The 57,671-nt window shown below is 35.0% G+C and carries 53 protein-coding genes and 3 tRNA genes (2 of these 56 only partly in view); 25 read left to right on the top strand and 31 right to left on the bottom strand.

All coding sequences use genetic code 11. From position 1 onward, the window contains the following. On the bottom strand, positions 1-541 hold the beginning of the coding sequence (locus L1I30_RS08475) for an ATP-dependent Clp protease ATP-binding subunit (RefSeq protein ID WP_236133846.1). Its footprint begins 2,012 nt before the window's first position; 541 of the gene's 2,553 nt are visible here — the first part of the coding sequence; it begins with the start codon at positions 539-541; its stop codon lies off the left edge, out of view. Positions 542-787: 246 nt separating this feature from the next. Here L1I30_RS08475 and gyrA point away from each other — a divergent pair, with 246 nt between their 5' ends. Both gyrA and L1I30_RS08465 read left to right on the top strand, forming a co-directional pair. Continuing rightward, on the top strand, positions 788-3,319 hold the full coding sequence (gene gyrA, locus L1I30_RS08470; RefSeq protein ID WP_236133845.1) for a DNA gyrase subunit A: 2,532 nt from the start codon (positions 788-790) through the stop codon (positions 3,317-3,319). A gap of 22 nt (positions 3,320-3,341) precedes the next feature. Further along, on the top strand, positions 3,342-4,592 hold the full coding sequence (locus tag L1I30_RS08465; protein ID WP_236133844.1) for a tetratricopeptide repeat protein: 1,251 nt from the start codon (positions 3,342-3,344) through the stop codon (positions 4,590-4,592). 91 nt (positions 4,593-4,683) lie between these two features. On the opposite strand, the gene L1I30_RS08460 is transcribed toward L1I30_RS08465, so the two are convergent. Further along, entirely contained in the window at positions 4,684-5,433 is a 750-nt protein-coding gene (locus L1I30_RS08460; protein ID WP_236133843.1) for a C40 family peptidase, read from the bottom strand. A 23-nt stretch (positions 5,434-5,456) separates the two neighbouring features. After that, positions 5,457-6,632 (bottom strand): acetyl-CoA C-acyltransferase, encoded by a 1,176-nt coding sequence (locus L1I30_RS08455; protein ID WP_236133842.1) that lies wholly within the window; start codon positions 6,630-6,632, stop codon positions 5,457-5,459. 116 nt (positions 6,633-6,748) lie between these two features. Between L1I30_RS08455 and L1I30_RS08450 the strand changes: the two genes are divergently transcribed. Further along, positions 6,749-8,794, top strand: coding sequence for an HD family phosphohydrolase (locus tag L1I30_RS08450; RefSeq protein WP_236133841.1), 2,046 nt, complete (start codon positions 6,749-6,751; stop codon positions 8,792-8,794). 3 nt (positions 8,795-8,797) lie between these two features. Here L1I30_RS08450 and L1I30_RS08445 read toward each other — a convergent pair whose 3' ends face one another. Continuing rightward, complete coding sequence (locus L1I30_RS08445) at positions 8,798-9,250, bottom strand: transcription elongation factor (protein ID WP_236133840.1); 453 nt, start codon at positions 9,248-9,250, stop codon at positions 8,798-8,800. A 192-nt stretch (positions 9,251-9,442) separates the two neighbouring features. On the opposite strand from L1I30_RS08445, the gene L1I30_RS08440 reads away from it, so the two are divergent. Both L1I30_RS08440 and L1I30_RS08435 read left to right on the top strand, forming a co-directional pair. Then, positions 9,443-10,117: a SatD family protein gene (locus L1I30_RS08440; RefSeq protein ID WP_236133839.1), complete on the top strand. Its 675-nt coding sequence runs from the start codon at positions 9,443-9,445 to the stop codon at positions 10,115-10,117. Beyond that, positions 10,107-10,841, top strand: a complete 735-nt coding sequence (locus tag L1I30_RS08435) for a DUF3307 domain-containing protein (RefSeq protein WP_236133838.1) — start codon at positions 10,107-10,109, stop codon at positions 10,839-10,841. Before L1I30_RS08440 ends, L1I30_RS08435 begins: the two co-directional genes overlap by 11 nt. Here L1I30_RS08435 and L1I30_RS08430 read toward each other — a convergent pair. Further along, positions 10,815-11,222, bottom strand: a complete 408-nt coding sequence (locus L1I30_RS08430) for a glyoxalase (RefSeq protein ID WP_236133837.1) — start codon at positions 11,220-11,222, stop codon at positions 10,815-10,817. The two genes, L1I30_RS08435 and L1I30_RS08430, sit on opposite strands and share 27 nt — an antisense overlap. Positions 11,223-11,386: 164 nt before the next feature. Between L1I30_RS08430 and L1I30_RS08425 the strand changes: the two genes are divergently transcribed. Genes L1I30_RS08425 through L1I30_RS08410 form a run of 4 tightly spaced genes read left to right on the top strand, consistent with a single transcriptional unit; the run spans position 11,387 to position 14,470 of the window. Then, positions 11,387-12,754, top strand: coding sequence for an NAD-dependent succinate-semialdehyde dehydrogenase (locus L1I30_RS08425; protein WP_236133836.1), 1,368 nt, complete (start codon positions 11,387-11,389; stop codon positions 12,752-12,754). A 4-nt stretch (positions 12,755-12,758) separates the two neighbouring features. Further along, on the top strand, positions 12,759-13,631 hold the full coding sequence (locus L1I30_RS08420; RefSeq protein WP_236133835.1) for a DUF72 domain-containing protein: 873 nt from the start codon (positions 12,759-12,761) through the stop codon (positions 13,629-13,631). Between the two features lies 1 nt (position 13,632). Continuing rightward, the gene (locus L1I30_RS08415; protein WP_236133834.1) at positions 13,633-14,055 is read left to right on the top strand and encodes an NUDIX domain-containing protein; all 423 of its coding nucleotides are present in this window, start codon (positions 13,633-13,635) and stop codon (positions 14,053-14,055) included. Positions 14,056-14,080: 25 nt separating this feature from the next. Continuing rightward, the gene (locus L1I30_RS08410; RefSeq protein ID WP_236133833.1) at positions 14,081-14,470 is read left to right on the top strand and encodes an acyl-CoA thioesterase; all 390 of its coding nucleotides are present in this window, start codon (positions 14,081-14,083) and stop codon (positions 14,468-14,470) included. On the opposite strand, the gene L1I30_RS08405 is transcribed toward L1I30_RS08410, so the two are convergent. The 4 genes from L1I30_RS08405 to L1I30_RS08390 form a co-directional block, all read right to left on the bottom strand. Beyond that, positions 14,467-15,402 carry a mechanosensitive ion channel family protein gene (locus tag L1I30_RS08405; RefSeq protein ID WP_236133832.1) on the bottom strand — a complete coding sequence of 312 codons (936 nt, stop codon included), beginning with the start codon at positions 15,400-15,402 and terminating at the stop codon, positions 14,467-14,469. The genes L1I30_RS08410 and L1I30_RS08405 overlap by 4 nt on opposite strands. Positions 15,403-15,489: 87 nt before the next feature. Then, positions 15,490-16,581: an endonuclease/exonuclease/phosphatase family protein gene (locus L1I30_RS08400; RefSeq protein WP_236133831.1), complete on the bottom strand. Its 1,092-nt coding sequence runs from the start codon at positions 16,579-16,581 to the stop codon at positions 15,490-15,492. 24 nt (positions 16,582-16,605) lie between these two features. Beyond that, entirely contained in the window at positions 16,606-17,901 is a 1,296-nt protein-coding gene (locus L1I30_RS08395; RefSeq protein WP_236133830.1) for a mechanosensitive ion channel family protein, read from the bottom strand. Positions 17,902-17,905: 4 nt separating this feature from the next. Then, complete coding sequence (locus tag L1I30_RS08390) at positions 17,906-18,190, bottom strand: DUF3817 domain-containing protein (RefSeq protein ID WP_236133829.1); 285 nt, start codon at positions 18,188-18,190, stop codon at positions 17,906-17,908. 167 nt (positions 18,191-18,357) lie between these two features. On the opposite strand from L1I30_RS08390, the gene galE reads away from it, so the two are divergent. After that, positions 18,358-19,395 carry a UDP-glucose 4-epimerase GalE gene (gene galE / locus L1I30_RS08385; protein ID WP_236133828.1) on the top strand — a complete coding sequence of 346 codons (1,038 nt, stop codon included), beginning with the start codon at positions 18,358-18,360 and terminating at the stop codon, positions 19,393-19,395. Between the two features lie 31 nt (positions 19,396-19,426). On the opposite strand, the gene L1I30_RS08380 is transcribed toward galE, so the two are convergent. After that, positions 19,427-19,582 carry a YqaE/Pmp3 family membrane protein gene (locus L1I30_RS08380; protein WP_236133827.1) on the bottom strand — a complete coding sequence of 52 codons (156 nt, stop codon included), beginning with the start codon at positions 19,580-19,582 and terminating at the stop codon, positions 19,427-19,429. Between the two features lie 159 nt (positions 19,583-19,741). Here L1I30_RS08380 and L1I30_RS08375 point away from each other — a divergent pair, with 159 nt between their 5' ends. Next, positions 19,742-20,851: a DEAD/DEAH box helicase gene (locus L1I30_RS08375; protein ID WP_236133826.1), complete on the top strand. Its 1,110-nt coding sequence runs from the start codon at positions 19,742-19,744 to the stop codon at positions 20,849-20,851. Between the two features lie 12 nt (positions 20,852-20,863). On the opposite strand, the gene L1I30_RS08370 is transcribed toward L1I30_RS08375, so the two are convergent. From L1I30_RS08370 to L1I30_RS08360, 3 genes are all read right to left on the bottom strand, one after another. Continuing rightward, positions 20,864-21,640, bottom strand: coding sequence for a DUF1206 domain-containing protein (locus tag L1I30_RS08370; RefSeq protein WP_236133825.1), 777 nt, complete (start codon positions 21,638-21,640; stop codon positions 20,864-20,866). A 98-nt stretch (positions 21,641-21,738) separates the two neighbouring features. After that, positions 21,739-22,359: a YqaA family protein gene (locus L1I30_RS08365; protein WP_236133824.1), complete on the bottom strand. Its 621-nt coding sequence runs from the start codon at positions 22,357-22,359 to the stop codon at positions 21,739-21,741. 88 nt (positions 22,360-22,447) lie between these two features. Next, entirely contained in the window at positions 22,448-22,825 is a 378-nt protein-coding gene (locus L1I30_RS08360) for a hypothetical protein (RefSeq protein WP_236133823.1), read from the bottom strand. Positions 22,826-23,097: 272 nt separating this feature from the next. On the opposite strand from L1I30_RS08360, the gene L1I30_RS08355 reads away from it, so the two are divergent. From L1I30_RS08355 to L1I30_RS08340, 4 genes are all read left to right on the top strand, one after another. Further along, positions 23,098-23,817 (top strand): SDR family oxidoreductase, encoded by a 720-nt coding sequence (locus tag L1I30_RS08355; protein WP_236133822.1) that lies wholly within the window; start codon positions 23,098-23,100, stop codon positions 23,815-23,817. Between the two features lie 117 nt (positions 23,818-23,934). Continuing rightward, positions 23,935-24,267: an ArsR/SmtB family transcription factor gene (locus L1I30_RS08350; protein WP_236133821.1), complete on the top strand. Its 333-nt coding sequence runs from the start codon at positions 23,935-23,937 to the stop codon at positions 24,265-24,267. Between the two features lie 20 nt (positions 24,268-24,287). Next, the gene (arsB, locus tag L1I30_RS08345; RefSeq protein WP_236133820.1) at positions 24,288-25,322 is read left to right on the top strand and encodes an ACR3 family arsenite efflux transporter; all 1,035 of its coding nucleotides are present in this window, start codon (positions 24,288-24,290) and stop codon (positions 25,320-25,322) included. Between the two features lie 130 nt (positions 25,323-25,452). Further along, positions 25,453-26,199, top strand: a complete 747-nt coding sequence (locus L1I30_RS08340) for an SDR family oxidoreductase (protein ID WP_236133819.1) — start codon at positions 25,453-25,455, stop codon at positions 26,197-26,199. A 75-nt stretch (positions 26,200-26,274) separates the two neighbouring features. Here L1I30_RS08340 and L1I30_RS08335 read toward each other — a convergent pair whose 3' ends face one another. Next, a complete protein-coding gene (locus tag L1I30_RS08335) occupies positions 26,275-27,267 on the bottom strand; it encodes an NADP-dependent oxidoreductase (protein ID WP_236133818.1) in 993 nt (330 codons plus the stop codon). A gap of 171 nt (positions 27,268-27,438) precedes the next feature. Here L1I30_RS08335 and L1I30_RS08330 point away from each other — a divergent pair, with 171 nt between their 5' ends. The 3 genes from L1I30_RS08330 (at position 27,439) to cysM (ending at position 31,806) form a co-directional block, all read left to right on the top strand. Beyond that, positions 27,439-29,691, top strand: a complete 2,253-nt coding sequence (locus L1I30_RS08330; RefSeq protein WP_236133817.1) for an FUSC family protein — start codon at positions 27,439-27,441, stop codon at positions 29,689-29,691. 443 nt (positions 29,692-30,134) lie between these two features. Next, positions 30,135-30,929, top strand: a complete 795-nt coding sequence (locus L1I30_RS08325) for a serine O-acetyltransferase (RefSeq protein ID WP_236133816.1) — start codon at positions 30,135-30,137, stop codon at positions 30,927-30,929. Then, complete coding sequence (gene cysM / locus L1I30_RS08320; protein WP_236133815.1) at positions 30,922-31,806, top strand: cysteine synthase CysM; 885 nt, start codon at positions 30,922-30,924, stop codon at positions 31,804-31,806. Before L1I30_RS08325 ends, cysM begins: the two co-directional genes overlap by 8 nt. A 78-nt stretch (positions 31,807-31,884) precedes the next feature. On the opposite strand, the gene L1I30_RS08315 is transcribed toward cysM, so the two are convergent. Both L1I30_RS08315 and L1I30_RS08310 read right to left on the bottom strand, forming a co-directional pair. Continuing rightward, a complete protein-coding gene (locus L1I30_RS08315) occupies positions 31,885-32,439 on the bottom strand; it encodes a hypothetical protein (RefSeq protein WP_236133814.1) in 555 nt (184 codons plus the stop codon). Positions 32,440-32,552: 113 nt separating this feature from the next. Beyond that, positions 32,553-33,275 (bottom strand): Crp/Fnr family transcriptional regulator, encoded by a 723-nt coding sequence (locus L1I30_RS08310; protein ID WP_236133813.1) that lies wholly within the window; start codon positions 33,273-33,275, stop codon positions 32,553-32,555. Positions 33,276-33,545: 270 nt separating this feature from the next. Here L1I30_RS08310 and L1I30_RS08305 point away from each other — a divergent pair, with 270 nt between their 5' ends. After that, positions 33,546-35,069 carry a DEAD/DEAH box helicase gene (locus L1I30_RS08305; RefSeq protein WP_236133812.1) on the top strand — a complete coding sequence of 508 codons (1,524 nt, stop codon included), beginning with the start codon at positions 33,546-33,548 and terminating at the stop codon, positions 35,067-35,069. A 35-nt stretch (positions 35,070-35,104) separates the two neighbouring features. Here the strand turns inward: L1I30_RS08305 and L1I30_RS08300 are convergent, their stop codons facing one another. The 4 genes from L1I30_RS08300 to L1I30_RS08285 form a co-directional block, all read right to left on the bottom strand. Beyond that, entirely contained in the window at positions 35,105-35,509 is a 405-nt protein-coding gene (locus L1I30_RS08300; RefSeq protein WP_236133811.1) for a response regulator, read from the bottom strand. 9 nt (positions 35,510-35,518) lie between these two features. After that, complete coding sequence (locus L1I30_RS08295; protein WP_236133810.1) at positions 35,519-37,423, bottom strand: ATP-binding protein; 1,905 nt, start codon at positions 37,421-37,423, stop codon at positions 35,519-35,521. Positions 37,424-37,442: 19 nt separating this feature from the next. Beyond that, positions 37,443-38,537: an ABC transporter substrate-binding protein gene (locus L1I30_RS08290; protein WP_236133809.1), complete on the bottom strand. Its 1,095-nt coding sequence runs from the start codon at positions 38,535-38,537 to the stop codon at positions 37,443-37,445. Between the two features lie 64 nt (positions 38,538-38,601). Beyond that, positions 38,602-39,390, bottom strand: coding sequence for a hypothetical protein (locus tag L1I30_RS08285; protein ID WP_236133808.1), 789 nt, complete (start codon positions 39,388-39,390; stop codon positions 38,602-38,604). A 246-nt stretch (positions 39,391-39,636) separates the two neighbouring features. Between L1I30_RS08285 and L1I30_RS08280 the strand changes: the two genes are divergently transcribed. Further along, positions 39,637-40,422 (top strand): tRNA pseudouridine synthase A, encoded by a 786-nt coding sequence (locus L1I30_RS08280; RefSeq protein ID WP_236133807.1) that lies wholly within the window; start codon positions 39,637-39,639, stop codon positions 40,420-40,422. A 9-nt stretch (positions 40,423-40,431) separates the two neighbouring features. Here the strand turns inward: L1I30_RS08280 and recQ are convergent, their stop codons facing one another. Continuing rightward, positions 40,432-42,531, bottom strand: a complete 2,100-nt coding sequence (gene recQ / locus L1I30_RS08275; RefSeq protein WP_236133806.1) for a DNA helicase RecQ — start codon at positions 42,529-42,531, stop codon at positions 40,432-40,434. Between the two features lie 186 nt (positions 42,532-42,717). On the opposite strand from recQ, the gene corA reads away from it, so the two are divergent. Beyond that, positions 42,718-43,800 (top strand): magnesium/cobalt transporter CorA, encoded by a 1,083-nt coding sequence (corA, locus tag L1I30_RS08270; RefSeq protein ID WP_236133805.1) that lies wholly within the window; start codon positions 42,718-42,720, stop codon positions 43,798-43,800. 39 nt (positions 43,801-43,839) lie between these two features. After that, positions 43,840-44,979, top strand: coding sequence for a lactonase family protein (locus L1I30_RS08265; protein ID WP_236133804.1), 1,140 nt, complete (start codon positions 43,840-43,842; stop codon positions 44,977-44,979). 4 nt (positions 44,980-44,983) lie between these two features. Here the strand turns inward: L1I30_RS08265 and L1I30_RS08260 are convergent, their stop codons facing one another. From L1I30_RS08260 to L1I30_RS08250, 3 genes are read right to left on the bottom strand one after another with little or no spacing between them, the layout of a single operon-like run. Beyond that, positions 44,984-45,880, bottom strand: coding sequence for a M14 family metallopeptidase (locus tag L1I30_RS08260; protein ID WP_236133803.1), 897 nt, complete (start codon positions 45,878-45,880; stop codon positions 44,984-44,986). Between the two features lie 14 nt (positions 45,881-45,894). Further along, a complete protein-coding gene (locus L1I30_RS08255; RefSeq protein WP_236133802.1) occupies positions 45,895-46,944 on the bottom strand; it encodes a glutathione synthetase in 1,050 nt (349 codons plus the stop codon). Beyond that, entirely contained in the window at positions 46,941-48,794 is a 1,854-nt protein-coding gene (locus tag L1I30_RS08250) for a peptidase MATCAP family protein (RefSeq protein ID WP_236133801.1), read from the bottom strand. Before L1I30_RS08250 ends, L1I30_RS08255 begins: the two co-directional genes overlap by 4 nt. 592 nt (positions 48,795-49,386) lie before the next feature. Here L1I30_RS08250 and L1I30_RS08245 point away from each other — a divergent pair. Both L1I30_RS08245 and L1I30_RS08240 read left to right on the top strand, forming a co-directional pair. After that, on the top strand, positions 49,387-52,113 hold the full coding sequence (locus L1I30_RS08245; protein ID WP_236133800.1) for a PAS domain-containing protein: 2,727 nt from the start codon (positions 49,387-49,389) through the stop codon (positions 52,111-52,113). After that, positions 52,103-52,537, top strand: a complete 435-nt coding sequence (locus tag L1I30_RS08240; protein WP_236133799.1) for a response regulator — start codon at positions 52,103-52,105, stop codon at positions 52,535-52,537. Before L1I30_RS08245 ends, L1I30_RS08240 begins: the two co-directional genes overlap by 11 nt. Positions 52,538-52,619: 82 nt before the next feature. Here L1I30_RS08240 and L1I30_RS08235 read toward each other — a convergent pair. From L1I30_RS08235 to L1I30_RS08205, 7 genes are all read right to left on the bottom strand, one after another. Next, a tRNA-Arg gene (locus L1I30_RS08235) sits at positions 52,620-52,693 on the bottom strand. 188 nt (positions 52,694-52,881) lie between these two features. After that, positions 52,882-53,535 (bottom strand): deoxyribose-phosphate aldolase, encoded by a 654-nt coding sequence (gene deoC, locus L1I30_RS08230; protein WP_236133798.1) that lies wholly within the window; start codon positions 53,533-53,535, stop codon positions 52,882-52,884. A gap of 27 nt (positions 53,536-53,562) precedes the next feature. Next, positions 53,563-55,131: a GMC oxidoreductase gene (locus L1I30_RS08225; RefSeq protein ID WP_236133797.1), complete on the bottom strand. Its 1,569-nt coding sequence runs from the start codon at positions 55,129-55,131 to the stop codon at positions 53,563-53,565. 45 nt (positions 55,132-55,176) lie between these two features. Further along, complete coding sequence (locus tag L1I30_RS08220) at positions 55,177-55,554, bottom strand: hypothetical protein (RefSeq protein WP_236133796.1); 378 nt, start codon at positions 55,552-55,554, stop codon at positions 55,177-55,179. Positions 55,555-55,788: 234 nt separating this feature from the next. After that, positions 55,789-55,863, bottom strand: a tRNA-Pro gene (locus L1I30_RS08215). A gap of 10 nt (positions 55,864-55,873) precedes the next feature. Beyond that, positions 55,874-55,958 (bottom strand) — tRNA-Ser (locus L1I30_RS08210). Between the two features lie 141 nt (positions 55,959-56,099). Continuing rightward, positions 56,100-57,356, bottom strand: a complete 1,257-nt coding sequence (locus tag L1I30_RS08205) for an NAD(P)/FAD-dependent oxidoreductase (protein WP_236133795.1) — start codon at positions 57,354-57,356, stop codon at positions 56,100-56,102. 95 nt (positions 57,357-57,451) lie between these two features. Here L1I30_RS08205 and flxA point away from each other — a divergent pair, with 95 nt between their 5' ends. Then, positions 57,452-57,671, top strand: partial view of a flexirubin biosynthesis tyrosine ammonia-lyase FlxA gene (flxA, locus tag L1I30_RS08200; protein ID WP_236133794.1) — the beginning only. 1,313 nt of this gene lie beyond the right edge of the window; the window shows 220 of its 1,533 coding nt (coding positions 1-220); it begins with the start codon at positions 57,452-57,454; the stop codon falls past the right edge of the window.

Genomic DNA, 57,671 nt, shown 5'->3' with positions numbered 1-57,671 from the left:
CAGAGCTAAAAGGATTGTCTTTTGTAGTATCGTCACTAGTTCCATCTTCTTCTGAAAATGATTCGGCTCTTGGAGCTTCTATATAATCGTCGTCGTTCGTTATCATATATTTAAATTGATCCTTAACACCTTCATAATCAATTTTAAGCTTATTCAATAACTTGGTAGTAGGGTCATTTTCATTTCTTAAAATACATAATAGCAGGTGTGCGGTATTAATAGAAGTGCTTTGAAATAACTTAGCTTCCAGAAACGTTGTTTTTAACGCTCTTTCAGCCTGTCTTGTAAGGTGCAGGTTTTTCTTTTCATTAGAAAGACCAGTATTTTCCGGGGTTGCCGGACTTAGAATTTCTACTTTGCGTCTTAAGTGACTTAAATCTATATCTAAGGCATTCAAAATATTTATGGCTTTTCCATCGCCTTCGCGCAGTAATCCAAGCATTAAGTGTTCAGTCCCTATAAAATCATGCCCTAGCCTTAGAGCTTCCTCCTTGCTATATGCAATGACATCTTTTACTTTGGGTGAAAAATTATCATCCATCTTATTTCCTTTCTCTAGTTACTAATTTCTCAAAAAGATTCAAAAATTATACCTTTTACTGAGTCGTTAGCTAATTGACAAAATTACTTTCAATATTCAAAATTGAATATAACGAACTTATTAACGAAGAGCACTAAAATTTTTGTTAATAAATTTTATTAAAAGTACAGCTCATAGCCTTTAAAACATTGGGAAAATACGTAAATTGGCACGTTAGATTTTTAAACTAAAATAAACTATTTTAATATGGCTGAAGGAGAAAAGTTAATTCCTATCAACATTGAAGATGAAATGAAATCGGCCTATATCGATTATTCGATGTCGGTCATTGTGTCACGTGCGCTACCAGATGTGCGCGATGGGTTAAAACCCGTACACAGAAGAGTTTTGTTCGGGATGCATGAACTTGGTATTAGAGCCAACACGGCCCATAAGAAATCGGCTAGAATTGTTGGGGAAGTATTAGGTAAGTATCATCCACACGGAGATACTTCAGTTTACGACACAATGGTGCGTATGGCCCAAGAATGGAGTTTGCGCTATATGTTAGTAGATGGGCAGGGTAACTTTGGATCCATTGATGGAGACAGCCCGGCAGCAATGCGTTATACGGAGGCTCGAATGCGTAAGATTGCCGAAGATATGTTAGCAGATATCGAAAAGGAAACTGTAGATTTTCAGTTAAACTTTGATGATACCTTAAATGAACCTACAGTGCTTCCAACCAGAGTTCCTAACTTATTGGTTAATGGAGCAAGTGGTATTGCGGTAGGTATGGCTACTAATATGCCCCCACACAATCTTTCAGAAGTAATTGATGGAACTATCGCTTATATCAACAATAATGATATTGAGATAGATGAACTAATCACACATATTAAAGCTCCAGATTTTCCAACAGGAGGTATCATTTATGGTTATGATGGGGTAAGAGAAGCTTTTAAAACCGGGCGAGGACGTATTGTTATGCGTGCGAAGTCTACTCTAGAAGAAGTTAACGGGAGAGAATCCATAGTAGTCACAGAAATTCCATATCAGGTAAATAAAGCCGATATGATTAAGAAGACTGCCGACTTGGTTAACGACAGAAAAATTGAGGGTATTTCTACGATTCGTGACGAATCAGATAGAAATGGAATGCGAATCGTTTATATACTAAAGCGTGATGCTATTCCAAATATCGTTTTAAATACTCTTTATAAACATACTGCTTTACAAACCAGTTTTAGCGTTAATAACATTGCCCTTGTAAAAGGTCGTCCGCAAATGCTGAATGTTAAGGACATGATCTACCATTTTGTAGAACATAGACATGAAGTAGTAGTTAGAAGAACACAGTATGAACTTCGTAAAGCTGAAGAGAGAGCTCATATTTTAGAGGGTTTAATTATTGCTTCCGATAATATTGATGAAGTAATAAAACTTATTAGAGCTTCCAATAATGGAGATGAAGCAAGATCAAAATTAATCGAGCGCTTTGAACTATCAGAGATTCAGGCCAGAGCTATCGTAGAAATGCGATTGCGACAACTTACAGGACTGGAACAAGATAAGTTACGTGCCGAGTACGATGAAATCTTAAAGACCATTACTGATCTTAAGGATATTCTTGATCGTAAAGAGCGTAGAATGGATGTTATTAAGAATGAGTTACTTGAGATTAAAGATAAATATGGTGATGAAAGAAGATCTGTAATAGAGTATGCCGGAGGAGATCTGAGTATTGAAGATATGATCCCTGATGAGCAGGTAGTTATCACGATTTCTCATGCCGGGTATATTAAGAGAACTTCTTTAAATGAATATAAAACCCAGAATAGGGGTGGAGTGGGACAAAAAGGTTCTACTACAAGAAGTGAAGATTTCTTAGAGCATTTATTTTCAGGAACAAATCACCAGTATATGTTGTTCTTCACTCAAAAAGGAAAATGTTTCTGGATGAGGGTTTACGAAATACCAGAAGGCAGTAAGACATCTAAAGGTAGAGCGATTCAAAACCTTATTAATATTGAGCCGGATGACAAGGTGAAAGCTTTTATATGTACTCAAGATTTAAAAGACGAAGAGTACATCAACAATCATTTCGTGATCATGGCTACTAAAAAAGGTCAGGTCAAAAAGACAGCTTTAGAACAATATTCTCGCCCGCGTGTAAATGGTATTAATGCCATTACAATTAGAGAAGATGATGAGTTGTTAGAAGCTAAGTTAACGACAGGAAACAGCCATGTAATGTTAGCTGTGAAAAGCGGAAAAGCTATTCGTTTTGAAGAAAGCAAAACAAGACCAATGGGTAGAAGCGCTTCTGGAGTGCGAGGTATTACTCTGGCAGATGATAATGACGAGGTAGTTGGAATGATTTCCGTGAACGATATGGAAACTGATATTTTAGTAGTTTCAGAAAATGGTTACGGAAAACGTTCTCAACTTGAGGATTATAGAATCACGAATCGTGGCGGAAAAGGTGTAAAAACTATTTCTGTAACAGATAAAACCGGAGAGTTGGTAGCTATAAAAAATGTTACCGATAATGACGATCTAATGATTATCAATAAATCTGGTTTAGCAATTAGAATGAGCGTGGAAGATCTTAGAGTAATGGGAAGAGCAACACAAGGAGTTCGACTAATCAACTTAAAAGGGAATGATGCCATTGCTGCAGTTGCTAAAGTGATGAAAAATGAAGATGCTGTTGAAGATATGGAGGGGGCTGAACTACCTGAAACCGACGACCAGTCCTTAGATGGCACAACTATTGCTAACGATAGTGAAGAATAAATAATCTAAAAACCAAAACAGAATGAAAACTAATTTTTTAACCATAGCATTATCCTTATTATCGGTTGTTGCTATAGCTCAAAAAAAAGAAATCCGTGATGCCGGTAAAGCAGTTGAGAAAGGAAGTTTTGCACAGGCAAAAACTTTATTACAGCAGGCAGAACCAAATTTAGCTGAAGTAAATGACAGCTATAAGTCAGATTACTATCTATTTAAAGGTAGAGCTTACTTTGGTACTGGAGAAGGGGTTTCTCTAGATGATCTTTTAGTTGCTGCAGATGCTTTTAAGCAAGCGGAAGAAATGGGAGCTAAAGAAGACGCTAAAGTTGGTTTATCTGGAGTAGTTAATAGTTTAGTTCAAAGTGCTATAGACGACCAGGGAACCGAAAAATTTGAGGATGCTGCCAACAAGTTATTTGCAACCTATCAAATCAATAAAGCCGATACATTGTATTTATACTATGCAGCTTCAAATGCTGTAAATGCTCGTAAATATGATGTTGCTTTGGAATACTACAATGAATTGAAAAGCCTTGGTTATACAGGGATCGAAACTCAGTACATTGCAGTTAATAAGGAGACTGGAGAAGAAGAGGCAATGAATAAAGCCCAGAGAGACCTTATGGTAAAATCTGGTGAGTACATCAAACCGGAAGACAGAGTTACCGAATCAAAAGCTGGTGAAATCGCTAAGAATATTGCATTAATTTATATTCAGCAAGGTGAAGATGAAAAAGCTATCAACGCCATGAATGAAGCAAAAGCGGCAAATCCTGGAGATATTGCTTTATTGCAATCTGAAGCAGATATGTATTATAGAATGGGGAATAAGGATAAGTACAAGGAGATTATGGAAAACATAATCGACCAAGATCCAACAAACCCTACTTTATATTACAATCTTGGAGTAACTTCTTTTGAAATTGGAGATAGTGAAAAAGCTATTGGATATTATAAAAAAGCTTTAGAGTTGAAACCAGAGATGTCTGAAGCTCGTTTAAATATTGCTGCAGCTATTTTATCTCAGGAAGCTGCTATTGTAGAAGAGATGAATGGTTTAGGTATGAGTAAAGCTGATACTAAGAAATATGACGAATTAGCTGAAAAGCGTAAAAATATTTATAAAGATGCACTTCCATATTTAGAAAAAGTTATGGAAAGTGACCCATCTAATAAAGAAGCTATTCGTACTACTATGAATATCTACTACCAAATAGGCAGTAATGACAAAGCTGATGCTTTACAAGCGAAGCTTACTGAGCTAGAAAAATAGTTAGAATTGTTATGATATAAAAAAGGCTGCCAAAATTTGGCAGCCTTTTTTGTTTTTTACTTTATAATAATAGTAGCTTATTATATAAAGCTTAGATAATCTTTTTTATAACCCTTAGCTGATGAGTATGCTTTTTTAGATCCATATTAAAAATACCCGAGTGATCTATACGGTCTATTCGAACTTTTCCGTTTACATGTATAATATGGTTATCCTGCATCATAATTCCAACATGGGTGATAGTGCCATCTGAATCGTCGAAAAAAGCCAGATCTCCAGGTTCACTTTCTTCAATAAAGCTTAAAGCTTCCCCTTGTTTAGATTGCTGGGCTGCAGACCTTAAAAGTGAATAGCCATTCAATTTATACACCATTTGTGTTAAACCCGAACAATCTATTCCAAATGGCGTCTTTCCTCCCCACAAATAGGGAGCATTCAAATACAGTAATGCAGTATTTATAAGATTCTGTTTTTCTTTGATACCACTAATTGCTCTCCCTTCAAAAAGATGACCTAATTTCTGAGAGTGATTTAACCTTGCTCCAAACGGGATTGTGGTCAACCCTCCGGAACTGTCGGTTAAATAATCGATAAGATCTCCCGAATAGGTTCCCGGAGTTGTATTTAATTCTTGGTAGGCAGATTCTTCGATTTTAATAAACTGACGATTATCTACCCAGCCTTCAAAAGAATCGAATGCAATACGAATTCGACTCCATTTACCTCTTTCTTCTAAGATCTTAAAAAAATCACCGTAAAGGAGTTGGGTAATCATTTCAGAAGCATCACCAGGCTGCACTCTAACAGGTACGATACTAAGATTGCATATTCCGTATTGCATCAACTAAATATTGCAAATTTAACTTAGTCTCTCTCAATTACCATTGCCGATGCACCTCCACCGCCATTACAAATAGCAGCAGCTCCTATTTTAGCATTGTTCTGTTCCAGTACATTTAATAGGGTTATGACGATTCTTACTCCCGAACAACCAAGTGGATGTCCTAAAGATACAGCTCCTCCATTTACATTGGTATTCTTGTCTGATAATCCTAATAACTTCATGTTTGCTAAACCTACAACGGCAAATGCTTCGTTGAACTCAAAGTAATCCACATCCTCTTTAGTGATTCCTGCTTTAGCCAGGGCTTTTGGTAAGGCTTTAGAAGGGGCTGTAGTAAACCATTTTGGTTCTCCCGCTGCATCAGCAAAACTCTTCACGCTTGCTAGAACTTTCAATCCTAACTCATTTGCCTTTTCACGACTCATTAATATTACAGCTCCGGCACCATCATTAATAGTAGAGGCATTTGCAGCAGTAACAGTTCCATCTTTTGTAAAGGCAGGTCGTAGCGTGGAAATTCTATCCATTTTTACATTTCTGTACTCTTCATCCTCTTTTACTACTACTGGATCTCCCTTGCGCTGAGGCACTTCCACAGGAACTACTTCATTATCAAATTTTCCATCCTTCCATGCCTGAGCAGAGCGTTTGTAAGATTGTAAAGCAAATTCGTCCTGATCTTCTCTAGAAAAATTATGTTCTGTAGCACATAGATCGGCACAAACTCCCATTGCGTTCTGGTCGTAAGCATCTACCAATCCATCTTTTTGCATCCCATCAATCATGCTAGCGGGACCAAATTTTTGTCCGTTTCTTAAATGTAAATAATGAGGGATTAAGCTCATGTTTTCCATACCACCGGCAATAACAATCTCAGCATCACCTAACATTATGGCTTGAGCTCCTTGCATCATAGCTTTCATACCACTGGCACATACTTTATTTATTGTGGTACAAGGAACGGTGTCAGGAATACCAGCACCTAAAGCGGCTTGTCTGGCAGGTGCCTGTCCTACTCCTGCCTGTACAACATTACCCATTAAAACTTCGTTAACCAGTTCTGGTTTTAAATTGATTTTATCTAAGGCGCCTTTAATGGCGATTGATCCTAATTTAGTTGCCGGAATAGTAGATAAGCTTCCTAGAAAACTACCTATTGGGGTTCTTGCGGCACTAACTATAACAACTTCTTTCATAACTTCAAGATTTGAATTTATATTCATGCGAATTTAGTGATTTTATAAAGAAGAAACCAAGGCTTCTAAGTGCACGAGGTTTTTTTATTACATTTGGAAAAATAGTAATTTCCTAAATGAATAATTTCATTAACAACTTCTATAAAAATCAGGCATTATTCTATAAGGTCTTTTTATTTATTGTGACAGCTGTTCTCATTGTGTACCTGCTTCCCAAGGGAGGGAAGTTTAAATATGAAATCACAAAAGGGAAACCCTGGCAATATGAAAATTTATATGCTCCTTTTAATTTTGCTATTCTTAAAACTGATGCAGAAATTATTAAGGAAAGAGAACAAATTATAGCGAATAATATTCCCTATTATAAATTCAATGAGAGTATAGTAAATCAGGTAAAAGCTGAGGCTCCCCAACAAATTAAACTGATTTTTGCCGATAGTATTTTAGTTGGAAAGCAAAAGGTAATTTCAAACTATGTAGAGAGTACGCTTAATGAACTGTATGAATATGGGGTATTACAGGAAGAACGGGGTACAAAATACGATAAACTTGTCTACATAAAAAAGGGGAATGAGGCGTATGAGGTTAATTATGGTAAGATATTTCCACAAGATGAAATTCTTCCTTACCTAACAAAAACTATTACCCAGAATAATCTCAACGCATTTAAACCAGAGTTACTCGAAATTTTTTACAACATAATTAAGCCGAACATAACGTATGATGAAAGTCTAACGCAAAAAGAACTGGATAGTAAGCTTAATGCTATTTCTTATACCCGGGGCAGTATTGAACGTGGAACTATTATTGTTTCTAAAGGTGAAATTGTTGAAGGGGAGAAGTTGGATATTTTAAACTCCCTGAAAAAAGAGTATGAGTCTCAGGTATGGAGTGATTCAAGTTATAACTGGATTTTGCTTGGCTACAGTTTATTGGTTTGTCTTGCACTGTTAATGCTACTACTATTTATTAGAAAGAACAGACGAGATATATACGATAATAATGTAAAAGTCTCTTTTATATTTTTCAATATTCTCCTCATGGTGTTTCTCACAACAGTGGTAGTGAATTTTGAAGCCAAGTATGTTTACATTGTTCCATTATGTATTTTGCCGCTTACTTTAAAAGCTTTTTTTGACTCCAGGCTTGGCTTATTTGCCCATGTTATAACAGTACTTATCCTAGGCTTTATAGTTCCTAACAGTTACGAGTATATGTTTTTGCAAATTATTGCCGGAATAGTAACCATATTAACTGTTTCAGAACTTTACAAAAGAGCAAATCTCTTTATATCGGTAGGGCAGATTACATTTATTTATATCCTGGTTTATTTTGCTTTTACTGTCATTCAGGAAGGAAATATACTCGATTTGAATTCCGAGATGTTTCTTACTTTTATTCTGGGTGGTCTTGCCACACTTTTTGTACAGCCACTAATTTATATTTATGAGAAGATATTCGGATTAGTATCAGATATGTCTTTATTAGAACTTTCAGATACAAATTCAAAATTGCTTAAAGAGCTTTCAGAAAAGGCTCCGGGAACTTTTCATCATTCACTCAATGTAGCTAATTTAGCTGAAGCTGCTGCCAATGAGATTGGAGCCAATGCCATGTTAGCCAGAGTTGGAGCTTTGTATCACGATATTGGTAAAATGGAAAACCCTACTTATTTCTCTGAGAATCAAACAAGCTCGGTAAATTCGCATGATGAGTTATCCCCACGAGAAAGTGCAGAGATTATAATAGACCATGTCATTAAAGGGATTGAAATTGCTAAGAAAAATAACCTACCAGACAGAGTTATAGATTTCATTAGAACCCATCATGGTACTACCACGGTATATTTCTTTTTTATGAAAGAAAAAGAGCTAAACGAAAATGTTTCTCCAGAAAGTTTTAAATATCCCGGACCTATTCCATTTAGCAAAGAAACCGCTATTTTAATGATGTGCGATAGCGTTGAAGCCGCTAGTAAAAGTTTAAAAGAGCCTACCACCACCAAGATCAACGATTTTGTTGAAAAAATAATCGATAAGCAGATGGATGAGGCTCAGTTCTTAAATGCTAATATTACTTTTAAGGAAATTCAGCTCATAAAGAAAATTCTCAAGCAAAAGCTTAAGAATATATTTCATTTAAGAGTTGAATATCCGGAGTAAATTTTAATGGACTTCTAAAATTTCGACTTCTTCATCGTTCAGTAAAAAAGTGTCGCCTGCCTTTTTTCCTTTCAATTTTTCAAAAATTGGAGCTTCAGTGGAAATTACATGAACGATGCGTCCATCTTCCATTTTCAAATTTCCAATAGGACCTGCTATAAAGTAGAAATTATTTTTAGTTTCGATCACGCTTCCAAATTTGATGTATTCGCTGTAATGTTCTCTATCTACAGTACTTAGGGTTTGCTTCATTTTTTGAGCATTATCTAGGTATGTGGCGTATTTTTCAAAATCTCCTAATAACTCACCTTTACTACCTTCTTCATCATAATCGGTATGAACATCATTGGCTTCCATAGATTCCTTGATATTATCCATTTCGGCTTGAAATTTCTCTATTTTTTCATCTACTAATTGCAGACATTTACTGAATAATTCTTTTTTATTTGGTACCATTTTTTTCTGTTTTATTAAATGTAATTATACCATCAGCAAATGAAGAATGTTTTGCAAATATTTAGTACTTATTAAAATAGCACTCTGTAATTTATAAGCTGAAAGACTTATAAATACAAAATATAAGTCTATAGACTAATTTTATAAGATTATAAGCTTATAGACTAATAATTTTTTTATTATATTTACACTATGATAGCAGTAATCACAGCAGATTTAATAGATTCTACACTATATAAAGAACCTGTATTAGAACAGGTTCTAAATACACTTAGGGATGAGTTTGAAAAGGTATCTAACACTTTAGGAAAAGAGAATATTCGCTTAACTATTTACAGGGGAGATAGTTTTCAGGGAATTATAAAAAACCCGGAATATGCACTGCATGTCGTATTGCAACTTAAATCGGCCATAAACAGGATTCATTTAAAAAAGACTAAAAAAAGTAGAGCTTATTCTAAAATTGTAGATTTTAAAGTGGCAATAGGTATTGGAACAGTGGAAATAGAGCGAGAAGCTATATCGGAGTCGAATGGCCAGGCCTTTCAATTTTCTGGACGTACCTTAGATGAAATGAAAAGTGAAAATAGGAAAACGAAAATAAAAACAGAATATGAAGAAATAAATAACGAATTTAACACCTCTTTTTTCTTACTAGACACTATTACTGATAAGTGGAGTACCGCTTCTGCAGAAGTAGTGTATTATTTACTGCTAGGTTTAAAAGAAAGGGAAGTTGCTGATGTTCTCCAAATAAGTCAATCGGCAGTGAATCAACGTAAAAAAGCCGCAGGGTGGGATGCTATTTCAGTGTTGCTTGAAAGATATAAAGAAGTGATCTTAAAGAAATTTATAGATGGAAAATAGTTTACTACTCCTGCTTCAGTTTTTATTAGCGCATATTCTAACCGATTTTGTATTTCAGCCTACAAAATGGATAAAGCATAAGCGTAAACATAAAGAAAGATCTTATTTCCTGCTTTTGCATGCCTTAATTTCAGGAGTGCTAACACTAATTATTCTTCAAAAATGGGAATGGTGGTATGTTGCCCTCATCATTAGTGCAACTCATTATTTAATTGATCTCTGGAAACTTTATCAATTAAAAGACAATTTAAAATACTTCTTACTGGATCAACTTTTTCATATAGCGGTAATAGTGCTATTGTGGTTATTTCTCATTAATGGCTTCAATAAAATTCTTCCATTTTTAATAGATGTCTTTAACTCAACTAAATTTTTAATAGTTATAATTTCTTATTTATTCGTTGCATTTCCTGTAGGGTTTTTGATAGGAAAGGCCACACTACGATGGCAGGTAGAAATAGAAAATACTCATAAAAAAAATAGCCTGGATGCTGCAGGAAGATACATCGGGATATTTGAAAGAATACTCGTACTCACCTTTATTCTTACCAATAATTTTTCAGCTATAGGGTTTCTTATTGCAGCAAAATCTATTCTAAGATTCAGTGATAAATCGGAATCCGGGGCAAGGAAGCAAACTGAATATGTTCTAATAGGAACCTTAATCAGCTTTACCATTACCATAATAATTGGCTTGCTAGTACGCCATTTCCTCCTCCAGTAACTGGATATTACTAAACATTCGCTCCTTTACAATGTTCATCATTCTTTTGTTAAGAGCAGAAGAGTTCTCAATGTATAGCGCATACTCTTCAATAGTGAACTGGCCAATCATGATACCTTTTAGGCTATTTCTGAATTTAATATCCCTTTGAATAGCATTTTCAATGAAGGATATTTTTTTTTCTATTGAAAAGGAGTAAAAAGCATTTTTGTGTTTCTTGATATAATTTTTAAAAACCGCAATAAAAAGATCGTTTTGGAGCTTGGCCACGGGACGAAGGGTTTTGTTTTGAAAATGCTCATCCCGACTCATATTATTTGTAACTATGGCGGAAGGAATTTCAGGTCGTAATTCAAGTAATTGTAGATCTCGCTGATTCATAGTAGTAGAGTTTATTAAATTTATAGAATAATTCAGTCCATAATTGGAAGTGCTACTACAAGTTTTGAACCACTTGTAAACAATGGGACACTCCGTTAAAGTCCTCTTAATGGCTCCCGGTCTTCTTTTCTGTATTTTTATCTTTAAAAAAACATTTTTTTGACATGATTATTTCTAAGAATCCATATACGGGAGAAGAGGTTTTCTCTATAAAAGAATATACTAACATTGAAGTAGAAGAAGCTCTTGAGGTTGCTAATAAGCGATTTGTCAGTTGGAAGAACACCAGCTTTGAAGAACGTTCTAAATTAATGCTAAAGGCTGCGGTTGAACTTCGGAAAAATAAACAGGAATATGCTGAAAATATCACACAGGAAATGGGGAAGCCAATCACCCAGGCCATTGCAGAAATTGAGAAATGCGCCTGGGTTTGTGAATATTATGCCGAAAATGCCGCATCCCAATTGTCCAAAGACTCAATTTCTACCAATGCTTTTAAGAGTTACATTACATACGAACCCATTGGGGTGATTTTGGCTGTAATGCCCTGGAATTATCCCTTCTGGCAAGTGTTTCGATTTGCTGCTCCTGCATTAATGGCTGGAAATATAGGGGTGTTAAAGCATGCCAGTAATGTGATGCAATCTGCAAATAATATTCAAAAAGTGTTTGAAAGGGCTGGGTTTCCTAAAGGGTGTTTTCAAAATTTGCCCATTAGTAGTAGTAAGGTTGAAGCTATTATTCGGGACTTCAGAATAAAAGCGGTCACTCTTACCGGAAGTAAGCCTGCTGGAAGTACAGTAGCTTCGATAGCGGGAGAGGAGATTAAAAAAAGTGTCTTAGAGCTGGGGGGAAGTAACGCCCTAGTAGTTTTTAGGGATGCAGCCATAGAAGACACAGTAAGAACATGTGTACAGGCACGTTTTCAAAATACCGGGCAAAGTTGTATTGCCGGGAAGCGATTGTTATTACATGAATCTATAGCAAAGGATTTCTTAGAGAAATTTACTAAAGAGGTTAGAGAGTTGAAGAGTGGAGATCCAATGGATTCTGAAACATATATTGGTGTAATGGCAAGAGAAGATTTGGCCGAAGATCTTGAAAAGCAAGTACAACAATCATTAAAAGAAGGCGCTAAAATACTCGTGGGAGGTAAACGTGATAAAACCTATTTTGAACCCACTATTCTAACAGAAGTAACCCCTGATATGCCTGTATTTAAGGAGGAGACTTTTGGTCCTGTGATTTCCGTTACTACTTTTAAAACTGAAAAAGAGGCAATAGATATGGTAAATTCATCAGCATTTGGACTTGGAGTTTCTGTTTTTACTGAAAATCTCGATGCTGCCGAAAGCATGGTTCCGCAGTTTGAAGATGGAGCCGTATTTATTAATGAGTTGGTTAAAAGTGATCCTAGATTGCCTTTTGGAGGCACGAAAATATCAGGATATGGTAGAGAGCTTTCGTTGCACGGCATACAGGAATTTGTAAATAAGAAGACCGTGTACATTAAAAAAATCAGCAAAAAATAACTTTATGAAATTTGGAAAAGTGAGTGACCCGGGTAGTGTGGATTTTAGTTTACCTCCCACCCATGAACAAACAGTAGAAATCCTAGAAAAGCAAGAGCCTTCTAAATTTATGAATGTTAGAGTGGGATGTGCAAAATGGAATAGAACCGATCTTAAAAATTTCTATCCCCGTGGAACCAAAGATGAATTAACATATTATACTTCACAATTCAACTCTATAGAATTGAATGCTTCATTTTACCGGATGTTCCCTTCTGAACAGTTTGAAAAATGGTATGAAAAAGCGGAAGATGATTTTCAGTTCTTTCCCAAAGTGCCACGTCTTATAAGTCATATTAAAAGATTAAATGACAGTGAGCGTTTGGTAGATGATTTTGTTAGTAATTTACTGCCGCTCAAAGAAAAATTAGGAATGGTGTTTTTACAAATGCCTGAAAATTTTCTTCCAAAAAATATCGATAGATTGGAACCCTTTTTTAAACACTGGCCAAAAGAAATTCCTTTAGCAGCAGAATTTCGACATACCGATTGGTATAACGATGCTCAAGTGGCTAATGAATTAAATGATATTTTAATGAAATATAATATCTCCAATATTATAACTGATAGTGCGGGCAGGAGAGATTTACTGCATATGCGACTTACGAATGATACTGCTTTTATAAGATATAACGGTGCCAACCATCCTTCAGATTATACCCGATTGGACGATTGGCTAAAAGTGGTTGAAGATTGGTATAAATTAGGTCTTAAAAATTTATATTTTTTTGTGCATCAAAACCTGGAAGAGGCATCTCCTTTACTTTCCGCTTATCTTATTGAAAAATTGAATGAGAGGTTTGAGATGAATATTAAAATCCCTAACACTCTAAATTAAGATGAAACAGGAAATAGCAATAACCGTGGATACCGTGATTTTCTGTATTGAACACAGCGATAAAAAGGTGCTTCTTATTCAAAGGAAAAATGATCCTTATAAGTATCAATGGGCTTTACCGGGAGGATTTTTAGAAGAAGATGAAGAGTTAGAGACCGGTGCCAAAAGAGAATTAAAAGAAGAAACCGGTTTGAAGTTGGAGAGCTTAAAGCAATTACATGCTTTTGGCAGGATAGGAAGAGACCCACGTGGAAGAACTATTTCTATAGCATTTGTTGGTAGCGTGGAAAAGGAATTCGAAGTAGTGGGAAGTGATGATGCCCGGGAAGCTAAATGGTTCAGTATTAAAAAACTACCTGAATTAGCTTTTGATCATCTTCAGATTATTTCAGAAGCCACCGAAAGTTTGGGAGTTTCTGTTTAACTTAGATATTTTAAATTATAAAATTATGAGATTTCATACTAGAAAGTGGGTAAAACCTCAAGATTTAAACCCAAATGGTTCGCTCTTTGGAGGCCGACTTTTAGAGTGGATTGATGAAGAGTGCGCTTTGTATTCAATCATTCAATTAGAAAACCCTAAGGTGGTTACAAAATTTATGAGTGAAATAAATTTCAAAAGTTCTGCCAGTCAGGGAGATATTATTGAAATTGGAATTGATGTTGTAAAATTTGGAAATGCATCGCTTACGTTACGTTGTGAAGTAAGAAATAAGATGTCGCGTGAAACTATTATTACAATAGAAAATATTGTAATGGTGAGCCTTGATAAAAATGGAAAACCTCGAGCCCATGGGAAATCAAAAATCGAGTATGTAAAAGACAGGTTGAAAGATTAAATATTGTCCTTCTCACTATTGTTTTTTATCTCGGGCGAAAGTCTTACAGGGAAATCTAGTTGCTTATTTCCACCGTAAATTTTGATTTCCTGGATATCTGCCGGCATATAGTAACCATTATCTTCTAAGGCTTCTTTTACTTTCCTAACAACATTTCCTTTGGTTATCATTGCCATTCTTCTAAAATCTTTAGTATCTACCCAGAAGAATACTTTCAAATTTACTGTGCTAGTGGCAAGTTCGTCTTCAATTACAAAATTTTGATGTTCCACGTCCTCAATTACATTAGGCTCCTTCTTTAATGCTTCCATCACAGTAGCTTTGGCTCCATCAATATTATCTTCATAAGCTATACCAATAACAAAACTCCATCTGTAAAAGCCATCTTCGGTATAATTGGTAACTGGTTTGGTTAATACATCACTGTTGGGGATATATACATCTTTTCCATCAAATGTTTTTAATTTGGTATATCGAAATTCCAGGGCTTTCACTTTTCCGAAGTTTTCTCCAATTTCAACTGTATCATGAATATTAAATGGCCTGTTAAAAGCGAGGATGATGCCTGCAATAAAGTTTTCTCCAATATCTTTAAATGCAAAGCCCAAAACTACTGCACTTGCTCCTGCGGCAGTGAGAATACCGGTAGCGATTCCACCAAGACCTGCAGCTTTCAGACCTAACATGATGGCTATAATGATAAAGAAAAACCGAATGGCTTTTCCTAAGAACCTGCTCATTAATGGGTCTTCAGTTTGCGCAGAGATACGCTGTCGGGCAAATCTTCCAATCCACGTACCTATTAGTACGCCTAAAATAATAATAACAAGACCAAAGCCAATTCCCGGTAATTGGGCTATAAAATTATCGTAAAACTCTAAAAAAGCTTCACTTATAGTTTTTACTTGACTAGCGTCGTTGTTTTGAAGCATTTTCTATTTTTTTTAAAAATAAACATTATGCTTAAATAGCCTGCTAATTCTATGCAAGTATTTAATGCAAACTTCAGGGTTTATAAGTTATTTTTCATTTCCATTCTTTTCAGCCTGCTCTTCTTTTGCTTTTTTTATCTGTTCATTCGCTCGTTCTAACTGGTCTTTACTTGGTGCTTCAGCCTTTTGTTCTGCAGCTCTTTCAGGTTCTAAGCTTAATGTTATAGTAAACGGATAGTGATCGGAATCTATACTTTCTCCTGTTTTTATTTCTGAAACTCTAAACTCTTCTGAAACAAAAAAGTGATCTAGAGGCCATCTTAAAATGAAGCTTTTCACATCAAATGAATTATAGAATCCTCTACCAACCCTAACATCCAATAATCTGCTTACTTCTCGGAAAAGGGTAGAGGTTCCAGACCAGGCAACATCGTTAAAGTCGCCGGCCACAATTACCGGTAGATCCCTATTCATTGCCATTTCAGCAACCAGCATCATCTCCCCATCCCTGTCTGTAGACGAAGGATTTTCCTGTGGCATTGGTGGAGTAGGGTGGATAGCGTGAAAGCTTATTTCCTTACCCGATCTTAATTTTAAAATGGTATGAATAGAAGGAATGCTGTCATCTATTAAAAACCTAATCTTAGGATCCTTCATTTTCAATTTTGAATATAATAACATTCCATAAGTATTATCTAAAGGCATTTCTGCTTTATACGGATATTTGGCAACTGCGCTCGCCACATCGTTTTGCCATCGCTTATCGGTTTCTGTTAATAGTAAAATATCGGGATCTTTATCTTCAATTTCCTTAATTAGCAGATCTGGATTGGTATTTTTTTGCAAGACATTAGCGGCATAAAATTTTATTGTATTAGCCTTATCTACTGTGGGCGAAGAGTCTCCAACTTCATAATTAGAATGTGGTAGATAAGGATAAATTTTTAATAACTGGAATAAGAAACAAGCAGCAAGTACCACTACAAAAACATAATCTTCCACCCATTTTACATCAAACTTTATGAAATAGGTCATTAATGCTACGAAGGTTAGAATGGTGAGTTGAATATGGGGGTAATCGAACATTCGTATCCACCAGAAATCGGCCGCCGCGATTGGTATAAGTGTAAGAACTACCGCGAATATTCCAAAGCCTTGTAAGAAAGGTTTTAATTTCATAAATATAAATTATTAGAAAAGAGGTTAGGCCTCTGGGGCATCTTTAAAATTAGTGTATAATCGTTGAATATCGTCCCCGGAAGGTGACTCGAATAATTTTAGATCGAAATAGGGAACTGCCGCAATTAGATGATCAAATATATCTGCGGAAATATATTCGAAATTTTCCCAACGCTTATCTCTACTAAAACATAATATTTCTACCGGAATCCCTTGAGGGGTGGGAGCCAAGTGCCTAACTATCAAGTATAGCTCTTTATGAATTGCAGAGTGATCCTGCAAGTAGGCATCGGCATATTTTCTAAAAATCCCCAAGTTGGTTTGGTTTCTTCCGTTAATCGGAATTTCTTTATTAATGTTATTAGTGTTATTATACTTGTCAATTTCTTTTTGACGATGCTCCAAATAAGGCGCAATCAAACTTATTTTCTTATATCTTTCAAGGTCTTCTGAAGATACGAATTTAACGGAATTCTGTTTGATGAAAACTGCTCGTTTAATTCGTCTTCCCGGAGAATCCTGCATTCCTCTCCAGTTTTGAAATGAATCAGAAATAAGGCTGTATGTAGGAATTGAGGTGAAAGTATTATCAAAGTTCTGGACTTTTACGGTAGCTAAGTTAATTTCAGTTACATTTCCATCAGCACCATATTTACTAAAGGTTATCCAGTCTCCAATTCGAACAATATCGTTTACAGAAACTTGAATTGAAGCCACAAATCCTAAAATAGTATCCTTAAATATCAGTAGCAATACTGCAGATGCTGCACCAAGAGAAATCGCAAAATTAATTACCGATTTCCCTGTAATTTCAGAAAAAATAAACATGATACCTACCACCCAAATAAATATCATCAATACCTGAATGTAGCTATCTAAGGGTTTATCACTATATTCATCTTGAGTTTTAAGAAAATTTCGAGTGGTTCTCAGCAAACTTCTAAAAATCCATACTACCAGAATTATGACATAGATATCCAGTATAAACAGAACCAATTTTAACATAAACTGGTGGTCTATTAAGATATATGATATTGTAGAATATATTAAGATGATAGGTATGATCTGACCTATATATTTTGGAAAATTACTTTTTATAAGAAAATCATCAAAAGTAGTTTTTGTTCTATTGGTGAAGGTTTTAAAGGACTCAATAACAAATCTTCGCAATATATAATTAATCACTAATACGGCAAGAATGAGGGCAGAGAGATTGACAAATAACCCGATATATTCGGCAACTTCCAAATTCATTCCTTGTTTAATAAGGTAGTCTTCTAAAGCACAGGTAATAAATTTAAAATCAAAAAGGTCTTCCATAGCGTTACAAGAATTTTTTTTCGACATAAAACGGGCCGAAAGGCAGGACAGAGCAAATAATAGCGATAACAAGGGTCTTCCAGGTCCAATTCAGCATTTTAAACATCCATAGCGCACCTATAATATATAAAATAAATAAAACACCATGGGCCATTCCTACTGTTTGGACCATTTGAGGTTTATCCATAAGATATTTTAAAGGCATTGCTACTAAAAGCAATACTAAAAATGAAATTCCTTCAAGGACACTGATGGTTCTAAAAATTTTAATTTGTTGGTTAGGCCTCATATAATGCGATATTGGAAACAAAGATAAATTTTATAAGTAGAGTGTAAGTAGGATTAACAAGTTTATAAGCTGTAATTATCAAATAAATAGTCTTTTTAATAGTATACGCTTATAATTAGAAACACTTCAGGGTATTTTTCTTAATTTGCAACATATAAAATTAGATCATGAAATCGAAAATATTAGTAACCGGTGGCTTAGGCTTTATTGGTTCACATACAGTAGTAGCTTTACAGGAACAAGGTTTTGATGTTGTTATTATAGACAATTTATCGAACTCCTCTATAGATGTTTTAGCAGGGATAACTAAGATAACCAATAAAACACCAGATTTTGAAAATATAGACTTAAGAGATAAGGAGGCCGTAGTCAACTTTTTTGAAAAATATTCCGATATTGGTGGGGTTATACATTTTGCAGCATCAAAGGCAGTGGGAGAAAGTGTAGAGAACCCATTGTTGTATTATGAGAATAATTTGAATACCCTAATCTACCTTTTACAGGAACTTAGTAAGAAAGATCAGTCTAATTTTATATTTAGTTCTTCCTGTACAGTTTATGGCCAGGCCGACGAGCTGCCTATTAGTGAAAATGCACCGGTAAAGAAGGCAGAGTCGCCTTATGGTAATACTAAGCAAATAGGGGAAGAAATTATCCAGGACACGTGTAAGGTGTATTCCAATTTAAAGGCAATTTCCCTGCGTTACTTTAATCCAATAGGGGCACATCCAAGCGCTGAGATTGGGGAGCTGCCAATAGGAACTCCTCAAAATTTAGTCCCTTTTATCACGCAAACAGCTATAGGTAAAAGAGAACAGCTTTCCGTTTTTGGAGATGATTATCCAACTCCAGATGGGACCTGTATTCGCGATTACATTCACGTTATGGATCTTGCAAACGCGCACGTGATAGCTTTGAAAAGATTATTAGAAGTCCAACTAGAAAATAATTACGAGGTTTTTAATCTTGGTACCGGAAAAGGTAATTCAGTTTTAGAAGTTATTCAGTCATTTGAGCGCACCTCTGGAAAGAAATTGAAATATAAAATAGTTGGCAGACGAGAAGGCGATATTACGGCTGCCTATGCAGACACAAATAAAGCCAATAATGTTTTAAAATGGCGTGCCGAGAGGAGCTTAGATGAAGCTTTGGCAAGTGCCTGGAAATGGGAACAAAAAGTAACCAAACAGGAAAAGGAAGCATAAAAAAAAAGAGGATCACAATGATCCTCTTTTTTTATCTCTTGTTCACATAAAATGCATGGATAACACCTGGCAACCAACCTAAGGCAGTCAATAATACATTTATTAGGAAATCTTTTCCTAATCCGTGCTGCAAAAATACAGCTAATGGTGGCAATATAATGGTAAGTATGATCAGTAATATAGACATAAATTAGTTTTAATTGGTTATGGCCGAAATCTATTAAACTTTCACATCTTAGAATAATAATGATGATGGTTTGGCTATACTTTAACAGCTTTAAACTTTTATTAGTATAAACCAGATTCATTTGTAAAAAGGTATCTTTGCGCTTAAAAATAGAAGTATATGAGTTTTATAGAATTAGGAGTATCTAAAGAAATTGATAAAGGATTGAAGGAACTTGGTATAATTACCCCTACAAAAATTCAAAATGCCGCTATTCCTGTACTAACCACAGAGAATATAGATTTTATTGGACAGGCGCAAACAGGTACAGGTAAAACTGCCGCCTTTGGTTTGCCTTTGCTTTCAAAAATAGATTTTAAGCAAGATCATATCCAGGCATTAATTCTCGCACCAACCAGAGAATTAGGTCAGCAAATAGCCAAACAACTTTTTAAATTCACTAAATATTCTGAAAAGGTTTTTACAGAAGCGGTTTACGGAGGAGAGAAGATAGATATTCAAATTTCAAGGTTAAACAGGCCAACTCATATTGTAGTAGCTACCCCGGGAAGACTTTTAGATTTATTAAATAAAAAAGCATTGGATATTTCGAAAATCCATACGTTGGTGCTAGATGAGGCCGATGAAATGTTAAGCATGGGTTTTAAAGATGACTTAGCCCGAATTCTGAATAAAACAAAAGGGGATAGAAATATCTGGTTATTTTCAGCCACCTTACCTAAGGAACTGAATGATATTATAAACACCTATGTTTCTCCAGATGCACTTCGAATTTCAATTGATAAAGCTCAAGCTGTAAATTTTGGGATTGCACATAATTATGTAACCGGAGATGACAATTCAAAATTGGATACACTTACATATTTCTTGAAGTCTCAAGGTAGAAGCAGAGGGATAATTTTTACTAAAACGAAAGTAGCGGCTAAAACATTGAGTAAGCAACTGCATGCTAAGAACTATGAAGTTGGATTGCTGGAAGGAGATATGCTGCAAAAAGATCGAGACAAGGTAATGCGTGCTTTTAAAAATAAAAGTATTGACATATTGGTTGCCACAGATGTTGCTGCACGTGGAATAGATGTAGATAATCTGGCCTATGTGGTGCATTATCAATTACCCGATCAAATGGAATATTACACACATAGAAGTGGTAGAACTGCTCGAGCGGGGAAAACGGGAATTTCTTTGGTGTTGGTTAACAAAAATGAACAAAGAAGAATTTGGGAATTGGAAAAAAGCTTGGGTATCAAATTCTCCAAGATCAAATAGCGTGAAATTTATTTACTTAAAGGTTCGATAGCGAGCAGTCATTAACATATATATTGCATAGCCAACAAGACCTGCCGCAACTAAAGCAAGTAGATAGGCACCATAAGAGCTGTCTTCCATATAACTGAAAGCATCTGCTGTGGTTTTGATTTTTGAGGGATTTGAGGTAATTCCCGCTTTTAAAGCAAAATAACCGGTAATCATAAAAATAATCCCTCTTGAGCTTAATCCCATATATGCGGTGTTTTTTATTATTTTTCTCCGCTTTTCTTCAGCTATTGCCTTGAAATTAAATTTTTGGATAAAATCAGCTTTGTATAGCCTTATAAATTGATAAATTCCAGTTAAAATAAGAAGAGCTCCAACTATCATTATAATAAAAAGTCCAGTTTCAGTTGCAAGAATGCTTGATTGTTTAGCAGTGTTCCCGCTACCAGAACTACTAAAAACTCTTTTAACCGCAACAAACGAAAGGGCAGTGTAGATACATCCACTAATAAAAAAAGCTACTCGTTTTATGATAGCTTTTTTTTGTGTCCCAATATTTTCGGGATCAGAGATGGCTTGATTGAATCGCCAAAACGAATAACAAAGTAAACCTATTCCTATAATTATAAGTAATGCGTTACCGAAGGGTTGTTTATCCAGAAAATCCATCACCTTAAACTTTCCGGTTTTTTGACCTCCTAAATTAAAGGCAGCTAAAAAAGTAAGTACACCTGTAATACCATATACAATTCCTTTTGCAGCGTAACCTGTACGCGCTATTTTCTTTACTTTATCATTCATAGGTCAACGTATTTTGAGCACCAAAATACCTTAAACCAATTTAAATAAGTTTTGAATTATAAAAACTTTAAGGTTTAAATGAAAGTATGAAGTAAATATTAAACCATTTCAAATATCACTAAAGCATATGCGTAGAATCGCACAAACCGCAGTAAACCAAACATAAGGAAGCTCATAAACGGAAACCTGATAATGCCTGCAGCAATACTCGTCATAGCATATGGAATAGGTAATAAGGCTCCAACAATGATTAAGAAACCGCCCCATTTACGAGTGTTCTTAATGTGTTTGGCCATATTAACCTCTATAGCTCTATGTACTGCGGGAATTTTAGTGATTCCCACACCTCCAAAATAAGAAACTATTCCCCCTAAATAGGAGGCTGCTGCAAGTAGCGATAGATAGAAAATAGGGTAAGCAGATTTACCTGCCCAGGCAATAAAAAGCTCTGGTGGGATTAAACCTAGAAGAGATTCAGAAGCAAAAAATACAGATATTATACCAGCAGGGGAGTAGGTTTCTGTAACCGTTATCAACAGTTTATTGAGGTCAAGTACAAAGTAATCTAATGCTAAAATAGCACCAATGAAAAGGAGAATAGGAATAATCGCTTTCTTTACACTTTTACCCACAAATTTATAAAACCCGGTATAGCTATAATACTGGTGTAGTAAACGCATGCGCGATTTCTTTTTAGTAGATTTCGCATCCTTTTTCATCAGCCGTCCTTGTATTTAAATCTCTATAAATTGAAATAGGTATTTGAACATGAGTTCAAATACCCGATTTCATATTGTAATTAGTTTATTAATTTTCTTCAGCATAAGCTGTTAAAGCATCTCTGTACTCTCTTAGATCAATTTGATTGTTCTTGATGGTAGTATCTAGCATTAAGGACAATAAATAGTCTAAGCTTTCCTGAGGGTCTGAATCTGGAGTTGCAGAAGCTTCTTCTTCATTCTCTTCTAGAGGCTCGTCATCGGGAATTGGAATCTCGAAGCTTTGATAGGTTTCAATATGCTCGTATGTAAGACGAATAACTTTTGCTAAAAGAGGATTTTCTTCTTCTACGGCGAAAGGCCTTAGATTTTTTAAATCTTCAACCAACGTATTAATTATTATGCCGTTACGCATTAAGTCGCGCTGAATTTTATCAAGTAGTTTTTGAGCTTTTGGATTTTTCAACTTTTCCAGATTTTTTGGTTATTGTATTGCTTTACACTATTTAAAAAGCTGAATAATCAACTTTTTGAGTTGAACGCAAAGTTACTCCTTTAAAGGTTTTTGAAAACCATTTTGGCTATTATTTATTAAAGATTTTACAAAAAGCTTAATAACTTCATTCATAGTCTCCTGAGATATTAAATCCATTTAATTAACAATTAATTAGAACTAATAATTTCACATAGCTACCAGTGTTTAGTAGTTTTATGCTCATTGAAAAAAAAACATGAAAAATGAATTCTTACAAATCAAAAGTAGCTTTTATAACCGGAGGAAGTAAAGGCATAGGATATGGAGTTGCAGAGGCGCTCCTAAAATTAGATATGAGAGTTGCAATTACAAGCCGTTCCCAAGAATCGGCAAACGCTGCTGCCGAGAAACTTTCAAAGCTTGGTAAAGGAGAAATCATAGGTCTGGAAGCAGATGTCCGCGATTTTGAAAGTCAGCAACAAGCAGTTAAAAGAACTCTTGATAAATGGGGACAGATAGACGTACTTATCGCAAATGCAGGAATAGGACATTTTGCACCAATAGAAAATTTAAGCATAGAACAGTGGCAGGAGACCATTGATACTAATTTGAGCGGTGTATTTTATAGCGTGAAATCGACTTTAGAAAGTTTAAAGAAATCTCAAGGTTATATTATAACAATTTCCAGCTTAGCAGGCACAAATTTCTTCGCAGGTGGTACGGCTTATAATGCCAGTAAGTTTGGAGTTACTGGGTTCACCCAGGCGGCTATGTTAGACGTGAGAGATCATGGTATTAAAGTGAGCACTATTATGCCCGGCTCTGTAGCAACTCATTTTAACGATCATACCCCTAACGAAAAGGACGCATGGAAAATACAAGCCGAAGATATAGGAGAACTGGTGGTGGATCTTTTAAAAATGAATCCTAGAACCTTGCCAAGTAAGGTAGAGGTTAGACCTTCGCAACCGCCTAAAAAATAGTTTTAGGCATAGTATTACTGGCCCAAGTAGAAAATTTGCTTACAGAATTACAAGTAAAATCGAACTTGGGCCTTTCTTTTTCCTTAATTAATCGTAATATTGCAATAAAACAAGACTATGGGACTCACAAAATCTGAAATGTTCACCGAAGAGCAAAATGAAATAGCTCAAATAGCAAAAGTTATGGGGCACCCGGCAAGAATTGCTATTCTTGAGCAAATACTAAAGGCTGAAAGTTGTATTTGTGGTGATCTGGTATCTGAAATTGGCTTGGCACAACCTACTATCTCTCAACATTTAAAAGAGCTTAAAAATACTGGTTTAATAAAGGGAGATATTGATGGAACCCGGGTGTGCTATTGCATCAATGAGGAACGATGGGAACAGGTAAGATCCATTTTACTCAACTTTATGGATAAGCGTACAAAATCTACTAATGAATGTTGCTAAGCTTTTAAAAGTCTTCTGAAATGCCACGAAAAAAACTAAATTTTCTAGACAGCTACTTAACCCTATGGATCTTTTTAGCCATGTTTGTTGGTGTAGCAATTGGATATTATCTACCCTCTTCATCAAAAATAATTAATTCATTTAGCCTAAATACTGTGAATATTCCCATTGCAATAGGGCTTATTGTAATGATGTACCCTCCTTTGGCAAAAGTAGATTATAGGTTATTGCCAACAGTATTTAAAAATGTAAGGATTCTGAGTATTTCTTTATTGTTGAACTGGATTATCGGACCTCTCTTGATGTTTTTACTAGCTATTCTTTTTTTAAACGATCACCCCGAGTATATGGTCGGACTAATTTTAATTGGTCTTGCAAGATGTATAGCCATGGTTTTGGTATGGAATGACCTCTCTGAAGGTAGTAGTGAATATGGTGCCGGCCTGGTAGCCTTGAATAGTATATTTCAGGTTTTCTTCTATAGTTTTTATGCCTATGTATTTATAACCGTGTTACCTCCTTTCTTTGGTTTTGAAGGCGCAATTGTAGATATTTCAATGGGAACCATAGCTGAAAGTGTTGCAATATATTTAGGAATTCCTTTTGCTGCCGGATTTTTAAGCAGGGTTATTTTGGTTAAATTGAAGGGAGAAGATTGGTATAGAACAAAATTTTTACCCACTATTTCACCACTAACCCTTGTGGCACTATTGTTCACAATTCTTATAATGTTCAGCTTAAAAGGGGAAACTATTGTAGATATTCCTTTCGATGTTTTTTTAGTGGGAATTCCTTTAGTGATCTACTTCGTATTAATGTTCTTTATTAGCTTTTTCCTGAGTCGCTTCTTTGGTGCTAACTATAAGCAGAATGCTTCCATATCGTTTACCGCTACAGGCAATAATTTTGAATTGGCTATTGCCGTGAGTATTGCTGTCTTCGGCATTAACAGCGGACAAGCTTTTGCGGGCGTTATTGGTCCTTTAGTTGAAGTTCCGGTTTTAATAGGCTTGGTATCTGTTGCTTTATGGCTTCGGAAGAAATATTATAAATGAGGCTAAACTTTTACAAAAAAGATTAACATAGGTTAATAATTAGAGTTAATCTGATGCTAAACCCTGGTATTTACCGGGGTTTTCTTTTAGTGCTAAGTATATTTACTCACCAAAATTTAAAAAAGAAATTATGAGTATTAAAGGAAAAGTAGTGATAGTGACAGGAGCTTCAAGTGGAATAGGGGAAGCTGCAGCTTTAAAACTATCAAAAGAAGGAGCAAAAGTGGTTTTAACAGCTCGAAGAGAAGACAGATTAAAAGAACTGAAGGATAAGATTGAAAAACAGGGAGGAGAGGCTCTAATTGTAGTTGGCGATGTTACTAATAAAGAAGATTATTCTAATGTGGTAAAACAAACCCTAGAAAAATTTGATAGAATAGATTCTATTATTAATAATGCCGGTTTAATGCCTTTATCATATATTAAAAATCTTAAGACTGATGAGTGGGACCAGATGATAGATGTAAATATTAAAGGTGTTCTTAACGGTGTAGCAGCAGTACTTCCTACGATGAAGGAACAAAAGAGCGGGCATATAATAAACATTTCTTCCAGTGCAGGTAGAAAGTATTATCCGGGTGGAGCTGTGTATTGCGCTACAAAAGCTGCGGTAAAGATGTTCTCTGAAGGTTTGCGACAGGAATTAGCTCCAACTTACGGCATAAATGTTACTTCTATTGAACCTGGATTTGTTGCTACAGAGTTAACTAATACCATTACCGATGAAGAGTTGAAAGAAAACCTGATGCCTATGGTAAAGGATCTTACAACCTTGGAAGCTGAAGATATTGCTGAAGCCATATTTTATGCGCTTTCTCAACCCAAGAGGGCGAATATTAATGATGTCTACATCATGCCTACCCAGCAGGAACAATAGGGAATTAAGCTTATAAAGTAAAAAGGCCATTCGTTTAAAATGAATGGCTTTTTACTTTAATACACAACAGATTCTTTAAACTTTTACAACCATTTTGCCATGATTCTTACCTTCAAAAAGATCTAAAAAAGCTTGTGGAATATTATCGAAACCTTCAACAATAGTTTCAGAATAAGTGATCTTGCCTTCCTGCATCCAGTCAGCTATTTGTTTAATAGCAGGGCCAAAATCTTTTACATAATCTCTTACCGTAAACCCCTGCATCCTGATACTTTTCTTAATTAAGGTTCCTTCAACTCTTGGCCCCATTGGAATTTCGCTTTCATTATAAATTGAAATTGCCCCACAATTTATAACTCTTCCAAACTTATTCATATTTGCCAAGGCTGCATCAAGTATTTCACCACCAACGTTATCAAAATAAACGTCTATTCCGTCAGGACAGCTGTTAGCTATATCATTTGAAATATTTTGGGTGGTCTTATAATTAATACCACCATCGAAACCGAATTTGGTTTTAATCCTATTAATTTTTTCGTCGCTACCGGCTATACCAATTACCTTACACCCTTTAATTTTACCTATTTGTCCAACAATGCTTCCAACCGCACCATCGGCACCTGAAACTAACAAAGTTTCTCCCTCTTTAAGATCCCCAATCTTTTCTAACCCAAGATAGGCCGTTACCCCGGTTAGGCCCAACACTCCTAAATAGGCCGATAACGGAGCTTTATTTTTATCAACTTTATTGACTCCTGTACCAGGAACAGTTTGAAATTCTTTCCACTTCAACATTCCTGTTACAAAATCACCTTTAAAGAAATTAGAATTCTTCGATTCAATTACCTCAGCAACAAGTTGCGATTCCATTGGTGCATTTAATTCTAAAGGTGCAATGTAAGATGCTGTATCCCGCATTCGTCCTCTAATATAGGGATCTACCGATACATATAAGGTCTTTAGTAGTAGCTCTCCTTCCTTTGGAGTAGGTTTTTCTTCTTCCACAAATTTAAAATCATTTAAACTAGGTGTACCTTCGGGTCTATTTATTAAATGTATTGTTTTCATAGCGTAGTGTTTTTAATGTCTTATATTCATATAACTGAAATATATTATAAAGCTACTTTAATTTAAATTTAGACTGAAAACTTAATAGATTTAGTTGTTTATTTTCAGAAAACATTAACGCTGTTGAAAAGCTTAGCAGTTACCTTTGTTCTTACTTAAGGCTAATTTATATTGAATACTCCTAAATTATACATTAAAACATATTTTCAGGATCTATTGCTTTTTCTAAAGAGCACCGATTTTTCAAAGGCCTTTATATTGGGAATGGCGATCACTATTCCTATCACCGTTGGGGTGTATTACAATTATTTTGAAGTTGGTTTAGCCTTGGCTTTAGGAGCGTTATTGAGTTCGCCCAGCGATGTAACGGGGAGTTTCCGACATAAGAAAATTGGAGTTTTATTGTCGGCATTACTAGCCTGTTCTGCCAGTATTTTGGGTGGGTATTTAGCTTTTGATACCTGGATATTTCTTCCCATTTTAGGAGTTGTAATGTTTGCCATTTCCTATTTATCGGTGTATGGTTTTAGAGCTTCTTTAATTAGTTTTTCGGGTCTATTTGCAATGGTATTAAGTATGGCTAATATTTCTAATGTGTTAGAAATTCATGAAAGGGCTTTGCTTATTGGTTTAGGAGGTGTCTGGTACCTATTGCTTGCAATTCTGCTTCAAAAATTAAATCCTCGAGGTCAAACGGAACAGTTCCTAGCTTATACCTTAGATCTTACTTCTAAATATCTTCATACTAGAGGCCAGTTGTTAGAGCCTAGTTCTAACAGGGAAGTATTACAAAAAAGGCTTTTAGATATTCAAAGTGATTTAAATGAAAAACATGAGACGCTTCGAGATATTTTGATATCCTCCCGAAAGGCATCGGGTAATTCTAATTACGAGCGAAAACGACTTCTCATATTTATTCAGTTGGTGGATATCCTTGAGCTGGCTATGGCAAATCCCGTAGACTATTCTACTATGGATACGTTACTTAAAAATAATCCCAATCAAATTAAGGCATTTCAGGAGTTGATTTTTGGAATGTCCCAGAGGCTGGAAAAAATTTCTGAAGTTATACTTACAAATTCAAATTTAGCTTCAAATAACAGGTTAGAAAATTATCTTTCTGCGGCTAAAGAAAGTCTTAATAATTACAAGAAATTACCCGGAACATATTCAAGTGAGGCCTATTTAATGCTTCAGAATATATACGATTATCAGGAACAACAAGTTCAGAAAATCAATAAAATTGAAGGTTTACTTAGTTCTAAGGATATTGGCAATCTAAGATTGTTAAAAAATCATGAAGCTATTCGCTTTATAAATCCGCAGGAATACGATCTAAAAATTCTGATTGAGAACTTCAGTTTTAAATCCAGTATTTTTAAGCATTCTTTACGGCTTGCTGTGGTAGTAATGCTAGGGTACGCTTTAGGAGCATATTTCTCTGTTCAAAATGCGTATTGGATTTTGCTTACCATTATCGTGATCATGCGTCCTAATTACGGTCTTACAAAAACAAGATCTAAGCAGCGAATGTATGGTACATTAATAGGAGCCGCAATTGCAACTGGAATTGTACTATTAACACATAATTTAATAATTTATGGAGTTCTTGCCATACTCTCGTTGGTGTTGGCATTTTCTATGGTGCAAAAAAATTATAAGACTTCGGCCACATTTATAACCCTGAGTGTCGTGTTTGTTTATGCGCTGTTAAAACCAAATGTTTTTAATGTAATTCAGTTTAGGGTATTAGATACGTTAATAGGTGCCGGGCTTGCTACTCTTGGGAATCTTGTATTATGGCCATCTTGGGAATTTCTTAGCATTCGTACAGTAATTGGAGATTGTATTAAATCTAATGCCAGTTATTTACAGGAAATTATTCAGTTTTATGATAAAAAGGGGCAGGTACCCACTTCTTATAAAATTGCCAGAAAAGAAGCTTTTTTATCTACGGGAAATTTAAGTTCAGCCTTTCAGAGGATGACACAGGAACCGAAATCGAAGCAAAAAGAGCTGGATAATATATACGAATTAGTAGTACTTAACCATAGCTTTTTATCTTCCCTGGCTTCTATGGGAACGTATATTCAAAACCATCCTACTACTGAAGCTTCTACTCATTTCAGAACATTTGCACATACTATTGATCAAAATTTAAAGAAGGCCATAGCTTCGCTTGAAGATAACAGGCTTTTGGAGGTACAGGTAGAATCTAACGAAATGCAGGAAGCTGCAAGTTTTTTTGACAATAAGTACAGAGAGCTTATTAATTTTTCAGAAAGCAATCAGCAAAAAATTAAAGACAATCAGGAAGTAAATGCAGAACTTCAGGAAGCACAACTAATAATAGAACAACTTAGATGGCTATTTTCCCTAAGTCAAAAAATGATCAAGCGAATAAAACAAATTGACTTCAATTAGAAATTGATGCTATAAAAAAAGCCATCCTTTTGAGATGGCCTGAGATAAATTCAACAAACGAAAAACGATCAAAGAATCACCGCTTGGTTTGCTGTGTTTTTTGATCGCTTTTCTTAGGATCTGCCTTTTTAGTCTGCTGTTTTTTAGCGGGACCTTTACCTGGATTTTGTGACTTTTCCATGATTATTGGTTTTATTGATTAATACTCTAAATTAATTAAAATATGAGGCCGTTATTCTGGCGTTAATATTTTTTTAACTCAGTATTGGTGTTAAAATTTAAAGCGGTGGCGGGAAGTGCAAATCGTATTTATTTAAAGGTGGCAATGCCGGTTTTGTTCAGTATTTACTTAAATTTGAATAAGTTTTTACGAAAAGAGAAATTTATGCAGAATTGTATAAATTTTACGAGAGGTACCATCTGTAAATTGCAAGAATAAAAAAATGAATAAAGCAGAAATAATTCAAAATATAAGAGATCAGAAACGCCTGCCAAATCTGAAATATTCTATCAAAGAACTTACTGAAGATTTTACAAAACGTTTATTCTATACCTTATTTGATGAAAACACGCCGGTAGAAGAAAATATTGATCAATTAGAAAAGGATTTTCAAGAATTGGTGGATTTAGTGTGTTGGGAACCGGGAAAACCATGCAAAGAAGTCTGGGCTTTATACTTAACTAAATTACCAGAAATATTACAGAAATTAAGTGCAGATGCTGTAGCTATTACCGAGCACGACCCAGCGGCTAACTCTTTAGAAGAAGTGTATTTAGCGTATCCTGGTTTTTTTGCAATAGCAATTTACCGATTAAGCCATGAACTTAATAAATTTGGACTTCCATTGGTTCCAAGATTAATGACTGAATGCGCACATCGAATTACCGGAACAGATATTAATCCGGGTGCGCAAATTGGAGTGCCTTTTTTTATAGATCATGCAACAGGAGTGGTAATTGGAGAGACTACAGTGATAAAAGACAACGTAAAGATCTATCAGGGAGTTACCTTGGGAGCATTATCTGTAGACCGAAAGTTGAGAAATGTTAAGAGACATCCTACTATAGAAAATAATGTAACCATTTATGCAAATGCAACCATTCTTGGAGGAAACACTGTGGTAGGAGCAAATAGTATTATTGGAGGAAATGTATGGTTAACAGCATCGGTACCGGAAAACTCAATGGTATCGCATACTCCGCAAATTAACATTAAAAATACTGTCAAAAATGAGTAATTCTATACTTGATTTAATAGGTAACACTCCACTGGTTAAAACCGAAACACTTGTAAAGAACCCGAAAGTAAAACTCTTTCTAAAACTTGAAGGACAAAATCCGGGTGGAAGTGTGAAGGATCGTGCGGCTTATAATATGATAAAAAGCGCGTTGGATAGGGGAGATATTACCAGAGACACCCAGCTTATTGAAGCTACAAGTGGTAACACCGGCATTGCCCTTGCAATGATCGCGGGAATATTTAAACTGAATATTGAGTTAGTAATGCCCGAAAACTCTACTATTGAGAGGGTTCAAACCATGAGAGCCTTTGGCGCCAAAGTGACGTTAACAAGTGCTGGAAATGGTATAGAAGGCTCCCGAGATTATGTAGAAGATAAAGTGAAGAGCGGAAAATTTTTCATGTTCAATCAATTTGGAAATGAAGATAACTGGAAAGCTCACTATAAATCTACCGGTCCTGAAATATGGGAAGATACCCAGCATCAAATATCCCATTTTGTTTCTTCTATGGGCACAACGGGAACCATTATGGGGACTTCTACTTTTTTAAAAGAAAAGAATCCTGCTATCCAGATAGTAGGAGTGCAGCCCACAGATGATTCCAGAATACCGGGAATTAGAAAATGGCCACAAGCTTACTTACCTAAAATATTCAATCCTCAAAAAGTGGATAGAGTTATGGAAGTAAGTGAAGAAGAAGCCCGGGATATGACCAAGCGTTTAGCAAAAGAGGAAGGTATCTTTGCTGGAATGAGTAGTGGTGGTGCTACGGCTGCAGCGGTGCGACTTTGTGAGGAGCTGGAGGAAGGTATTGTGGTAAGCATTGTATGTGATAGGGGCGATAGGTATTTATCTTCCAACCTGTTTGATTAAAACAATAAATCGAGGAACATTTTTTTTGTTCCTCGATTCTTCGTGTTTTGGAGAAGAATCCTTTAAAAAGGTATCATATTAATTACTTGCAACTCTCGAGGAAACAGTAGGGATGTTGTTTATTTTTACCTTTTGAGTTTTGTTGTTACTTTCCAAAGTTAACTTATAAATATCTTTGTCAAGTTGAGCCTTTTTACCACTTGCTATATGAGTGTTTTTAGTAATGGTCCAACCAGGATATTTAGTATAGATCTCCCTGGAAATAGCCAGTGGGAGTGAAACATTTCTAAATTTTTGATAGGTTTTCTCTAAGCCGTTTTTCTTGTCGAAATGAGCAGCTAAATAACCTTTACCACTTTTAAAAGTCACTATAAATTTATCGTAATCTTTGTCACGTAGTCCAACCATGTAATCTTCAGAATTGAAGTTATCTAACATGAATTGAATTGGGTCTTTGCTAAATTGTCCAGCATAACTTTCTTTTACCATAAAGGCATTTCCATCTAAATCAGATTTTACCATTACTGCTTTAGGAGTAAGATTTACATTGGCTTCCTCTAATTCAATAACATCTTGCGCTTGTCCTGTGGCTACTATGCACACTAGAAACAAATAAATCATCATTGTTTTCATAATCCCTACATTTAATTGTTAATAATACTCAAATATAGATGGAGATTAGAGTGAATAGTACTACTTAAGTAGCACAACTAAAATTTAACATTTTAAAATTTTCTTTGCATATATTAGATTTTAAGATTTGCTAATTTTTGATTTTCCAATAAATGAAGAAGAAGCGAAAGGTTTTTCACCTGAAGGCGTTTTCTGGAGATCTTTATGGAGCCATTTTGTTTTAGTCTTTGCAAATGTCTGTTAACTACAGCTCTGGTAGAACCAATTAGATACGCCAGTTCTTTATTGGAAAGATCATTTATTAACTCCAAGGTATTAGATTTGTCGTTCACATTTCTAATAAGCAATTTTAATAACCTAGTGGAAATATCGGTAAAAGTGATGTCAGACACATAATTTTCTAATGATCTCAGTTGCTTACCGGCATATGGCAACAAATTCTTATAATGTTCCGGGTGCCTATTTAACCAGGATCGTAACTCGGTCATTGGGGCGGCGAGAACTTTTACGTTATCCAAGCATTCGTAATAAACCTGATGTTTATCTCCATCAAGAAGGCAGAATAGATCGAAAACATCACTTTTGGTAAGTAGAAATAGCGTAAGTTCTTTTCCGCTATTAGGTTCTACTTGGTACATCTTTACCCTTCCCGAAAGGATAATATAAAAATGAAAAAAGAATTTCTCATGATTTAAAAAACAGGTGTTCTTTGGCCATTTTTCATGATGGAATAATGATAGTATCTCATTATTAGTTTCTTCGTCCAAATTATTGAGCAACGCACAATTAGTTAATGCGCTCTTGTATTTACTGCGAAATAAGTGTTCCCCTTTCATAAGTCTACGGTTTAAGTTCAATATACAGGTAAGGGAAGAGGAGGATGATGGTACTATCGTGTGGACATAACGATTAATAAAGCTTGCTTATTGCAAGCTTTGACCAACTACTTGTAGAAATTTGTAGGGCAATATTCATTATATCAGTAGATTATAAAAGTAAGCAATTCTAAATTGATAGAAAAATAAACTTTAGAATTTAAAATAGGTAAAGATTTTATTTTACCTTAAAAATCTGTTATTTTTGCAAACTTGCTGAAAATACAAAATATGACCGTAGAGACATTTGGACTGGAAGAAAAGAAGAATGAAAAGAAATTATATGACTACCAACAGGTAGATATAGACAAGATTTTTAATGTAATTGATGCACATCCAAATCACTATAATTTATTATACCAATTGCCTACAGGAGGAGGGAAAACTGTAATCTTTTCTCAAATAGTTAGGGAATATATAGAGCGCACCAATAAAAAAGTTCTTATTCTAACTCATAGAATAGAGCTTTGTAAACAAACCTCGAAGATGTTGGGAGACTTTGGTGTGATCAATAAAATTATAAATAGTAAAGTTAAAGAATTACCCGATCAAGAGGACTATATGTGCTTTGTAGCTATGGTGGAAACACTAAATAACAGGCTGCATGACGAGAAATTGGAAATTCAGGACATAGGGCTTATAATTATTGATGAAGCCCATTACAACTCTTTTAGGAAGCTTTTTAAGTTTTTTGAGAAGTGTTTTATTCTTGGAGTTACCGCAACACCACTAAGTTCTAACATCAAACTTCCAATGAAAGATAATTATAGAGAGCTTATTGTGGGCGATTCTATTTCTTCTTTAATTGATAAAGGCTTTCTGGCAAAGGCCAATGTGTTTTCTTACGATGTTGGCTTACAGTCTCTTAAAGTTGGTATTAATGGAGATTATACGGTAAAATCTTCTGAAGAACTGTATTCGAACATGAGCATGCAGGAAAAACTTCTTAATGCTTATATGGATAAATCCCGGGGAAAAAAGACCCTTATTTTTAATAATGGTATTAATACTTCAAAAGAAGTATATGAAACCTTTAGAAATGCGGGTATTCCTATTCGCCATCTAGATAATACCACGAGTAAACAAGACAGGAAACAGATCTTAAAATGGTTTAAACATACTCCCGATGCTATTGTAACCTCTGTAAGTATTCTTACTACGGGGTTTGATGAGCCTTCTGTAGAAACCATTATTTTAAACAGAGCAACCAAATCGCTGACGCTTTATTTTCAGATGATTGGGCGTGGTTCTAGGGTGTTACCCGGAAAAACCAGTTTTAATGTATTGGATCTTGGAAATAATGTAGCTCGTTTTGGGCATTGGAGCGCTCCTGTAGATTGGAAACAATTGTTTCGCTCGCCAGATTTCTATTTTGAAAATCTTTTAAGTGATGAAGAGATAGAGCGTGAATTTAAATATGTTATGCCGCCAGATCTTCGTAGGCAATTTGCTAATTCTGAGGAGGTCGATTTTGATGTTGAAGCAGCCTACGATGTGGTGATTAAAAAAGGATTAAAATCTAAAGCTGTACTGGAGTGGTCTATGGATCAGCATGTTAAAATGTGTATCGAAAATAGCGAAGATATTTTTGATGCACGAATTTTGGCGAAAGAACTTAAAGATGATATTGCTTCGCGCATTAAGCAATATTCGTATTGCATTAGTAAAAGCACCAAGAACTACAGAGACTGGCTGGAAGAGGATTATGCCCGTAAATTAAGATTGCAGATAAATCAGGATTTTGTAGAACAATAGACAAAAAAAAGGAGCCAAAATGGCTCCTTTTTCATTTATAGAATTTTCTCTAATATTTCGTTCAAACTTTCCAGATCTAAGGGTTTTGAATGAAAATCGGTGATATGTTCAATTCTCTTTGCTTTTTCAATATCATCAGGATTAATTGAAGTGGTAAGCATAACAATTAATTCTCCGCCTTTTTGCTCCTGCTCCAGCTTTTCATACTCTTCTAAAAATTCCCATCCATTCATTATTGGCATATTGATATCTAAAAAAATGAGGTCTGGTTTCGGGTAATCCCCATTCTCTTTAGTAGTTAGATATTCTAAGGCATCTTCACCATTTAAAGCTACTGCAACATGTTCAGCACAATCGGCCATTTGGATTATGCGTTTATGAATAAAGTTCGCCGCGTCATCATCGTCCACTAATAAAATGCAATTTAATTTTCTTTTCATAGGTAATATTTAAACAAGATTTTTGGGTATGTTAAAACTAAATATACAACCTTTTCCGGGATTGGAAGTGAGCCAAATTTTCCCTTGGTGCAATTCAATAATTTTTTTACAGTGAGCTAAACCAATGCCGGTGCCTTCATATGTATTTCGGTGATGCAGCCTTTGGAAGATCACAAAAATCTTATTCTGTAGTTCCTCTTTAATACCAATTCCATTGTCCTTAATATGGAAAATCCAGTTATGGGAATCTTCGGTAAAGGATATATTTACACTTGGCACCACATCACTTCTTCTAAATTTAACAGCATTGGTTATTAAATTCTGAAACAATAATCTTAATTCTAATTTATATCCTCTTACCTCCGGAAGTTTCTGGGAAGTTACCTGCGCATTACTGTTTTTAATTTTATGTGAAAGATCTACGTAAATACCAGAAAGCAATTCATTTAAATCTACTTTGTCCAGATCGCAGCTATGGCCAATTCTTGAATATTCTAATAATCCATTAATAAGCATACTCATACGGTTGCTTGCGCCACGTATATAATTAAAATAGGTAGCTAAGTTATCGTTAAGACTGTCCTTGTACTCAATGTCTATTAAATTGATAAAGCTTACTACCGTTTTTAATGGTTCCTGAAGATCATGAGAGGTGATATATGAAAACTGTTCTAATTCTTTATTTTTGAATTTAAGTTGTTCCAGATATTTATTTATTTCTATTTCTTGAGTTTTGCGCTGTGTAATATCTACTACAGATGCCAAAGTCATTTCCTTATTATCAATAGTTATTTTATTCAGTCTAACTTCTACAGGGATTTCATTGGTAAATTTATCTAAAGCATAGAATTCCTGTAAGGGCTTTAATTTATTGGTATCATCTTTAAAATTGAGTCCGCTTTCAAGTTCTTTGGTCGCAATAAGGTCTTCTATGGATTTACCTATGAGCTCACGTTTGGAATATTTAAACAACACTTCTGCCTGAAGATTGGCAAGTTCAATTTTACGCTCGGCATTTGTTAAAATTATTGCCGATGGGGAAGCTTCAATAACCTTTCTAAAGCGTTTCTCCTGCTGTTTAATATGTTCATTATTCTTCTCTATTAACTTAAAGTTCTCCTTTAAAGAAGTGGTCATGATATTAAAGGATTTTCCTAAAGTTGCTAGTTCCCCTTTCCCTTCAATACTTATTACGTTGTCATAATTGCCTTTACTTACCGCCAAAGCTGCATTATTTAAGGCTACTAATGGTTTTGAAATAGATTGAATAACTAAAAATGCAATGCTTAAACCAATTAATATACCTATAATACCTGTTATCAAAATGATATTGGACATTTGTGTGAGATCCTGAGAGAATTTGTCCTGAAACTCTTCGAGAACATGGGAATATTGTAGGTCTAGGCCTTCAAGTATGAGGTTAAGTGCAGAATGTGCTCTAGAAAAATCATTTTCTATAATATGATATGCCTGTTGTAATTTAACCGGGTTTTGATAATCTTCTTTGGTAATTAAAATGTTATCCAGTTTTTCTCCTAATAAAATAATCTCATTTGTTAAATCAATTATTTCTGGACTTTGAAGAACAATTTCTTCATTCTTTTCTAATTTTCTGGTAAGAAAAGCCAACTCACTTTTTAAATAAGGTAATTCTACTTCTATTATCCCTTTTAATCGGTTCTGGCTACTAAGACTTGAGTTTATGTTATAAACTTTGTTGGAGGTAAGTAAAAACAGTTCTTTATTAATAGCTTTATACTGATCCAGTAAATATAGAGTAGGTAAGGCTTCTACCTTTAATTTTTGATAGGTAGTATTTGCCTTTTGGTTAATTAGCTGATTTAATATAATTTCTGCAATTAGAATACTGATGATTATACCAAAACCAAGAATAAGTTTATTTCGAATTTTCATATTTAATAAACAGTCCTAATTACCTTTTAACTTTTATGAGCTTATCTTCAGAAATTAATTTATATAATGAAAAATAGATTCCTCTAGAGGATCCATCCTCGGTGATAGATATATTACCACATATTCCTTGGTAGTAATGCACGCTAAATAAACGATTTCTAAGCCATTCCTCAAAGGTTTCACTTTCCTTTTTAGTGGTGTTCAAATCCTTCAGTTCATGCAAAACAATATTAGTGGCATCATAGGCTTGCATAGGAGGCCAAACAGATAGTGGTTCTTCACCATATTCATTTGCAAAATTTTTGAGGAACTGATGCGCTAAAATATAGTTTCCATCTGGTGGGGTAAAGAAGGTACACTCTGTACCTATAATCGTTCCTTGGGAATTATTGTAAAAATCTGGGGACAATAATGTAGTAGATCCAAAATAAGGAACATCAATGCCCAGATCCCGACCTTGTTTCATCGCAAAGCCTAATTCTTTGTATCCAAAAAAGGCATAACCATCTACACCATCATCTTTTGCAGCTTTTAAATACTCATTAAAATCAACCTGCTCTTTATCTATGGTTACTATTTTATTTTTAACCCCGTTCTCATTTAACAGCTCCTGTACTGCATTTGCTGCACGGGACATAAAATCGTTAGGGTACTGAAATATTACTACATTTTTTAAATCTAATTCAACCATCCTCACACCAATTACCTGGTTGGCTTCTTCGGTAGATTTGGCAATCATAAAGGTGTTTTCATTTAGGCTAGCTAATAACTGGTCATTATTAAGCGGATTAATAGCAATTACACCATCCTTTAATAATGCATCCTGTATTGCAACAGTTCCATCGGTATTGCTAATAAATACTATATCTATATTATGCTCTTTCCTAAGTTTATTATAAGATGGAAGCGCATTGGATTTTTCCCATTTATCATCTTCGATAAATAAATTTACCTTCGGTTCATTATTAGTTCTGTTCTTGTTATATTCTTTAACTGCTAACTTCATAGCCTGCGAAGGGCCAATTCCTAAATCTGTTGCTCTTGTAGATAACGGCCCGATATAGCCAATATTAATTTCCTGAATTTCCTCCTTTTTACATGATTGAAATAACATGAAAAAAATTAGGAGAGTACTTATGGTTCTTATTTTTACTATCATAATAATTCAACTTGTTATTTTAAAATATCATTTTATATTCTAATCCGTAGCCCCAACCATAATTGTTGGATGGCACAAATGTGTTAATTCTATATTCAGCAACTGCATATAACTGGTCTATAAGTCTTAGTCCAATTTGATGTTCTGATACCCATTCAAAAGCAACTTTATCATTTTCTTTATAGTTGAAGTTTTGATCGGCAAATCCTGCAATATAGAGCCTATTACCTAATTTTTGAGGAAAGATCTTTAGATTGTAAACATGCTCTATAATGCTCATATATTCTGGAGAGGTATTTTTCCTATACTGAAAGAACATAGGGTTAAAAGTATAGCTTAAATTTAAGGTGCTAAATATTGATTGTAAGAAAGGGGTATCATGCAGTCGCCAGCGCAGTCCAAACCTATGATCATCGTTAGTTTCACCCTGTCTCAATACATATTGATAGGTAAGGTCTATAGGAATTTTTTCGTTAATCGCCCAACGTAAATTATGTTCTGCATAAAACTTCGATAACTCAGCAGTATCAGGTTCACCAAAGTAGTTGGTTAAAGAAAAATACTGTAGCCGATGGGGTAAGGATGCAAATAAATTGATTGTAAATACATTAAAATCTCTTGAATCTCGATAAGCATTAAAATCTATAAACCCAGAATTTTTATGTTTTAGAGGTACTTCCTGAGCATTTGTATTCAAACACCCCAGAGATAGGAGTAAAACGGCCAAAATATTAAAGTATAATTTAGACTTTGGGCTAGTGTTTATAATAATGTTGATCAGGTTAAGCTCGGGTAATCTTGTTCGCATTTAATATAATTTGAGGTATCTATTTTTAAATTACATTCAATTACTTTCTCTATTGACATATTTTTTGGGGTATTATAGTCAATTAGACAATATTTTTTAAAAATAGCATAATAATTAACTAACACGATACTTAAGTGTTAAAAATGTGATTTTTTCAATTTTAGTAATGTTTTGAAAATATGAACGCGGTAGCAATAATTATCTATAAAGAAGTTGAATTTTATATCTTCGTAGAAACTATATTTCTTGCAGGCACAACGTTATAATTATCTTTTTAAAGTACAATATTTAGGATACCGATTGCATGGGTGGCAACGCCAGCCAAAGTTCAAAACGGTAGAGGGGCTTATCAAAAAAACCTTTAAATATGTATTGCCAGAACGTAGGCTTAAAATATTGGGTGCGAGTAGGACAGATGCTATGGTATCAGCAAATGAGGCTGCATTCGAGTTGTTCATATATGAAAATCCTATTAATGATATAGATGATTTTTTAAAAGTTTTCAATAAAAATCTTCCTCAAGATATCAGGGCTATTAGCATGATGGAAGTAGATGATAGTTTCAATATCATTCAAAATTCCAAGCTAAAGGAATATCTGTATCTCTTTTCTTATAACGAAAAGAATCATCCATTTTGTGCTCCCTTGATGGTAAATATTCAAGAGGAATTAGATATCGAATTAATGAAGAAAGGTGCAAAAATTTTTGAGGGCACTCACTACTTCAGGAATTACTGTGCCGACCCTTCTTCCACTACAAAATTTGAGCGTAGCATTTTAACCTCCGAAATAATTGTGAACACCATATATACGGCCAATTTTTTTCCTGATATAAGCTATGTGTATAGAGTACGCGGTGCAGGTTTTTTAAGATACCAGATACGATTGATGATGGGAAGCTTAATACAATTGGGGAAAGGGGAGATAAATTTAGAAGATATTAAGGCGAGTTTACTACCCGAAAATGAACAGATAACCAATTATATTGCCCCCGCTTCCGGATTAATTCTTAATAAAATAGAATTTGAATAGTTAGGCACGTTATTCCTTCTTTAATATTGTTAGTGCCAGGCGTATGCTCCAGTAAGAAATTGACTCCTCAAAGTGTTCATAATATGTTTTTAAAGCCGGTGGATCTTCAAGTTCAATTTGGGCTTTTCTAACAGCTTCCAGGTCGGGTCCAGATACAAATTGATGAAGATCTATTTGCTCTCCATCTTCATATAATTTTGCCAAATGAGAATAAACCGTTGTAGTAGCTAACTTTCTTTTAACTGCAATCTCCTCAACGCTCAAGCCTTCGTCTAACAATTCTTTAGTAGCTTTAAATGTATTCCCCTTAGAAGTTTTCTTTTTAGTTCTTTTCTCTTTGCTAAACGCAATGATCTCCTTTATGAACTGATAGCCATAATCCTGCATTTTCTTTCTTCCCACACCATTAATCTGCATAAAATCATCGTCAGTCATTGGCCGCTTTTTTTCCATCTCCTTTAATGTTGCATCATTAAAGATTAAATATGCGGGAATGCCTTCTTCCTGTGCTAATTTTAAGCGAAGCTGACGTAATTTCTCGAAAAGAGAATTATCCTTACTTTTTGAAACTTTTTCAGCAGATTCCTGTATTTCCTGCTGGGTAGGAATCTTAGCAAGTTGCACTTTTTTACTTTCAAATAGTACCGCTTTTGAAAGGCTTGTAAGTTGCAGATGATTGTGTTTGTGAAAAGCTATTTCAATATAGCCCAGATTTATCAGTTGAATTATATATTGCTGCCAGTCTCTCCAGGAGGTTTCTTTTCCAATTCCATAGGTGGTTAGCTGCTGATAGTTTTTTTCAAGTACCGCTTCATTTTGAGCGCCTCTTAATACATCTATTAGAACAGTAATTGGTTCAGCTCCTTTCAATCTATAGATACAGGAAAGTGCCTTTTGGGCCAGTATGGTACCATCAAAGAATTGCGGGGGATTTCTGCAGATATCACAATTTCCACAATCTTCCTGCTTGAGCTCTCCAAAATAATTAAGCAGGATCTTTCTTCGGCAGGTAAGCGCTTCAGAATACTGCTTCATTCTATCCAATTTTGCTATTTGCACTGCTTCATTCTTAGAATTACTGGCAAACTTTTGAAGCTGCACCACATCAGCATAGCTGTGAAACAACATTGTTTCAGAAGCCAAACCATCTCTCCCGGCTCTACCAATTTCTTGGTAATAACCTTCCAGATTTTTTGGCATATTGTAATGGATAACCCAGCGGATATTCGATTTATCTATCCCCATTCCAAAGGCAATGGTGGCACAAATAATTTGTTTGGAGTCGTTAATGAAATCATCTTGTATCTGCGTTCGTTCCTCGTGTCCTAAACCTGCGTGATATGCCTCGGCTTTAAAACCTTTTGCTTTTAATTTAGCAGCAACTTCTTCGGTATTTTTTCGACTTAAACAGTAAATAATTCCACTTTCCTTTTTACGGGTTTCCACAAACTGAAGTATCTGTTCTAATCGTTTTGTACCGGGTCGTACTTCCAGACTCAAATTTTTTCTATCAAAGGAAGCCACATGTTTTTGAGCATGAGGAATGTTTAACTGATTGCAAATATCTTCCCGTGTAGCTTTATCGGCAGTAGCTGTTAATGCAACAATAGGAGTGGAGGGAAACCTATTTTTTAAATACCCCAATTGGGTATAAGCAGGTCTAAAATCGTGCCCCCAGCTGGAGATACAGTGAGCTTCATCTATGGCAATGAGGCTAATTTTACCATCAGACAGGAATCTATCTATAATTTGAAGACTTTCCGGGGCAACATATAAAAGTTTAAGGCTATTCTCTTCAATTCGCTTGTAAATATCCTCTTGTTCACTTTCAGTCTGGGTACTATTTATAAAAGCTGCAGAAATTCCATTGGCTGTAAGTCCATCTACCTGGTCTTTCATTAAAGCAATTAAAGGAGAAATTACCAGTGTGAGCTCTGGAAGTAAAAGGGCTGGTAATTGATAACAAATAGATTTCCCGCCACCGGTGGGCATAATTACCATATTATCTTTACCTTCAAAAATTGAAGTGATTATTTTCTTTTGCAGCGGTCTAAAACTATCATACCCAAAATACTCTTTTAAAGTGCTTAAAAGTCGCTTTTCTTCCATGTTACAAAGTTAGGGGTACTATATATAATACACTAATATGGATATGAAAATTTGAAAATTTACCCTAATTACTAGGGTGTGATTTTTTGTGAAGTTCCCGTTATATTATTCATTAAAAATTGTGTTACTTCGATTTTTCTATTTGCAACTCAGGAATTTTTATATTTATATAAACTATAGAAGTACATGGCAAAACGCAAACGACACTTTCAGAAAAGGCCAAAGTCCACAAAGTCATTAAATCAAGCTCCGGGAACTGCTACCTATGTGGGAAGAAAGGAGTCTTTAGAGATCGAGTTGGAAGTGATAGATTATAATAAACTGAGCTTTGACAGGTATCTCTCAAACAATCCGGAAGATGCCTTCAATTTTGAAAATGAAGATAAAATAACCTGGATCAATATTAACGGACTTTATAATACTCAGGAGATTGAAAAACTGGGGAAGTATTACGGACTTCATCCCTTGATAATCGAAGATATTGTAAACACCAATCAGCGTCCCAAAATAGATGAATATCAGGATTATCTGTTTGTAGTGGCCAAAATGCTATATCATAAAACCAATGGTGAATTAGAGAATGAGCATATAAGCATTGTTATTGGAAAAGATTATATACTCACTTTTCAGGAAGCAGATGGTGATGTTTTTGATGGGGTGAGAGATCGAATTAGTAATGCCAAAGGTCGAATACGGAATAATGGATCAGACTATTTGATGTTCACTCTATTAGACGCTATAATTGATAATTATTTTGTGGTAATTGAAGAAATTAGCGATAAGATTGAAATTTTAGAGGAACAGCTTTTTGTGGCCAAGCCCAGTGATGATATAACTTTTGAAATTCAGGAACTGAAGCGAACAGTGTTGCGAATTAGAAGAGCAGTTTTTCCTCTTAGGGAAGTAATAAGCAGACTGGAAAAAATTGATAATAACCTCATTGAGGATAAAACGCAAAATTATATACGCGATCTTTATGATCATATCATTCAGGTTTCAGAAAATATTGAGATCTATAGGGAAATGACCTGGGGCCTAATGGATATGTATATGACTACCATTAGCAATAAGATGAACGAAGTAATGAAAGTACTAACCATTATGGCTTCTATCTTTATCCCCCTTACTTTTATTGCTGGTATTTATGGAATGAACTTTGAATATATGCCGGAACTCCAGTATAAGTATAGCTACTTTATTCTGTGGGGAGTAATGATTGTGATATTTTTGGCAATGCTGTATTATTTCCAAAGAAAAAAGTGGCTGTAATATAATAGTAGATACTAAACCTCTTAAAATAATTTTGAAATGAAAATATCCATGCGCGTACTATCCTATATCTTAATAGGTGTCATCTTTTTTTCTGTAAGTAATGTTAATAGCCAGAATAAAACTGACAAGTCTAACGAAAATACCATTTATGTTGGTAGCTATACTCAAAAGGAAGGCCATGTGGATGGAAAGGCAGAAGGAATATATTCTATTTTGCAGAATAAAAAAAATGGCAGTCTATCTCCTGGTAAAACTCTTGCCGAGATTACAAACCCATCATTTGTAAAATTATCAAATGATGGTAAAAACCTGTATGCGGTAAGTGAATTAGGAGGAACTTCAGGATATATATATTCTTATAGAGTGAATGGCGATAAGAGCTTAACAGAGATTGGTAAGCTTTCTACCGAAAGTATAGCGCCGTGCCATATAGCCATTGATAAAACTGGAAAATATGTTTTTGTTTCCAATTATATTGGTGGTGTGGTAATGATGTATAAGAAGAATGCCGATGGAGTTTTAAAGAAACAGCAACATCTTGATATTGAAAATCCTGAGAAAGCGCATTCTCATTCGGTTAGCATATCTTCGAATAATAAGCATACGTATATTGCTGATCTTGGAAACGATAAAATTTGGATATATGATTTAGATGCTGAGAAAGGAAGGCTTACCCCAAATAAACAGAAGTTTGCGAAGTTAGCTAAGGGGGCAGGGCCACGTCATTTTACCTTCTCAAAGAATAACCATTTTGCTTATTCTATAAATGAGCTTAATAGTACTATAAATGTCTTTAAAATAGGAGATAACGGAGAATTGGACATTGTTCAAACCATATCTACACTTCCTACAGATTTTAAAGGAAAGAATTCAGGAGCAGACATCCATATTCACCCTAGCGGAGCATTTTTGTATTCTTCAAATCGAGGGCATAATAGTATTGCCGGCTTTAAAGTGGATCAAAAAACTGGGAAATTAACAATAATTGGTTTTACCGATACTATGGGAGCAACACCAAGGAATTTTGGAATATCTCCGGAAGGTAATTATTTATATGCGGCCAATCAGGATTCCAGTAACATCTCTATTTTTAAAATAGATGAAGAAACAGGAGTTTTAACAAGTACTACAGCACCATTAAATGCTAAAACTCCTGTTTGTCTAGAGTTTGAATAGGAACTTAATCAACTTCCTGGATTACAAAAAAGCCATCATTTCCCTGAGATTGATAGAGGGGCATAAATATTCTGGCATTCCAGTCACTGGTAATTTCTTTACCGTTTTGAATAGCAAGTAATTCCCCTTTTTTGATTTCCTGGAAATTTTTGTATCCCGGTTGCATCATGAAGATATCTGTTTCCTCCAAGCCATGCCGGTATATTATTTTGAATGTTTTTTGATCTGGAGCATTCTTCTTTGAAAAGTTCTCAATACATTCTGGATATCCGGGAATGGCCTTTAATTCTAAATTACAAGCCTCCTTTAAGGCTAACCAAATTATACCTTCATGATTTTCTTCAGAAGTGAGACTTTCATGTTGTCCTGCCTCAAAAGTGAAACCTGTTATTCCAATTCTGCTTAAGTAATGATCTATTGCTCCATAAACGATATCGCTAAACCCTTGAACGATATAGGTAGGAAATTTGTGAGCCCATTCATTATTGTCATTTACCAATTGCACAGAAACATATGGTAAACTATCGGAAGAAGTAGTATGGCAATCCATAAAATAACGATGGGTGAACTCATCTTCAGGAAAATCTTTGAGAATAGCGATAATCTCTTCCATTTCCTTTTGTTCACTACTCTCGGTCTTTTTATTCGATATATTATCTTCTGTCCAGGTTCTATTTAAATCTTCATCTATGTACCGCACATTTTTTTGTAATGCGTTAGTATTCCCTTTCACGCCCACAATTGTTCCCCTTATGGTAGGTTTTACGACTTCTAACTGTCTAAAAACTTTTTTTAAAGCATTTACTCCTGAAGGCTCATTTCCATGCACACCTGCTGTAATAAATAATAATGGTCCTTTTTCTCCACGGGTATAGGTTCCTATAATTCTGGAATTATTCATTATTAGTTTTTTTGTTAAACCATTGTCGCCAATTCTCTATTTGAGATTTTATTGCCGTACAAACGTTTATATTCAACTTTCTTTTCAATAGATTCTACGATAACATCACTAAAATTAGGTAAGCCAATGTCTTGGAAGTGATCTAAACCTCCAGGACTTAATACATTTATCTCTATCAATTTATCTTTAACGATATCCAACCCTACAAAGAATAACCCGTCTCTAATAAGTTTTGGCGCAGTGATTTCTACAATCTTTTTCATTGCATCGGTGAGCGGACTATTATCTGCAGAAGCTCCTTGAGAAAAATTGCTTCTAAATTCCCCTTCGCCACTCACTCTTCTTATAATTCCATAAGTACCATCTTTTTCCATTACTCTCCCGTTCATGAGTAATACCCGAATATCTCCATCTTTTACCGCAGGTAAGAATTCTTGAGCGATAACATAACCTTGTGCAATTATATTATCTATAATTTGATTCAGGTTCTTTTCGTTTTTATCTATTAGATATACGTCTCTTCCTCCAGAACCTTCTAAAGGTTTAAGCACCATTTTCTTTTTATGCTTTTCAAAGAAATCCAGAATATCTTCCTTTTTCCGAGTAATCAAAGAAGCGGGTTTGATATCACTTGGTAATTCTTCAAAATACAGTTTATCAATAAAAGCGTTGGATAGAGCATAGGCATCATTTAGAACTAGAACGCCTTCTTGTTGTATCATTCTTCCAAAAGCTACTCCTGCTTGTTCTGCCCATTGTCTGGAAGAGCCTTCCTCGGTAGGGTTATTTCGTATAAAAAGCACATCCAGATCTTTTGCAACAATGGTGGTATGCTTTGCTTTTTCTCCCTGTAACAGCTCTAAATACTCCTCGGGACTCTTCGGCTCATCTTTTTTAGATAAATAGGTGCTGTTAATACTTATCGCTTCGTCATGGCGAAAATTGAAATCTCCAACTCCCATCATAAATACCTCGTGCTTTCTTTTAAAAGCTTCATACATGATATGAACTGTGGTGCCACAGGTTTCTGTGTCTACACCATTAACTACAAAACATATTTTCATTTGGTTATCATTTGTGAGAGAGGCATGCCCTCTCTAATTTTACTTAATTTCTGGTTATAATCGTCTAATTCAAGATATCTGGGTTTTATCTTGGGAGTATTTAAAATTTTCCGCTCGGTAAGTTCTTCAATAATTTTTAAGTGGTTTAATGCATATTTTCCCGCTAACAACGGCTCTAGTTGCCCACCATCTTTCATGTACTTTATAACATGTACCAATCCTTTCAGGTAGATAATATCTTTAATAAATCCGCCGCCCTGTAATACTCTGGAAGTAATATTAAATGCTCGTTCCCTGGAAAAATTATAATCTTTCAATAACATTCTGAAAACTTCTTGAAAAGTTGCTCCTTCCAGTACAGCCGCACCAGCCTTTACTCGGCCAGCCAGAACTCTTAACCGGTTTCCTGTGAGACCGCCTATAAGATATTCAGATAACACCGCTATGCCTTCCTGAAGTGGGTCGTAATCGGCTAGCCCAACTGCCAGTTGGCTAAGGGGTTGTTGTTTTCCATTGTAATAGGTTAGGGCATGAGTGCCTATTTCGTGTTGTATTAGAGCCTTGGCACTTGTTAGGGATAATTTATAATCTGCTGGCACATACAATTCCCCTTGAGAGACCATCATTATATTTACATCTTCACGAATATGAACCTTACTGGTGAAGTTAGCATCCTGAGATTTAAAGTATTCAAATTCCTTTCGTGCAAGTGCACAAAATTCTTTAGCATCAATCAAAACTGAAGCATCTTCCTCAAGACTTTCTGGAACCTGTTCTAATATTTGTTGTGCTTCATACTTTAAATTATCATCTACTCTCTGATAGAGTCGAATGCTGTTATAAAAGAAATCTTTGGTTCCTCTTTCGTTTAGCATACTAATTTGAATATCCAGTTCTCTGCGTTTCTCATTATATAAGTGAGAGAGGGCAGGATCATCTATTTCGTCTATTCTTAAATTAAAAAGTTTTCGTTTTAACAAATCAGGATCAATTGGTAGTAATCGATAATGATACTCTGGAAGTTTAGTGAAATTGCTTTCAAAAAAAGTTTCTCTCATTTGCCGGATGTTTACCGGGGACACTAATAGCAGAAATTGATAAGAAGATTCTATTTCAGTGAGTTGTTTATCAATTTTGAAAACTTCATCATGTACGTTTCGTTTTCCCAAAGCGGTATAACTGAGTATGCCTGATGAGGTTTGTACTCTTATAAAATCGTATACCCCTTTTTGGATCACACGAGAGAAATGATCTCGAAATTGCCTGAAGAAAACTGGATATAAATGGTTTTCTTCACTTTTATAAACTGGAGGAACTTCAATTCCAATAAGCAGTCCTCCAGAGTTTTTCAATCTTGTTAGATCCAATAAAGCTTTTTCATTTTCTGCCTGCCTATTTTTTGTTTCCTTAATATTTGCATTCAAGTTCAGTCCATATTTATGACTGGGAATTGAATTGAATTCTTTTTGAAATATTTGAAGGGTACTTTCTGTTTTTTGTAACGGACCTTTTATAATGAAGTTATTACTTTGTGGTGGACCGCTGTAAATTTCCAATAGCAGGAAGGATTTATAGATAGCTGAAAGATAGTCGGTTAAGTTATAGATCAGTTCAGCAGTACTTTCCACTTCTTCTAAACCAATAATTAAGTAAGAACCGGCACTTTTTACTAGCCTCATCGTTCCTGGGTCACTCTCTTTTTTCTTCCGGTATATGAGAAGGAAAGGAAGGTCATTCTCTAGATGTAAAAAACCTTCACCCGGCAGGCTACACATCACCCTATTAGTTTCCTTTAAAGTTGTTAAAATTTGCTTAATAAGTTTCGTATTATTTGAAGCAGTTACGGGCATTTATGTTTATTTTTTTCAGAAGAAATAATTTAAGATGAAATCGTTTTTTTAATTTTAAAACACTAAATATCAGAACAGTATATCTAAATAAAATAAAGAGCAAAAATGTTTTGATATTCAACAACTCTTATAAATTTATAAATATTGATGATGCCAGATACTCATTTAAAGTCTTTTGGGATATTTTTAGGATAACTAGAAAAACTTAGCTTTTTGGTAAGCTAGGAGATTTTAATTAAAAAATCTCCTTTATAAAAGAAGCTTTAGGAAGGTGCTGCGAGTATTAACTGGAAGATACAGCTCTATATTTTATGTAGGAATTGTAAAACTGAAACTATAGGAAAAGTCAAGAACCATATTTTCCTTATTTTAAGAATTGAGATATTGTTGGTTATGGCAACTTATATTAGGAAAGTTCTAATTTTTTCAATGAAAATTGTTAAAAATTGGATAAATAGCTTAATTTAATTTATTAATTTGTGTGATATCTATATATTAATAATGACACACCTTAAATTTTATAAATGTAAAAATCCAACTGTTCCTGGAATATAGCCTTTTGGAGTTAAAATATTGATACAAAGTAAATTATATGATAAAAGATCATTCAATTTTTAGGAACTTACCAATGCCCTGTTTGCTGGTAGAGCCCAAAAATGGTGTTTTCATAATAAAAGATGCTAATACTGCTTATTGTCAAGTAACTCAGAAGGATATTGAAGCCATTGTAGACAAGACGATACCTAGTATTATAAAAGACGATGCAAATTATATTGAAACCAATTGGAAGCGTGTTCACGATGAGCTAACTCAAATTGTAGAGTCTGGTGTAAAACCAGAAAAATTTATAATAAGATACGACCCCTTAGATTCCTCATTAAATCAGATAAATGAAAAATATTGGGAAGTAGAATTTGTAGCCTTCGGAAGTCCCGTAGAAGAGATCATTATTTTTTATCATGATAAAACGGTGGAGGTTCTAAAGGAAAGAGAAAGACTTAGAATGCAAACCCAACTCGATGAGAATTTAAATGAACGAAAACACTTTGTAGAATCTAATCCTAATGGGCTTTATTCTTTAGATAAGAACGGCAGGTTTTTAAGTGTAAATGAAGGCTTGGCGAATATTACACAAACTCCCGAAGAGGAGTTGTTAAATATGGATTTCCTTCCTTTTTGTACTCCCTATTATAAAGATCAGATACTATCTTATTTCGAAAAAGCACTGTCTGGTGAAAATCAGATATTTGAAGCCGATTTCATTTCTGCCAAAGGCAGAGTGATGGTTTTAGAAATTTCAATTGTTCCAATTAGGGTACAGGGAGAAATTACCGGGGTATATGGAATTGCTCGGGATCTTACCAGTTTAAGAAATTCAGAAAAAGTGATTATAGAGAAGAGCAATTATTTAAAGTTTAATGGTGCAATTCTACGCTTCTTAGTAGACCATGATCTTAATTCTGAAATTTTACAGGATATATTCCCTCAAATTGCTAAAACAGTTCAGGCAGATAGAATGTATTATTTTGGTCACCGTCTGGAAACACAATCAGGTGAAATTTTAATTAATAAAATCGTTGAATGGTCAGACGAGGGAAGTTTTTTAAATAATAATTTTCCTACCATACAAAGTCTTTCATTGGATGAAATGCGGGAAATACTGGGAGAATTAATACCTGGAGAAGAATATACTGCAATTACCAGCGAACTGCCAGATGGAAAGCTCAAGAATATTTTTACAAATCAAAATGTAAAATCGATCTTAATAATTCCCATTTTTTTAAATGATCAGATCTATGGATATATCGGTTTTGACGACTGTACAAAAGAGCGAAAATGGACGGAGGACGAAAAAACTTTTCTTAAAAACTTAGCACAGAATATAACCACTTTCGTAGAAAAAAAGCTCGCTGAAATCACCATTAAAAAACAGGAGGAAGAGCTTATTAGAAGTGTGAAAAAGTTTAAAACGCTCGTTCAGGAAGGATCCGATTTTATAAGTATTCTTGAGTTAAGTGGAGTCTTAACATTTGTAAGTGATACCCATGCATCTATTTTGGGGATTCCAGAGAAAGAACTGTTAGGTAATAATTTTATGAAGTTCGTGTATCCGGAAGATCAAGAGCGTACATTTATTGAGTACTCTAAAATTAGTTACAAGCAAAAGGTCCATATTGAACCCTTTAGATTTAAAGATGGTTTTGGTAAATGGCGCTGGATAGAAACCACTTTAACAAATTTAATAAACGACCCTAATGTGAATGGGATTGTAGCTAATTCTAAAGAGGTTACCGAAATTATTGAGCGTAACCGTGAAATTAAGGAGTTGAATGAACGCTACAGGTTGGCAGCGTACGCCACCGATAACCTTATGTATGACTGGAATCTTGAAAATGATGAAGCTGTTAGGTTTTACAATGGAAATGAAAAGCTATTTGGACATACTCCCGAGGAAATAGATAAGCGAGAATTCTGGAGAAACCACGTGCATCCTGAAGAACTGGAAGCATTAAGTGTTCAGCTTAAAGAAACCTTGGAAGATCCGGGTAAGAACTTGATAAAAACCAAATATAGATTTAGAAGAGCAGATGGCTCGTATGCCCATTTAATTGACCGTGCATATATCTTGAGGGATCTTCAAGGAAAGGCCACTCGCTTAATAGGCGCCACCAGTGATATTTCTGAAATAGTTGATAAAAAGAATGCATTAAGGCTGGCCAATAAAAGGTTTAGGTATGCTGTGAAAGCCACACAGGAGATGATATGGGATTGGGATCTCCTCAACGACCATATTGTACGAAGTAAATCATCTAAAAAATTGTATGGCTACGAGTTGACTAAAACATCATCAATAAATGATTTATGGCTTTCTAAGATAATGGATGAAGATAGAGATCAGGTGATTAAATCATTGAAAGCAGCCATAGATAATAAGAAATTGAGGAAATGGAAGGAAGAGTATAGACTAATTAAATCGAATGGTGAGGTAGCATTTTTAATAGATCGTGGTTATATTGTGAGAGACAGTACAGGGAAAGCAATACGTATGATAGGTGCTGTGCTGGATGTAACCGAATCTCGCCGTCTTATAAAAGAAATAAACAAACAGAACAAAGTTTTAAAACAAGTAGCCTGGGATCAAGCCCATGTAGTTAGGGGACCCCTAACACGGTTAAAAAGCCTGTTAATGCTATTGGAAGAAGAGTCTTATGAAGAGTGGAGCAGGGAGGAGCTTCTTAATCTTATAAATGATGCAGCAGACGAACTTGATAAAATAGTGATCAATATAATTAATAAAGCAGAAGAAATTGGCATATAATTTACAAGCAACTGAAAATTTAGATGTTATAATTGTTGAAGATGATCCAATAGTTTCCAAGATCCATAAGTTTAGCTTTGGAAAAATTGTTTCTAACGACTTGAAAACCTTTGAAAATGGATTAGAAGCTATCAATTACTTAAATAAAGAAATGGATAGTAACCGCAAAGTGTTGGTGCTTCTGGATATAAATATGCCTGTAATGGACGGGTGGGAGTTTTTAGAACTTAGCCAAGTACATACATATTCAAAAAATATTTTTGTAGTAATGGTCACTTCTTCCTTATTTCAGGAAGATTTTAATAAGGCTAAGAAATATGACCAGATTATTGGCTACTACATTAAGCCCTTAAAAAAGGAACAAATACAAGAATTACTCGATCTAAGAGAAGTACGGCCATTTATACAATATAAAACAGTTTAGTAAAATTGAATACTTATCCAATTAATTGGTAAAGGGTATAAAACAGAAAACCCTTCAAAACAATCGTTTCAAAGGGTTTCAGTGATCGCGCCAGGATTCGAACCTGGGACCGCCTGCTTAGAAGGCAGGTGCTCTATCCAGCTGAGCTACGCGACCGTTTTTGCGGTTGCAAATATACATCTCTTTAACATTAAAACAAGCTTTTTATGGCTGAATTTTAATATTTTTTTCATGATAAAAGCTAAGTGCTTAAAATTCAGTAGTTATTGATTTTATTTTTTTTTTCAACTTTTTTCAAAGGAGATATGTCTAATCATTTTTTGAGAATTTATTAGGTGTTTGCATTACGAGGATCTATTGCTCTCCATAAGTTGTATGCCAGAGCTGGTTCCTAATCTTGTAACACCCAAATCTAAATATTCTTTGGCTTGGTGTAACGTCTTTATTCCCCCGCTGGCTTTAATCTGTAATCGATCTCCAACTTGATGCTTCATTAACCTTACATCTTCCAGAGTTGCTCCACCGGTTCCAAACCCTGTAGCTGTCTTTACAAAATCTGCCTTGCCATCCATTGCTGCCTTACAGGCCAGTATTTTCTCTTCTGTGGTAAGATAACACGTTTCAATAATAACCTTTAAAACACGGCTTCCTATGGCTTTTTTAATGGCAGCGATTTCCTCACGCATCCTGTCAATCTCTCCAGATTTAAGAAAACCAATATTTATCACCATGTCAATTTCATGGGCGCCATCATTTATACATTGTTTGGCTTCTTCAATTTTAGCATTTGTACTCATAGCTCCGAGAGGAAAACCTATAACTGCTGCAATTTTTATATTGGAATCTTTTAATGCTTCTCTCGCAACATTTACATAACATCCATTCACGCAAACAGCATAAAAACTATAGGTTTTCGCCTCTTTGCAAAGTTCTTCAATATCATTTATAGTCGCCGTAGGCTTAAGCAGGGTATGATCTATATATTTATTTAACTCCATTAGTTCGTTTAGATATTAGGTTATTCTTTATTCTGTTTTATTCGGAATTTGGTCCATAGCATGTTCGGCAATTGCGGTTATTGAAAGCGATGGATTCACTCCTGGATTCGCCGATATCATCGAACCATCTATAATATACATGTTTTTATAATTAAATACCTCATTGTTTTTATTGATGACTCCTTCATTTTCATCTTTTCCCATGACGGCTCCCCCTAAAATGTGAGCCGTAGTTGGAATTCCAGTTAAGCTTTCCAAAGCAAAAGAAGTGGCTTTTCCATTTACTATTTTACCTAATTTTTTGGTAATTGCTAAAGACTCGGGAATGTCCGAAGTGGGTTTTTTGCCTTTTCCTTTCTTAGTTCTAAGAGTACCCAATCTACTTCTTTTAAAATTTAGAGTGCTATCTATAGATTGCATAAACAGCAATACCGTTGTTTTTCTTGACCAGCTTTGGAAAACGTAAATTCTTAAATATGCTATTGGCGCTTTTATTATTTGCACTAACATCTTACTAAATCGGCTTAAAATATTTTTTCCGCTAGATAAGGGAAGGTGTAGTAGCTTCCAGAAACCGGAACCTTTAGAGTAACGTACCACTTCTAGATGGCTATTTTCATCGGTATGTAAGATGCTGCCAATGGCTACACCTTGCGAGGTATCTATATCTTTTTTTAAACTAGATACACTTATAAGGGTTTCATTATTAGTGCGTATATCATGGCCTAATTTTTCTGAAAGCTTTGGAAGACTTCGCTTTTTCAGCTTAAGAAGCAATTTTACAGTCCCTAATACCCCTCCTGAAAATATTACTCCTTTGGTGTTAAATGATTTCTCTTTTGAAAAGATGTGAGTACTGGATTTTGTACGAATGCGATACCCATTGCTTCCTTTAGCATTAGAAATAGGCAATACATCTACAGCCAGAGTTTCAGCTAATATTACAGCGCCAAGTTGCTGGGCAAGGTGCAGGTAGTTTTTATCCAGGGTATTTTTAGCATTATGTCTGCATCCGGTCATGCAACCTCCACAAAAAATGCAGCCCGATCTATCAGGGCCTTTTCCTTCAAAATATGGGTCGGTTACAGTTTCTCCCTTTTTACCAAAGAATACAGCTACTTTTGGTTGTTCAAAGTAATCTTCTCTATCAATTTCTTTGGAAAGTTGCTGAAGGGCGAGATCTGCATCAAAAAGCTTAGGATTAGTAACTGCTCCCAACATTTTTAGAGCTCTAGCGTAATAGGGTTTAAGGTTACTTTCCCAATCTTTTAAATGTGCCCAGCTTCCGGTAGTGTAGAAAGAGGTTTTAGGAATTGGAAGCGTATTCGCATATACAAGAGAACCACCTCCAACTCCGGTGCCGGAAATAACTGCTATATGTCTGAAGATACTCAGTTTCATGATGCCAAAAAAACGTAACGCTGGAAGCCATAACCATTTTCTAAGATTCCAATTGGTCTTAGGGAAATCAGAATCTTTAAACCACTTTCCTTTTTCAATTACGAGGACTTTATAACCTTTTTCCGAAAGTCTTAATGCACTAACAGAGCCGCCAAAGCCACTACCTATAATTATAAAATCGAAATCATACTGCATATGGGCAAATGCTTTTATGCTATTGAAGTTTTAATTAATATAATACTACCTGCAATCGGTTCTGATAATTACAGCATCTATTCCCAGTTGTTTGATGGGGCTTGAAATAACGGCTTCTTTTTCCCGTAGAATTATTTTCACTTTAGCGGTATCAGTCAATCCTTCTTGCACAAAAATATATTTACCGGTAATAATGGTATCATTCAAAATTCCCTGAATACTTCCTTTACGCTGATCTTTGTAAGTTGGCAGCCAATTATAATATCCTTCTACGATGTTTTCAGATATTTCTAACCTTAATTCTAGTATATCTTTTTTTCCCGGCTCATTTGCTACCGAAGTCTCATTAAAAAAGCAATAAGCTTTGGTGATAATTACAGGTTCCTCAGCAGGGGGGAGGCCAATGCTATTTTCCTGCTGCAAGCTGTTGGGACTGGTTTTTACGGAATGTTTTTCTTTATTGCAGCTAAAGAAGACTATACAAAATAAGAGGTAGAGGACAACAGATTTCATTCGCAACATAACCGAAGGTATTTGTGGGGAATGAAGATACAGTTTTTTTTAAATTGAAGACTTATTAAATTATTAACCAAATCTTATTTAAAACAAAAAAGTCCTGAACATTTGTTCAGGACTTTTAAAATTTAAGTTCAATAGTCGGGGTGGCAGGATTCGAACCTGCGGCCTCCTGCTCCCAAAGCAGGCGCGATAACCGGGCTACGCTACACCCCGAAACATGTAGCGGAGAGTATGAGATTCGAACTCATGCGACAATTGCTCGTCGACAGTTTAGCAAACTGCTCCATTAACCACTCTGGCAACTCTCCGTTAATATTATGAACTTGTGCAAGTAATTTTGCGGTTGCAAATGTATGTTTTACCTACATACCATGCAAGTGTTTTATTCACTTTTTAAAGATAAAAGTATTCAACAAAAACTAAAAGCTTTGACATCAGAAATTTAACTTTTAAAATAAATTATTTTTTTTTACTTCGGGAGACTCCATATCGATGAGTCTGACAACATTTTTTAAAATTCGATCGTGTTTCTTTACAAATGGGTTAGATTCATCCCATACATATCCCGCTAAAACAGCACATATCTGTTTTTTGATCTCTGGGTTTGGATTCGGGTGAAAAATGATCTTTTGTAAATTACCTGTATACCATTCTTTTACATATGTAGAAAATACGTTAACGCCTTTTTTAATGTGATCTACATATTCTTTTTGCCAATCTACAGCCAATCCGTTTAGTTGTTTTTGCACAAGTTTAGCTGCCAACAATCCAGAAGAGGTTGCAAACGAAACTCCAGATGAAAAAACAGGGTCTAAGAATTCAGCACTATTTCCTGTAAGCACATAGCCATCCCCAAATAATTGGGTAACATTTTTTGAAATATTTTCAACCTTAACGGGAGGGAATAATATTTTCTCTTTGTCAAATCTTTTTTTGTAATAATCAAGCTTATTCAGCATCCCTTTAAATGCGCTTGAAGGGTCTTTTTCAAATTCGTCGAACCATTTATTTGGAGCGACAAAACCTAAACTGGAAACCCCATTAGAAAAAGGAATATACCAAAACCACACCTGTGTGTCTAATACCTCAAAAGTTATTTGAGTTCCTTCTTTACCCGTTGGCCGGTTAGATTCTTCAATATGCGTAAAAATTGAGGAGTGTGCTGCTATTTGCGGTTTAGCTTCTAGTTGGAGCTTTTGAGCAAGTACTCTCCCAAATCCGCTGGCATCAATAATGAAATCGGCTCCAATTTTCTTAAAATCACCCTGTTTATTTTTTATTATGGTGATAGATTTTGAAGAAGTAAATGTGATATCTACAACCTCTGCTGCAAATTCAATATCTATCCCTTTTCTTTGGGCTTCTCTTGCAAGCAACGTGTCAAAATCGGCTCTGGGTACCTGCCAGGTCCAATCCCAACCAGCTCCGTATTTATCGCTAAAATCAAACTCACCTATTTCTTTACCCTTAATAAATCGAGCTCCAAATTTTTTTTGAAATCCGTAATCCTTTATAGCATCCAAAAGTCCAGCTTCTTCCAGGTTATCCATGCACTGTGGAATGAGACTTTCGCCAATACTAAACCTTGGAAATACTGATTTTTCAACTACTTTCACCTTTATTCCCTGAGTATGAAGATATGAGGCCGAAACAATTCCGGATGGTCCGGCACCAATTATGAGCACATCTACATTTTCCTTTTTCATGCCATTTTATTTGCGGGGTAAATATAGTACATTTGTTAAGATTTTAACACCTTGCGCTCAGCGCTCCAGTCCCATTTTCACAAGCTATACCTAGTATGTTACAACTTAAAGACGCCCTCAATTTTAAGAATTTTATTCAAGTTCTTTTTGAAGGAGAAAAAATTACAATCGCTTCACCTTTACTTAAAAGAGTAGATGCAAGTTTTGAATTCCTTAAAAAATTTGCTGAAAATAAGATCATTTATGGGGTGAATACCGGGTTTGGCCCTATGGCACAATACAGGATAAAGGATAAAGACCGGATTGAGTTACAAT

It is taken from the genome of Gillisia lutea (assembly GCF_021568705.1).
In the GTDB taxonomy this organism is placed as follows: Bacteria; Bacteroidota; Bacteroidia; order Flavobacteriales; family Flavobacteriaceae; genus Gillisia; species Gillisia lutea.
Note: the sequence above shows the minus strand (reverse complement) of the source record. Positions and strands in the feature narration are given on the sequence as shown.

Coding starts and splice junctions, on each gene's coding strand:
- L1I30_RS08420 (WP_236133835.1), top strand. CDS start 12,759: ATGAAATTTGGAAAAGTGAGTGACCCGGGTAGTGTGGATTTTAGTTTA.
- L1I30_RS08255 (WP_236133802.1), bottom strand. CDS start 46,944: ATGAAAATATGTTTTGTAGTTAATGGTGTAGACACAGAAACCTGTGGC.
- L1I30_RS08350 (WP_236133821.1), top strand. CDS start 23,935: ATGGGACTCACAAAATCTGAAATGTTCACCGAAGAGCAAAATGAAATA.
- L1I30_RS08410 (WP_236133833.1), top strand. CDS start 14,081: ATGAGATTTCATACTAGAAAGTGGGTAAAACCTCAAGATTTAAACCCA.
- L1I30_RS08260 (WP_236133803.1), bottom strand. CDS start 45,880: ATGAATAATTCCAGAATTATAGGAACCTATACCCGTGGAGAAAAAGGA.
- cysM (WP_236133815.1), top strand. CDS start 30,922: ATGAGTAATTCTATACTTGATTTAATAGGTAACACTCCACTGGTTAAA.
- L1I30_RS08205 (WP_236133795.1), bottom strand. CDS start 57,356: ATGAAAAAGGAAAATGTAGATGTGCTCATAATTGGTGCCGGACCATCC.
- L1I30_RS08440 (WP_236133839.1), top strand. CDS start 9,443: ATGATAGCAGTAATCACAGCAGATTTAATAGATTCTACACTATATAAA.
- L1I30_RS08265 (WP_236133804.1), top strand. CDS start 43,840: ATGAAAATATCCATGCGCGTACTATCCTATATCTTAATAGGTGTCATC.
- L1I30_RS08245 (WP_236133800.1), top strand. CDS start 49,387: ATGATAAAAGATCATTCAATTTTTAGGAACTTACCAATGCCCTGTTTG.
- L1I30_RS08295 (WP_236133810.1), bottom strand. CDS start 37,423: ATGAAAATTCGAAATAAACTTATTCTTGGTTTTGGTATAATCATCAGT.
- L1I30_RS08285 (WP_236133808.1), bottom strand. CDS start 39,390: ATGCGAACAAGATTACCCGAGCTTAACCTGATCAACATTATTATAAAC.
- L1I30_RS08390 (WP_236133829.1), bottom strand. CDS start 18,190: ATGAGGCCTAACCAACAAATTAAAATTTTTAGAACCATCAGTGTCCTT.
- L1I30_RS08400 (WP_236133831.1), bottom strand. CDS start 16,581: ATGAAATTAAAACCTTTCTTACAAGGCTTTGGAATATTCGCGGTAGTT.
- L1I30_RS08430 (WP_236133837.1), bottom strand. CDS start 11,222: ATGAATCAGCGAGATCTACAATTACTTGAATTACGACCTGAAATTCCT.
- L1I30_RS08435 (WP_236133838.1), top strand. CDS start 10,107: ATGGAAAATAGTTTACTACTCCTGCTTCAGTTTTTATTAGCGCATATT.
- L1I30_RS08460 (WP_236133843.1), bottom strand. CDS start 5,433: ATGCAATACGGAATATGCAATCTTAGTATCGTACCTGTTAGAGTGCAG.
- L1I30_RS08450 (WP_236133841.1), top strand. CDS start 6,749: ATGAATAATTTCATTAACAACTTCTATAAAAATCAGGCATTATTCTAT.
- L1I30_RS08425 (WP_236133836.1), top strand. CDS start 11,387: ATGATTATTTCTAAGAATCCATATACGGGAGAAGAGGTTTTCTCTATA.
- L1I30_RS08340 (WP_236133819.1), top strand. CDS start 25,453: ATGAGTATTAAAGGAAAAGTAGTGATAGTGACAGGAGCTTCAAGTGGA.
- L1I30_RS08405 (WP_236133832.1), bottom strand. CDS start 15,402: ATGCTTCAAAACAACGACGCTAGTCAAGTAAAAACTATAAGTGAAGCT.
- L1I30_RS08290 (WP_236133809.1), bottom strand. CDS start 38,537: ATGTTATTTCAATCATGTAAAAAGGAGGAAATTCAGGAAATTAATATT.
- L1I30_RS08445 (WP_236133840.1), bottom strand. CDS start 9,250: ATGGTACCAAATAAAAAAGAATTATTCAGTAAATGTCTGCAATTAGTA.
- L1I30_RS08455 (WP_236133842.1), bottom strand. CDS start 6,632: ATGAAAGAAGTTGTTATAGTTAGTGCCGCAAGAACCCCAATAGGTAGT.
- L1I30_RS08380 (WP_236133827.1), bottom strand. CDS start 19,582: ATGTCTATATTACTGATCATACTTACCATTATATTGCCACCATTAGCT.
- L1I30_RS08310 (WP_236133813.1), bottom strand. CDS start 33,275: ATGAAAGGGGAACACTTATTTCGCAGTAAATACAAGAGCGCATTAACT.
- L1I30_RS08365 (WP_236133824.1), bottom strand. CDS start 22,359: ATGAAAAAGGATGCGAAATCTACTAAAAAGAAATCGCGCATGCGTTTA.
- L1I30_RS08325 (WP_236133816.1), top strand. CDS start 30,135: ATGAATAAAGCAGAAATAATTCAAAATATAAGAGATCAGAAACGCCTG.
- L1I30_RS08375 (WP_236133826.1), top strand. CDS start 19,742: ATGAGTTTTATAGAATTAGGAGTATCTAAAGAAATTGATAAAGGATTG.
- gyrA (WP_236133845.1), top strand. CDS start 788: ATGGCTGAAGGAGAAAAGTTAATTCCTATCAACATTGAAGATGAAATG.
- L1I30_RS08315 (WP_236133814.1), bottom strand. CDS start 32,439: ATGAAAACAATGATGATTTATTTGTTTCTAGTGTGCATAGTAGCCACA.
- L1I30_RS08225 (WP_236133797.1), bottom strand. CDS start 55,131: ATGCAGTATGATTTCGATTTTATAATTATAGGTAGTGGCTTTGGCGGC.
- L1I30_RS08305 (WP_236133812.1), top strand. CDS start 33,546: ATGACCGTAGAGACATTTGGACTGGAAGAAAAGAAGAATGAAAAGAAA.
- recQ (WP_236133806.1), bottom strand. CDS start 42,531: ATGGAAGAAAAGCGACTTTTAAGCACTTTAAAAGAGTATTTTGGGTAT.
- L1I30_RS08250 (WP_236133801.1), bottom strand. CDS start 48,794: ATGCCCGTAACTGCTTCAAATAATACGAAACTTATTAAGCAAATTTTA.
- corA (WP_236133805.1), top strand. CDS start 42,718: ATGGCAAAACGCAAACGACACTTTCAGAAAAGGCCAAAGTCCACAAAG.
- L1I30_RS08395 (WP_236133830.1), bottom strand. CDS start 17,901: ATGGAAGACCTTTTTGATTTTAAATTTATTACCTGTGCTTTAGAAGAC.
- deoC (WP_236133798.1), bottom strand. CDS start 53,535: ATGGAGTTAAATAAATATATAGATCATACCCTGCTTAAGCCTACGGCG.
- L1I30_RS08370 (WP_236133825.1), bottom strand. CDS start 21,640: ATGAATGATAAAGTAAAGAAAATAGCGCGTACAGGTTACGCTGCAAAA.
- L1I30_RS08465 (WP_236133844.1), top strand. CDS start 3,342: ATGAAAACTAATTTTTTAACCATAGCATTATCCTTATTATCGGTTGTT.
- arsB (WP_236133820.1), top strand. CDS start 24,288: ATGCCACGAAAAAAACTAAATTTTCTAGACAGCTACTTAACCCTATGG.
- L1I30_RS08415 (WP_236133834.1), top strand. CDS start 13,633: ATGAAACAGGAAATAGCAATAACCGTGGATACCGTGATTTTCTGTATT.
- galE (WP_236133828.1), top strand. CDS start 18,358: ATGAAATCGAAAATATTAGTAACCGGTGGCTTAGGCTTTATTGGTTCA.
- L1I30_RS08300 (WP_236133811.1), bottom strand. CDS start 35,509: ATGAAAAGAAAATTAAATTGCATTTTATTAGTGGACGATGATGACGCG.
- L1I30_RS08355 (WP_236133822.1), top strand. CDS start 23,098: ATGAATTCTTACAAATCAAAAGTAGCTTTTATAACCGGAGGAAGTAAA.
- L1I30_RS08335 (WP_236133818.1), bottom strand. CDS start 27,267: ATGAAAACAATACATTTAATAAATAGACCCGAAGGTACACCTAGTTTA.